Annotated in this window: 64 protein-coding genes, 2 tRNA genes, 1 other RNA gene and 3 pseudogenes (2 of these 70 cut by a window edge); 35 read left to right on the plus strand and 35 right to left on the minus strand. The window is 33.8% G+C overall.

The features are described from left to right. The 5 genes from recF to rnpB all read left to right on the plus strand — a co-directional run. Window positions 1-560 carry the 3' portion of a DNA replication/repair protein RecF gene (gene recF / locus WBP_RS03315; RefSeq protein WP_167896062.1) on the plus strand. 511 nt of this gene lie to the left of the window's left edge, so 560 of the gene's 1071 nt are visible here — the last part of the coding sequence; its start codon lies off the left edge, out of view; its stop codon occupies window positions 558-560. A gap of 1230 nt (window positions 561-1790) precedes the next feature. Continuing rightward, window positions 1791-1964 carry a hypothetical protein gene (locus WBP_RS05755; protein ID WP_246165887.1) on the plus strand — a complete coding sequence of 58 codons (174 nt, stop codon included), beginning with the start codon at window positions 1791-1793 and terminating at the stop codon, window positions 1962-1964. A 223-nt stretch (window positions 1965-2187) separates the two neighbouring features. Next, entirely contained in the window at window positions 2188-2394 is a 207-nt protein-coding gene (locus WBP_RS03325) for a hypothetical protein (RefSeq protein WP_167896063.1), read from the plus strand. Window positions 2395-3172: 778 nt separating this feature from the next. Then, window positions 3173-3379: a hypothetical protein gene (locus WBP_RS03330; RefSeq protein ID WP_167896064.1), complete on the plus strand. Its 207-nt coding sequence runs from the start codon at window positions 3173-3175 to the stop codon at window positions 3377-3379. 83 nt (window positions 3380-3462) lie between these two features. Next, window positions 3463-3811, plus strand: an RNA gene (rnpB, locus tag WBP_RS03335) — RNase P RNA component class A. A 45-nt stretch (window positions 3812-3856) separates the two neighbouring features. On the opposite strand, the gene WBP_RS03340 is transcribed toward rnpB, so the two are convergent. Further along, a complete protein-coding gene (locus tag WBP_RS03340) occupies window positions 3857-4627 on the minus strand; it encodes a response regulator transcription factor (RefSeq protein ID WP_011256794.1) in 771 nt (256 codons plus the stop codon). A gap of 322 nt (window positions 4628-4949) precedes the next feature. On the opposite strand from WBP_RS03340, the gene WBP_RS03345 reads away from it, so the two are divergent. The 4 genes from WBP_RS03345 to WBP_RS03360 are packed head-to-tail and all read left to right on the plus strand — an operon-like array spanning window position 4950 to window position 8396. Next, on the plus strand, window positions 4950-5933 hold the full coding sequence (locus WBP_RS03345; RefSeq protein ID WP_011256795.1) for an NAD(P)H-dependent glycerol-3-phosphate dehydrogenase: 984 nt from the start codon (window positions 4950-4952) through the stop codon (window positions 5931-5933). A gap of 19 nt (window positions 5934-5952) precedes the next feature. Next, the gene (locus WBP_RS03350) at window positions 5953-6435 is read left to right on the plus strand and encodes a phosphatidylglycerophosphatase A family protein (RefSeq protein WP_167896321.1); all 483 of its coding nucleotides are present in this window, start codon (window positions 5953-5955) and stop codon (window positions 6433-6435) included. After that, window positions 6425-7204, plus strand: a complete 780-nt coding sequence (locus WBP_RS03355) for a GNAT family N-acetyltransferase (protein ID WP_041571482.1) — start codon at window positions 6425-6427, stop codon at window positions 7202-7204. The genes WBP_RS03350 and WBP_RS03355 overlap by 11 nt, the downstream gene beginning before the upstream one ends. 55 nt (window positions 7205-7259) lie before the next feature. Then, window positions 7260-8396 (plus strand): transcriptional regulator, encoded by a 1137-nt coding sequence (locus WBP_RS03360; RefSeq protein WP_167896065.1) that lies wholly within the window; start codon window positions 7260-7262, stop codon window positions 8394-8396. A 3-nt stretch (window positions 8397-8399) separates the two neighbouring features. Here WBP_RS03360 and WBP_RS03365 read toward each other — a convergent pair whose 3' ends face one another. From WBP_RS03365 to WBP_RS03425, 13 genes and pseudogenes are all read right to left on the minus strand, one after another. Beyond that, window positions 8400-9188 (minus strand): succinate dehydrogenase iron-sulfur subunit, encoded by a 789-nt coding sequence (locus tag WBP_RS03365; protein ID WP_011256798.1) that lies wholly within the window; start codon window positions 9186-9188, stop codon window positions 8400-8402. 93 nt (window positions 9189-9281) lie between these two features. Further along, on the minus strand, window positions 9282-9734 hold the full coding sequence (gene ybeY / locus WBP_RS03370; RefSeq protein ID WP_167896322.1) for an rRNA maturation RNase YbeY: 453 nt from the start codon (window positions 9732-9734) through the stop codon (window positions 9282-9284). Between the two features lie 66 nt (window positions 9735-9800). Next, window positions 9801-10087, minus strand: a pseudogene (locus WBP_RS05760) (EVE domain-containing protein). Window positions 10088-10196: 109 nt separating this feature from the next. Then, window positions 10197-11387, minus strand: coding sequence for a cell division protein FtsZ (ftsZ, locus tag WBP_RS03380; protein WP_167896066.1), 1191 nt, complete (start codon window positions 11385-11387; stop codon window positions 10197-10199). 691 nt (window positions 11388-12078) lie between these two features. Continuing rightward, window positions 12079-12579 (minus strand): hypothetical protein, encoded by a 501-nt coding sequence (locus WBP_RS03385; RefSeq protein ID WP_167896067.1) that lies wholly within the window; start codon window positions 12577-12579, stop codon window positions 12079-12081. Window positions 12580-12665: 86 nt separating this feature from the next. Continuing rightward, window positions 12666-12923 (minus strand): magnesium chelatase subunit ChlI family protein, encoded by a 258-nt coding sequence (locus tag WBP_RS05765; RefSeq protein WP_167896323.1) that lies wholly within the window; start codon window positions 12921-12923, stop codon window positions 12666-12668. A 233-nt stretch (window positions 12924-13156) separates the two neighbouring features. Continuing rightward, window positions 13157-13534: an ATP-binding protein gene (locus WBP_RS05770; protein ID WP_167896068.1), complete on the minus strand. Its 378-nt coding sequence runs from the start codon at window positions 13532-13534 to the stop codon at window positions 13157-13159. Further along, entirely contained in the window at window positions 13477-13785 is a 309-nt protein-coding gene (locus WBP_RS05775; protein WP_167896069.1) for a hypothetical protein, read from the minus strand. The genes WBP_RS05770 and WBP_RS05775 overlap by 58 nt, the downstream gene beginning before the upstream one ends. Then, window positions 13769-14011 (minus strand): magnesium chelatase domain-containing protein, encoded by a 243-nt coding sequence (locus WBP_RS05780; RefSeq protein WP_167896324.1) that lies wholly within the window; start codon window positions 14009-14011, stop codon window positions 13769-13771. The genes WBP_RS05775 and WBP_RS05780 overlap by 17 nt, the downstream gene beginning before the upstream one ends. Window positions 14012-14795: 784 nt before the next feature. Continuing rightward, window positions 14796-15014 carry a hypothetical protein gene (locus tag WBP_RS03410; protein ID WP_167896070.1) on the minus strand — a complete coding sequence of 73 codons (219 nt, stop codon included), beginning with the start codon at window positions 15012-15014 and terminating at the stop codon, window positions 14796-14798. 87 nt (window positions 15015-15101) lie between these two features. Then, window positions 15102-15263 carry a hypothetical protein gene (locus WBP_RS03415; RefSeq protein WP_167896071.1) on the minus strand — a complete coding sequence of 54 codons (162 nt, stop codon included), beginning with the start codon at window positions 15261-15263 and terminating at the stop codon, window positions 15102-15104. A gap of 84 nt (window positions 15264-15347) precedes the next feature. Continuing rightward, window positions 15348-17945, minus strand: coding sequence for a leucine--tRNA ligase (gene leuS, locus WBP_RS03420; RefSeq protein ID WP_167896072.1), 2598 nt, complete (start codon window positions 17943-17945; stop codon window positions 15348-15350). A gap of 12 nt (window positions 17946-17957) precedes the next feature. Further along, a complete protein-coding gene (locus tag WBP_RS03425; RefSeq protein ID WP_167896073.1) occupies window positions 17958-18575 on the minus strand; it encodes a murein hydrolase activator EnvC family protein in 618 nt (205 codons plus the stop codon). A gap of 598 nt (window positions 18576-19173) precedes the next feature. Here WBP_RS03425 and WBP_RS03430 point away from each other — a divergent pair. The 4 genes from WBP_RS03430 to WBP_RS03450 all read left to right on the plus strand — a co-directional run bounded on the left by WBP_RS03430 (window position 19174) and on the right by WBP_RS03450 (window position 20565). Beyond that, window positions 19174-19473 carry a hypothetical protein gene (locus WBP_RS03430; RefSeq protein WP_167896074.1) on the plus strand — a complete coding sequence of 100 codons (300 nt, stop codon included), beginning with the start codon at window positions 19174-19176 and terminating at the stop codon, window positions 19471-19473. Continuing rightward, window positions 19445-19741 (plus strand): hypothetical protein, encoded by a 297-nt coding sequence (locus tag WBP_RS03435; protein ID WP_218938830.1) that lies wholly within the window; start codon window positions 19445-19447, stop codon window positions 19739-19741. Before WBP_RS03430 ends, WBP_RS03435 begins: the two co-directional genes overlap by 29 nt. A 236-nt stretch (window positions 19742-19977) precedes the next feature. Next, window positions 19978-20151, plus strand: a complete 174-nt coding sequence (locus WBP_RS03440) for a tetratricopeptide repeat protein (RefSeq protein WP_136132011.1) — start codon at window positions 19978-19980, stop codon at window positions 20149-20151. A 177-nt stretch (window positions 20152-20328) separates the two neighbouring features. Then, window positions 20329-20565, plus strand: coding sequence for a tetratricopeptide repeat protein (locus WBP_RS03450; protein WP_167896077.1), 237 nt, complete (start codon window positions 20329-20331; stop codon window positions 20563-20565). 456 nt (window positions 20566-21021) lie between these two features. On the opposite strand, the gene WBP_RS03455 is transcribed toward WBP_RS03450, so the two are convergent. The 3 genes from WBP_RS03455 to WBP_RS03465 all read right to left on the minus strand — a co-directional run bounded on the left by WBP_RS03455 (window position 21022) and on the right by WBP_RS03465 (window position 22205). After that, window positions 21022-21095, minus strand: a tRNA-Ile gene (locus tag WBP_RS03455). A gap of 42 nt (window positions 21096-21137) precedes the next feature. Continuing rightward, complete coding sequence (trxA, locus tag WBP_RS03460) at window positions 21138-21461, minus strand: thioredoxin (RefSeq protein WP_167896078.1); 324 nt, start codon at window positions 21459-21461, stop codon at window positions 21138-21140. A gap of 123 nt (window positions 21462-21584) precedes the next feature. Beyond that, window positions 21585-22205, minus strand: a complete 621-nt coding sequence (locus tag WBP_RS03465) for a ribonuclease D (RefSeq protein ID WP_011256807.1) — start codon at window positions 22203-22205, stop codon at window positions 21585-21587. A gap of 150 nt (window positions 22206-22355) precedes the next feature. Here WBP_RS03465 and WBP_RS03470 point away from each other — a divergent pair. The 5 genes from WBP_RS03470 (at window position 22356) to WBP_RS03490 (ending at window position 27339) form a co-directional block, all read left to right on the plus strand. Then, window positions 22356-22428, plus strand: a tRNA-Gly gene (locus WBP_RS03470). Between the two features lie 123 nt (window positions 22429-22551). Next, window positions 22552-22995, plus strand: a complete 444-nt coding sequence (locus tag WBP_RS03475) for a hypothetical protein (RefSeq protein ID WP_246165892.1) — start codon at window positions 22552-22554, stop codon at window positions 22993-22995. Window positions 22996-23137: 142 nt separating this feature from the next. Beyond that, entirely contained in the window at window positions 23138-25171 is a 2034-nt protein-coding gene (gene mnmG, locus WBP_RS03480; protein ID WP_167896079.1) for a tRNA uridine-5-carboxymethylaminomethyl(34) synthesis enzyme MnmG, read from the plus strand. 8 nt (window positions 25172-25179) lie between these two features. Continuing rightward, on the plus strand, window positions 25180-26847 hold the full coding sequence (locus WBP_RS03485; RefSeq protein WP_167896080.1) for an aminopeptidase P family protein: 1668 nt from the start codon (window positions 25180-25182) through the stop codon (window positions 26845-26847). Between the two features lie 123 nt (window positions 26848-26970). Beyond that, complete coding sequence (locus WBP_RS03490; protein ID WP_167896081.1) at window positions 26971-27339, plus strand: DUF4175 domain-containing protein; 369 nt, start codon at window positions 26971-26973, stop codon at window positions 27337-27339. 17 nt (window positions 27340-27356) lie between these two features. On the opposite strand, the gene WBP_RS03495 is transcribed toward WBP_RS03490, so the two are convergent. Genes WBP_RS03495 through rpmF form a run of 3 tightly spaced genes read right to left on the minus strand, consistent with a single transcriptional unit; the run spans window position 27357 to window position 29560 of the window. Beyond that, window positions 27357-28337, minus strand: coding sequence for a beta-ketoacyl-ACP synthase III (locus WBP_RS03495; RefSeq protein WP_167896082.1), 981 nt, complete (start codon window positions 28335-28337; stop codon window positions 27357-27359). Continuing rightward, window positions 28330-29367 (minus strand): phosphate acyltransferase PlsX, encoded by a 1038-nt coding sequence (plsX, locus tag WBP_RS03500; protein ID WP_167896325.1) that lies wholly within the window; start codon window positions 29365-29367, stop codon window positions 28330-28332. The genes WBP_RS03495 and plsX overlap by 8 nt, the downstream gene beginning before the upstream one ends. A gap of 10 nt (window positions 29368-29377) precedes the next feature. Then, on the minus strand, window positions 29378-29560 hold the full coding sequence (gene rpmF / locus WBP_RS03505; protein ID WP_011256814.1) for a 50S ribosomal protein L32: 183 nt from the start codon (window positions 29558-29560) through the stop codon (window positions 29378-29380). A 241-nt stretch (window positions 29561-29801) separates the two neighbouring features. Here rpmF and WBP_RS03510 point away from each other — a divergent pair, with 241 nt between their 5' ends. Both WBP_RS03510 and WBP_RS03515 read left to right on the plus strand, forming a co-directional pair. Then, window positions 29802-30584, plus strand: coding sequence for an MlaE family ABC transporter permease (locus WBP_RS03510; RefSeq protein ID WP_167896083.1), 783 nt, complete (start codon window positions 29802-29804; stop codon window positions 30582-30584). Next, window positions 30577-31287, plus strand: a complete 711-nt coding sequence (locus WBP_RS03515; RefSeq protein ID WP_167896084.1) for an ABC transporter ATP-binding protein — start codon at window positions 30577-30579, stop codon at window positions 31285-31287. Before WBP_RS03510 ends, WBP_RS03515 begins: the two co-directional genes overlap by 8 nt. 21 nt (window positions 31288-31308) lie before the next feature. Here the strand turns inward: WBP_RS03515 and ccmE are convergent, their stop codons facing one another. The 8 genes from ccmE to WBP_RS03555 are packed head-to-tail and all read right to left on the minus strand — an operon-like array spanning window position 31309 to window position 38313. Next, a complete protein-coding gene (gene ccmE, locus WBP_RS03520) occupies window positions 31309-31695 on the minus strand; it encodes a cytochrome c maturation protein CcmE (protein ID WP_011256817.1) in 387 nt (128 codons plus the stop codon). After that, complete coding sequence (locus WBP_RS03525) at window positions 31679-31816, minus strand: CcmD-like small membrane protein (protein WP_167896085.1); 138 nt, start codon at window positions 31814-31816, stop codon at window positions 31679-31681. The genes ccmE and WBP_RS03525 overlap by 17 nt, the downstream gene beginning before the upstream one ends. Beyond that, the gene (locus tag WBP_RS03530) at window positions 31813-32724 is read right to left on the minus strand and encodes a biotin--[acetyl-CoA-carboxylase] ligase (RefSeq protein ID WP_167896086.1); all 912 of its coding nucleotides are present in this window, start codon (window positions 32722-32724) and stop codon (window positions 31813-31815) included. The genes WBP_RS03525 and WBP_RS03530 overlap by 4 nt, the downstream gene beginning before the upstream one ends. 1 nt (window position 32725) lies before the next feature. Next, entirely contained in the window at window positions 32726-34123 is a 1398-nt protein-coding gene (locus WBP_RS03535; protein ID WP_167896087.1) for an NADH-quinone oxidoreductase subunit N, read from the minus strand. After that, entirely contained in the window at window positions 34120-35562 is a 1443-nt protein-coding gene (locus tag WBP_RS03540) for a complex I subunit 4 family protein (protein ID WP_167896088.1), read from the minus strand. The genes WBP_RS03535 and WBP_RS03540 overlap by 4 nt, the downstream gene beginning before the upstream one ends. Window positions 35563-35565: 3 nt before the next feature. Beyond that, window positions 35566-37422, minus strand: coding sequence for an NADH-quinone oxidoreductase subunit L (gene nuoL, locus WBP_RS03545; protein WP_167896089.1), 1857 nt, complete (start codon window positions 37420-37422; stop codon window positions 35566-35568). A gap of 4 nt (window positions 37423-37426) precedes the next feature. After that, window positions 37427-37735, minus strand: coding sequence for an NADH-quinone oxidoreductase subunit NuoK (gene nuoK / locus WBP_RS03550; protein ID WP_167896090.1), 309 nt, complete (start codon window positions 37733-37735; stop codon window positions 37427-37429). Beyond that, window positions 37726-38313, minus strand: a complete 588-nt coding sequence (locus WBP_RS03555; RefSeq protein ID WP_167896091.1) for an NADH-quinone oxidoreductase subunit J — start codon at window positions 38311-38313, stop codon at window positions 37726-37728. Before WBP_RS03555 ends, nuoK begins: the two co-directional genes overlap by 10 nt. Before the next feature lie 592 nt (window positions 38314-38905). Here WBP_RS03555 and WBP_RS03560 point away from each other — a divergent pair. The 4 genes from WBP_RS03560 (at window position 38906) to WBP_RS03575 (ending at window position 41941) form a co-directional block, all read left to right on the plus strand. Beyond that, window positions 38906-39223, plus strand: a complete 318-nt coding sequence (locus WBP_RS03560; RefSeq protein WP_218938831.1) for a hypothetical protein — start codon at window positions 38906-38908, stop codon at window positions 39221-39223. Window positions 39224-39646: 423 nt separating this feature from the next. After that, window positions 39647-39841 carry a hypothetical protein gene (locus WBP_RS03565; RefSeq protein WP_167896093.1) on the plus strand — a complete coding sequence of 65 codons (195 nt, stop codon included), beginning with the start codon at window positions 39647-39649 and terminating at the stop codon, window positions 39839-39841. 5 nt (window positions 39842-39846) lie between these two features. After that, window positions 39847-40017, plus strand: coding sequence for a hypothetical protein (locus WBP_RS03570; protein ID WP_167896094.1), 171 nt, complete (start codon window positions 39847-39849; stop codon window positions 40015-40017). Window positions 40018-40024: 7 nt separating this feature from the next. Further along, complete coding sequence (locus tag WBP_RS03575) at window positions 40025-41941, plus strand: ATP-dependent helicase (RefSeq protein WP_167896095.1); 1917 nt, start codon at window positions 40025-40027, stop codon at window positions 41939-41941. Between the two features lie 452 nt (window positions 41942-42393). On the opposite strand, the gene WBP_RS03580 is transcribed toward WBP_RS03575, so the two are convergent. After that, window positions 42394-43371, minus strand: a complete 978-nt coding sequence (locus WBP_RS03580; RefSeq protein WP_167896096.1) for a quinone oxidoreductase family protein — start codon at window positions 43369-43371, stop codon at window positions 42394-42396. 103 nt (window positions 43372-43474) lie between these two features. Here WBP_RS03580 and WBP_RS03585 point away from each other — a divergent pair, with 103 nt between their 5' ends. Both WBP_RS03585 and WBP_RS03590 read left to right on the plus strand, forming a co-directional pair. Further along, the gene (locus WBP_RS03585) at window positions 43475-43630 is read left to right on the plus strand and encodes a hypothetical protein (RefSeq protein WP_167896097.1); all 156 of its coding nucleotides are present in this window, start codon (window positions 43475-43477) and stop codon (window positions 43628-43630) included. An 827-nt stretch (window positions 43631-44457) separates the two neighbouring features. Then, window positions 44458-45394 (plus strand): annotated as a pseudogene (locus tag WBP_RS03590) (Rpn family recombination-promoting nuclease/putative transposase). Window positions 45395-45655: 261 nt separating this feature from the next. Here WBP_RS03590 and WBP_RS03595 read toward each other — a convergent pair. The 4 genes from WBP_RS03595 to WBP_RS03610 form a co-directional block, all read right to left on the minus strand. Next, entirely contained in the window at window positions 45656-47119 is a 1464-nt protein-coding gene (locus WBP_RS03595; protein WP_167896326.1) for a leucyl aminopeptidase, read from the minus strand. A 61-nt stretch (window positions 47120-47180) separates the two neighbouring features. After that, window positions 47181-47831 (minus strand): protocatechuate 3,4-dioxygenase, encoded by a 651-nt coding sequence (locus WBP_RS03600; protein WP_167896098.1) that lies wholly within the window; start codon window positions 47829-47831, stop codon window positions 47181-47183. A 536-nt stretch (window positions 47832-48367) separates the two neighbouring features. Next, window positions 48368-48496 (minus strand): type B 50S ribosomal protein L36, encoded by a 129-nt coding sequence (gene ykgO, locus WBP_RS03605; protein WP_011256830.1) that lies wholly within the window; start codon window positions 48494-48496, stop codon window positions 48368-48370. Window positions 48497-48563: 67 nt separating this feature from the next. After that, window positions 48564-49382, minus strand: coding sequence for a pyruvate, water dikinase regulatory protein (locus WBP_RS03610; protein WP_167896099.1), 819 nt, complete (start codon window positions 49380-49382; stop codon window positions 48564-48566). A 634-nt stretch (window positions 49383-50016) separates the two neighbouring features. Here WBP_RS03610 and ccmC point away from each other — a divergent pair. From ccmC to WBP_RS06260, 4 genes and pseudogenes are all read left to right on the plus strand, one after another. Then, window positions 50017-50727 (plus strand): heme ABC transporter permease CcmC, encoded by a 711-nt coding sequence (gene ccmC, locus WBP_RS03615; RefSeq protein WP_167896100.1) that lies wholly within the window; start codon window positions 50017-50019, stop codon window positions 50725-50727. An 80-nt stretch (window positions 50728-50807) separates the two neighbouring features. Beyond that, window positions 50808-51044: a hypothetical protein gene (locus WBP_RS03620; RefSeq protein ID WP_167895690.1), complete on the plus strand. Its 237-nt coding sequence runs from the start codon at window positions 50808-50810 to the stop codon at window positions 51042-51044. A gap of 186 nt (window positions 51045-51230) precedes the next feature. After that, window positions 51231-51341 (plus strand): annotated as a pseudogene (locus tag WBP_RS05785) (IS5-like element ISWpi1 family transposase); the annotation flags it as partial. Window positions 51342-51516: 175 nt separating this feature from the next. Continuing rightward, window positions 51517-51693, plus strand: a complete 177-nt coding sequence (locus WBP_RS06260) for a GrpB family protein (protein ID WP_083750430.1) — start codon at window positions 51517-51519, stop codon at window positions 51691-51693. 113 nt (window positions 51694-51806) lie between these two features. Here WBP_RS06260 and WBP_RS03635 read toward each other — a convergent pair whose 3' ends face one another. Next, window positions 51807-53855, minus strand: coding sequence for an ATP-dependent DNA helicase RecG (locus WBP_RS03635; RefSeq protein ID WP_167896101.1), 2049 nt, complete (start codon window positions 53853-53855; stop codon window positions 51807-51809). A gap of 287 nt (window positions 53856-54142) precedes the next feature. On the opposite strand from WBP_RS03635, the gene WBP_RS03640 reads away from it, so the two are divergent. Further along, on the plus strand, window positions 54143-54616 hold the full coding sequence (locus tag WBP_RS03640) for a hypothetical protein (RefSeq protein WP_167896102.1): 474 nt from the start codon (window positions 54143-54145) through the stop codon (window positions 54614-54616). Window positions 54617-54811: 195 nt separating this feature from the next. Beyond that, window positions 54812-54973, plus strand: a complete 162-nt coding sequence (locus WBP_RS03645; RefSeq protein ID WP_167896103.1) for a hypothetical protein — start codon at window positions 54812-54814, stop codon at window positions 54971-54973. A gap of 6 nt (window positions 54974-54979) precedes the next feature. On the opposite strand, the gene miaA is transcribed toward WBP_RS03645, so the two are convergent. Then, entirely contained in the window at window positions 54980-55873 is an 894-nt protein-coding gene (gene miaA, locus WBP_RS03650; RefSeq protein ID WP_167896104.1) for a tRNA (adenosine(37)-N6)-dimethylallyltransferase MiaA, read from the minus strand. Between the two features lie 75 nt (window positions 55874-55948). On the opposite strand from miaA, the gene WBP_RS03655 reads away from it, so the two are divergent. The 3 genes from WBP_RS03655 to WBP_RS03665 form a co-directional block, all read left to right on the plus strand. Then, window positions 55949-56419, plus strand: a complete 471-nt coding sequence (locus tag WBP_RS03655; RefSeq protein ID WP_011256835.1) for a hypothetical protein — start codon at window positions 55949-55951, stop codon at window positions 56417-56419. A 116-nt stretch (window positions 56420-56535) separates the two neighbouring features. Then, the gene (locus WBP_RS03660; protein ID WP_167896105.1) at window positions 56536-57162 is read left to right on the plus strand and encodes an L-threonylcarbamoyladenylate synthase; all 627 of its coding nucleotides are present in this window, start codon (window positions 56536-56538) and stop codon (window positions 57160-57162) included. Next, on the plus strand, window positions 57140-57671 hold the 5' portion of the coding sequence (locus WBP_RS03665; protein WP_167896106.1) for a DNA polymerase III subunit delta'. 305 nt of this gene lie beyond the right edge of the window; 532 of the gene's 837 nt are visible here — the first part of the coding sequence; the start codon lies at window positions 57140-57142; its stop codon lies off the right edge, out of view. The genes WBP_RS03660 and WBP_RS03665 overlap by 23 nt, the downstream gene beginning before the upstream one ends.

Raw genomic sequence — 57671 nt, forward strand, 5'->3', positions numbered from 1 at the left:
AAAACATTTTAAACAAGAGTTGGCTTTCTAGCCTTGAGAATATCATGGCTGTTAATGCAGTTAATATCTTAGATATGCGATTATCTGTTTTAAAAATGTTGCAGGACACAATTAATAGCTATTCTACTCAATTTTTTCCAAAGGTGAGTTTGAAATTTAACAGCCAGCTAACTTTAAGCGATACTGCAAAATATTTTCAGAATCGTTTAAGGGAAAATAGAGAAAAAGACTCGTTGACTGGTAGGATAACCTTTTGTGTAAATAACGATAAATTTCAGGTTTTTTGTCAAAGAAGAGACTTACCAATAAATCTGTGTTCTACTGGAGAACAGAAGTTATTACTGCTTTCTATTATTTTATCTAGTGTAAAAGCAAGGTGTATTCATTACAATAAGGCACCTCTCCTTCTACTTGATGATATAATGTCTCACCTGGATAAGTATTATAGAAAAGTGTTAATAGAAGAGATGTTAAGTATTCGATGTCAAGCCTGGATAACTGATGTAGATCAAAATAATTTTGGTAACTATATTGATTATTTCAAAATTATTGAATTATAGATGAATGCCATTTTTCAAACTGGCTCCAATTACTTACCATAATTGGACAAGAAGTCAAAATCTCTGTTTCTTAAATCCTCATTCAAGCAGGTACAAAAAGAGATTCTTTCCTTTTCAACAGATCTTATGTAGAAAATAGACTTTTTGCATAACCTAGAAAAAAGGCAGATATTTATTATTTTAAATATTAACATTTTTTGTGGCGCTGCTGCTTCTAAATTGCTTCAGCTACAAATATTTAAGAAATCCACCAAGTAAGAAAAAGACAAAAGAAGCCCTAGTTAATATCTATTTAAAAACACTAGCGTTTTTTTATGTTTTAAATACTTAATAATCGCGACTTAGTTGTTTTTTATTGCAACTAACCTTTAGTCATAAATGTTTTAGAAATTTACTAGGCAAAAAAAAGGCAAAAGATATATTGTGGTAGATAGTATTTACTCTCTAATCCTGCAAGTTAGCATATTATACTGTCCTAAACGCTTTATAAGCGAGTTTCAACTTATATAGGTAAAAAATTAGAAATATTGTGAAGACATAAGGTACATATAGTGCAAAAAATTAAACATAAGATGCTAACTATATAACACTTTATTATTTTAATCTGCACAGATTGAAGGTAACTTAACACCCCCAGTATCGGGATAAGGGGGCTAGCGAGGTTTGTCAGGTAGTTTTTGCACTTAATCCTTTCTATATATGCTAAAAAAACTAGACACTAGCTAGCCACTTGGATGACAGCTATAATGGTTGTACTTAGATGAGTAGGTAATGCAGGAAGTCTAGCTTTTAATATACTGCCTCAGAATATTGAAATAAGGAATTGATTTATTAATCTTAGTTAGTACTTTTATCGATATTGTTATATTAAAATAGTAATATAATAATTCTCTTTATTAAAAAATAATATAAAACTATATTTATATTAAGAAAATTACTCGAAATTAACTCGAATACACAGAAGTTAAAGAAGCAATAGATTTTAACCACAAACGCAGGGTTGATCAAGGATAATGGAGTTGCTTATGGACTTAGCTATCAAGATAACAGCAATGGAAGCAGCAAGGTAAAATTACTTACCAGCCCTTTATCTTAACCAAAAAAATACAAGTGTGATACAGCAAATGAACTCAAAGACCAACTAACCTTACATTAATAGAAGATTCAGCCGAAATAGATAAAGTTGTGGTTATCTTTCTCGAAGAAGGGAAAAAATACATCAAAGGTTTAATGTTGGACACTTACAAAATTAAGCAGTCAACCAATGCTCCTTCAGTTGAAGGTTTAGGTAAAGCTAAACTAAAAAAAGTATCAATAGTAGCAGTCTTGCAAATAAAGGCAGTAATTACCTCTAAACAAAGGCAGTTAATGGTGATAATGCAATATTATTGTAATTGCCCATAATTTAAAAGACCAAACTTTAGTCTCTTAGTATTTCAAATCAGACAAGAATGGAAAATTTAAAGTATCAGATAGAAAAAATAAGATTATAGAAAGGAAATTGTTCAAGTTTAACATCCGCGGCGGGGTAAATTGCATTAAACGAAAATACAATGCTCTATTCACAAGTGAGGAAAAGAATTATTGGGAATTAAGAAGTAAGAAAACGCACATTTTTAAATTTAATGTGGCTGAAGTAATTGAGGATCTGAAGGATGAAAAAGGAGTTAACGACTTTTTACTTGGTAATAGAAACGGTCAAATAAATAAAACGTCATCTTTCCCTAGTGAACATGAAATAAGCTTTTTACAGTACGCGAAGCAAACTAAAGACAAAGATCTAGTTGCTTTTCTTGAAAACTACCAATCAACTAACAAGCAGAGGTACGTATAGTAACTATATTTAAAAATGGATCAATATTGAACTTTCTTGATTATGAATTTGAAGATTATGTAGGGCAATTGTACATTAAAGATAGTGGCCAAGACAATTTTACTATAACCGCAATCAGTAGGAAAATATCATAATTTTTAGTCATAAAAACTCTGAAAAACATTACAAGGTAATAATAATACCAACAAATAGTATTAAAGTTCTCAGCAATTTTGTTAGTATCATTAACGGTCAATTTACACACAGCATTATTTCCAGCATTACCTTTGCCCCTATAAACTACTACAGAGAAAGTTGAGACTTCTACGAAAACGCCAACCACTGCAATTACTGATACAATAAAAGCTGACGCTGTAGAGGCTACTTAGCCTTCAACAACAGAATTAACAACTTAAACAAGTACTGAGAAAAGTCTACAACAATGGAACCTATAACAGTAGCTGTTACCTCACAAACAACAACAGTAACTGAACAAGTAACAATGTCAACTCACGTTTCAATAACAAATTTAGAGGAAACTACATAAACATTATTTACTATACCAAGTACTAGAAGAATAAAAGAATCAACAACTCCTATATTTATTACGACTTTATTTCCTTAATCCATCCCTTCTATACAACCGCTTGACGTGTATAGCAGGTAAACCTAATGAGGCAAGTTGGATCTGTATTTGGAGCAGTAAGTTTTATTGGAATAATAAGGAGGATTTATAGTATACAAATACGTTAAAGAATACCGCCATTGCAATGCCATTCTTGTATTAAAATTAGCTAATTTGGATTATGAAAATCAATCACATTCAAATAGCAATAAGGAATTTTTTATCAGTAACAGCAGAACAAGCAGTCCTGAAATAGTGCTAAATGGCATACCAGTAGAAAGCAGTAGCCAATTAAGCAGTTCATCACCTGTAAGCAGTAGAAGTTTAGAGTCTAGAAGATTATCTTGTGACAGCAATGATATATCAGGACATCATCTCTAGCTATCGCTTGATGTTTAATAGCATACCATTGACTAGCAGGGAAATTATTTTACTTTCATGATTTTCATGTTAAAATATAATTTCTAGGTGAAATAAGTAGCTGCTGTTGTGTGGTAAACACAGCAGAGGAAAGTCCGGGCTCCAAGGAAAAATAGTGACGGGTAACACCCGCCGGAGGTAACTCCAGTTATAGGACTACAGAAAATTACCGCCTAAATATTCTTAGGTAAGGGTGAAAAGGTGTGGTAAGAGCACACCATAGCAATGGCAACATTGGTAGTCAAGTAACCAACATTAGGAGCAAGATTAAATAAGAGTAGACTTTATGTTTTCTTCATATCTACTCGGGTAAATCGCATGCAGTAAATGGTAACATTTACTCTAGATAAATAGCTACATAAACAGAACTCGGCTTATATTTCACCTAGACATTCATATAAACATAGGTCACGCTATACTTAAAAACATGCAAGCATTTTATGCATTGTCCTTAACCTGTTCTGCTTGATAGTCACTACTATTTTCCCCTACATTAATACTGGAATACTCTTCCTCATCAACATACTCTTTCAGGACATACCCCCTGCCCCAAACGGTTTCTATGTGGCTTTTTCCATCATTTGCACTTTCAAGTTTCTTGCGCAATTTGCACATAAAGACATCAACTATCTTATTATCTGAAGGTTCATCTAAGCCGTTATAAAGATGATCTAAAAACATTTCTTTTGTTAATACTGTTCCTTTACGTAACGCTAGCAATTCTATCATAGAATATTCTTTATTAGTAAGGTGAACTGTTTTACCTTTTACCTCAACAACCCTGTGATCAAAATTGATGTTTATATTACCAATCTTTATCACTGACTCAGGATGGCCTTTAGTACGACGTACTATTGCTTTTATTCGAGCAAGTAGCTCACTCTTATGAAATGGTTTAGTTAAGTAGTCATCAGCACCGTACCCAAGTCCCTTAGCTTTATGATTAACAGCAGATATACATGAAAGTATCAAGACAGGAACTTTAATCTTTGCACTTCTTAACCTTAACAGTATATCATACCCATCAATATCACCAGGTAAGTGTATATCTAGAATAACTAGGTCATAGTGATCTCCATTTGAGGAAACCATATTGTTGTTGTAGTCTTGCGCAGAAGTTACAACATCACAAAAGTGCCCATCAGAAGTCAAAGCGTTAACTACAGTCTTTGCACTGACTTGATCATCTTCAATTAGTAATATACGCATATTTTACACCCCGTAAATAATTTATAATTTTAGTAATATATATAACTAAGGAAAGTAACAAATCAAACTTTTATTGATAAACGGCCAAAATTACTAACAGTAAACATATCATTTCAAAATTATATCAACAGATCTAAAATATAATAGATATGATATATATCATAAAAATAACACTGTTTTTAGTAAACATTGAACTAAAGTTGTTGCTATTAAAAGAATACTTAGGTTAATAAATATTTAACTATCTTATAACCTATATTATATTTTTAATTTACTTATTCTGCTATTCTAAAGTATAAGTAATACTTTCCAGGAACACTGTGTGACAATATCAATTTTAGGTGCTGGTGCATGGGGTACAGCAATTGCAAATTCACTGAGTGGTAAGCAAAATGTAATTCTATGGACTCACAATAAAACCACATTTGAATCAATTAGCAGAACAAGAGAAAGCGACAAATTATTAGGCTGTCAAATTCCTGAAAACGTATCAGTAAAATTGGCTATTAAAGAAACAGTTAACGCTTCAGCAATGATTTTTGCTGTTCCTACTCAGTCTCTTAGGAAAGTATGTCAGCAATTACACGATTGTAACTTAAAAAAAGATGTAGCAATAATTTTAGCCTGTAAAGGGATAGAAAAATCTACATTAAAACTACCAAGTGAAATAGTAAATGAAGTTTTACCTAACAATCCGGTTGCTATTTTTTCAGGTCCAAGTTTCGCTATAGAAGTTGCAAAAAAATTACCATATTCAATGGTTCTTGCATGTCAAGATGACACATTAGGTTCAAAGCTAATATCAGAACTACAGCAGGAAAACATAAAATTGCACTTCAGTAGCGATGTTGTAGGAGTACAGATCTGCGCAGCACTAAAGAACGTTTTTGCTATAGCATGTGGAATTGTTCTGGGTAAAAAACTTGGATTTAATGCCCACGCAGCACTGGTAACAAAAAGCATGAATGAAGTAAAGACCTTATATCTAGCAAAAACAGATAGCGTTAGTATAGACATAGATACGCTACTTGGACCTGCATGTCTGGGTGACCTAATTATGACATGTACATCCTTAAATTCAAGAAACCTGTCCTTTGGGTTTAAAATAGGTAGTAGTAACAATAGCTTTGATGCTCAGCAGACTCTGTCAGAGGGTAAGTCAGTGATTGAAGGTTTTAGTACCGCTCAATCTGCATTTAATTTAGCAGAGAAACTAAAGATAAAAATGCCTATATGTGAAGCAGTATATAGATTATTGTATGAAAGTGCATCTATAGAGGATACTATTTCCGTTTTTGTAGGTTAATTTTATAGTTTTGTGTACTGTGAAATTTTTATATAAATTGATATCAACATGGTGGCTATCTGGGACAGTAAAAAAAATGCCAGGCACTGTAGGCAGCTTAGCTGCTTATCCAATTGTTCCCCTAGTACTAAGTGACAAAATTTTAGGTGCAGCAATTATCCTTTTCTTATTCTTAATCGGGTTGTGGTCCACAGATAATTATATAAAACATTACCAGACTTCACATGATCCAAAGGAGGTAGTGATTGATGAAGTAGTTGGTCAATTTCTGACAATATTTCTAATTTCAGTATTGCTAAACCAAGAGGTGAGTTGCCCTTTATTGCTGTTGTGCTTTCTTTTCTTTAGGTTTTTTGATATAATAAAAACGTGGCCTATAAATTTGATTGATAAAAACATCAAAGGTCCTCTAGGCATTATGCTGGATGATATTATAGCTGCAATTTTAGCCTGTGTTCCTATAGGGGCTTTTTATTGTCTATTGTCTGTGTATGCGGGATAAGAAAATTTACTATTCAAGCTTAGTTATTCAAAATCTAAAGGATTATATACTTTATGCAGCAAATTTATCTAAGTGGGAAGTGCATGACAAATTCGATAATGTTACATTCACAATAAATGGTACTAGAGAGTCATTATTCAATTTTGTGTTTTGTGAAGACCAATGTACTGAGCTTTCTGTACAAAAAACTTTAGATTATCTTAGAGCAAGAAATATAGAAGCAACATGGGTAATGAATTCGCATACAAAGACACAGGGCATTTTAGAAAAGTGTGGAATAAAACACGTCAGCACACCAAAAAAAGTTTTACTTAACATGAAAAATTACTTCTTGCCAGCTGATGTTGTTCCAGGCTTAAAGTTGAACGCTGTAACTAGTAGCAACCTCTTAAAACAGCTAGATTCATATACTTCTAAGATTTTTCACCACAGTATTGGAATTGTTAGCACATTTTTTCGCGGGTTATCAAATTATGATGATAAAAACTCAGGATTAAGATTTTTTCTTGTAACACTAAACGATGAAATTATTGGAACATGCGGCTTTTATATTCAAGACAGCGTAGCCGGTTTTTACAGTGATGGAGTTTTGCCAATTTATAGAAATCGTGGGATAGGTACACAAATGGTTTTAGATAGAATCAAAATAATTCAGCAGCTTGAATGCAAACATGTAGTAGCACATTGCATGAAACCTTCTGTCAACCTTTATAAGAGATTGGGTTTTCAGATATTAGGTAATCTTTACTTGTACACTTCTTCAGCGTAACTTAACATACCCTTACCAAGAGGTTATAAATTTTTACGTCTGTTTTAAAGGTACTATGTTTTTTCTGTACGAAGTAGTTTTATTGTTAATTTTAATATTATTCTTTCTTTCTTATTCTAAATTGAAAGTGGATAATAAAATTAAGAGCCTACAACACCAAAATATTATAATAAATAATTTAATTGATACTGTAGATGATGGGTTTTACATTTGGGATGCAAAAAAACGCATAGAAAAATTTTCTCCTAACTTACTGATTTTACTTAACACTGTTTTTTACTCATTCAATGAGTTCGTAAACTTTTTTGAGCAATCGGAAAGCTTAATTAAAAATTTCACCGAAGCAAAGGAAATAAATAAATCTTTCACTTTGGATTTAAAGTCAAAAGACGGTGAAGTTTATTGTATGTGTTATGGTAGAAGCATAATAGACGATTTTAACAAAGTGATTGGTGTGCTGTTGTGGATAAGAAATATCTCAGACTACAAGATAAAAGCCAATGCACTTGAGTTAGAAAATAATAAGCTCACACAAGAAATAGAGAATTATAGAAATATTTTCAACTCTTTGCCGTTTCCAATACTAAAATATGATGAAAATAAAAAAGTAAAGTTTTGTAATTTGTTTTATGATAAATATATAAACAGTTCTCAGAGATTGGCTGTCATTAGCAGCGTCTACAACACAAAATTAGGAAAGCATGTGATCACTTGTAAAAATGAACGCAAGATCTTTGATTTTATTAAAATTCCAATACGAAGTTCCGGCAGTATGGTAATGTATGGAAAAGATATCAGTGATGCAGAGGGGTTACGTGCTGAATTAGATAGTTATCTAGCTACACAGAAAAATTTACTTGAGGAGCTACCAATTGCTATCGCAATATATAGTAAGAATCAAAAACTAAAGTTTTACAATAACGCTTTTGTAAAAACCTTTCAGTTTGACGCAAAATTTTTAGTATCTTATCCAACTTATTATGAAGTCATGCTTTATCTATTCGAACCTAAAAAGCTTTTAGAAAAAGAAGATTTCCAAACCATTAGTAACCAAAGGCATGAGTTGTTTAAAAAACTATTTGGGCCACATAATGATACGATCCATCTCACAAATGGAAAAGTATTCAGAATACTAACGATACCCTATGCTTCAGAAGGCTTGCTCTTTGCATACAAAGAGTACAAAAGATAAAATTTAAAATCCTTTTCTCTCTACCATAAGCTGTTTTATTTTCGCTATTGCTTTTGCTGGATTAAGCCCTTTAGGGCAGGTTTTTGTACAACTCATTATTGTATGACAACGATACAACTTAAATGGGTCATTTAAGGCATCAAGTCTTTCATCTGTTTTATTATCACGACTATCAGCAATCCATCTGTAAGCTTGTAATAGTATTGCTGGTCCTAAAAATTTATCATTATTCCACCAATAGTTTGGACAACCAGTCGAGCAGCAAGCACATAATATACAATCAGAAAGGCCATCCAGTTTTTTTCTATCTTCAGGAGATTGCGAATATTCTTGATTTAGCAGGTTAGGCTTATCTGCCTGTAACCAAGGATTAACTGACTTATATTGCTCATAAAATTGGCTCAAGTCTGAAACTAGATCTTTTATTACATACATATGAGGTAATGGATATATTTTTACATCACCCTTTATATCTGGTATAGATTTAGTACATGCAAGAGTATTGGTCCCATCAATATTCATAGCACAAGACCCACATATTCCTTCTCTGCAAGAACGTCTAAAAGTTAAGGTAGGATCTATTTCATCCTTTATTTTTATCAATGCATCAAGCACCATAGAGCCACAATTATCCATATCAATGAAAAACGTGTCTACTCTAGGATTTTTTTTGTCATCAGCAGACCAACGGTAAATTTGAAATCTCCTAACATTTTTCGCTTTAGTAGGAGCAGGGTAAACTTTGCCCTTTTTATTAATTTTAGAATTTTTTGGCAAAAAAAACTGAACCATATTGCTTATCTTTTATCATCTATAGCTAAAAACCCTTTTGCTCTGTAGATAACATATTTTAACATCATCTACTATATTTTTATTAAATCCCTTTTAAATTGCACACATATTGTATCCAAGCGAAGCTAAAATCTTACCTTCCAGATTTTTCATTACAACTTCCTCACCTTTTTTCTGGTGATCATAGCCAAGTAAATGCAATAACCCATGCACTAACATATGTGCAACATGAGCTGGAATGGGTATATGATACTCATCTGATTCTTTTCTTACTGTGTCTATTGAAATAGCTATGTCTCCTAAGTCGCATTCACTAGATAATTGTTCACACGGAAATGACAGCACATTAGTTGGCTTATTCATCTGTCTAAATCTTAAATTAAGTTGATGCAGCAAATTATCATCAGCAAGAGCGACTGATATATTCGGTTTATATTGGTCTATTTTCAACTCTTTGAGAGAGGCATTTATAATGTTCAATGTAAAGCCCTCTGGATCTTCTACAATGCTGTACCACTTCTTATCAAGAATATTCACTTCTAACATGAGTAATATACCAAGAAAGATATTACACACTGGAACGACATCATTTGGAAACTGAAATGACAAGTATTACACATCACTCATTTTTATTATTTCATTCCACTCAATTTCTGAGACTGGAAAAATTAATAAGCGTGTTTGTTTTAAAATGACCATGTTTTTTAAAGCGGATTTCTTTTTATATCGCTTAAAGTTACTTGGTTAAGTAAAGGCTTAGAAAATTTCACATCTATCAACCCAAACCCAGAACCATTAACATGATAGTGTTCTTTAAATACTTCAACTACTCCAAATATCACTTTCTCTTTACCTGTATGATAAAAAAATGCAAAATCACCTAATTTCATAGTTTTCATACAATTTTGATGTTGATAGTTGCATATACCACTTCACCTGACTACCTGCTCTCTTTTCATCTTTGCCATGAATATTTACTTGGCTTTGACTTAAGTAGCCAAAATTGCATTACTTCTTTCTTCTTAAATAAGCTGGTATATCATAGATATTGCTGCTCCACTTAACTCCTTCACTTATTTGTTCAGCTTGTTTTGCCTCTGGAAGTAGAGTTTGGCTGTAAGACCACTCGAACTTTTTCTCCTCTGAAGTCTCATCTTGATTTACAGATGAAGTTTCTTGCTTGTTATCATGAGCAACGCTACAATCAATGCCAGTTGCAAGAACAGAGACCCTCACTCTTCCTTCCATTGCTTGATCAAAGGTAGCACCAAATATTATATTTGCATTTTCGTCTACTTCTTCGCGCACTCTATTCGCCGCAGCATCAACCTCAAACAGAGTCATATCTCCACCGCCGGTAATATTAATCAATATTCCTTGCGCCCCTTTCATTGACACATTATCAAGCAAAGGATTAGATATCGCAGCTTCTGCAGCACTGATAGCTCTATCTTCTCCCTCTGCCTCCCCAGTACCAATCATTGCTTTACCCATTTCGCTCATTACTGTTTCTATATCAGCAAAATCAAGATTAATGAGCCCTGGCATAACCATTAAGTCAGTCACCCCTCTAATGCCAATATGCAGTACGTTGTCAGCAAGTTTAAACGCATCAGAGAATGTAGTTTTTTCATTGGCAACCCTAAATAAGTTTTGGTTTGGAATGACAATAAGCGTATCTACGTATTTTTGTAATTCTTCAAGCCCAAGTTCCGCAATACGCATACGGCGCACACCTTCAAAGCCAAATGGTTTGGTTACAACTCCAACAGTCAATATCTTTTTTTCTTTTGACGCTTTATCCTTAACTCCAGCTCTTGCCTCTCTTGTTGCTTTTGCAATTACTGGCGCTGCGCCTGTTCCAGTGCCACCACCCATCCCTGCCGTGATGAAAAGCATATGGCTATCTTTTATATGCTCCATAATCTCATCGATTGACTCTTCTGCTGCACCCTTGCCAACATCAGGCAAAGCACCAGCACCAAGACCCTTAGTTAAATTAATACCTAACTGAATTTTCTTATCACATAATGATTTTTCTAGTGCTTGAGCATCGGTATTTGCTACAACAAAATTCACTCCCTGCAAATTAGACTGGATCATGTTGTTCACAGCATTCCCACCAGCACCGCCCACTCCCACAACGGTGATTCTTGGATATAATACGGGTAGCTCTGGCAAACTAAGGTCAATTGACATTTAAATTACTCAAAATTTAGTGAATTCACTTGATAATAAGTTACTACCTTTTTAACAACATGCAAACACTTTTCATCCCTACAGACATAAATAGTAAACGGATTTACTTATTTTTAACATTTATACTAATGTTTATAATCAATTAATAAATGGTGAATATTAAACAAGCAGTATTACTCAACAGTCTGCATCTTTTTCTACATAAGATATTATAGCTAAAATAGATTAGCATAACCTTTAGCTATGAATAATAAGAAACTTACTAAGATGAAAAAAAGGTAAAAAAACTAGAGTAGCTAGTTACTAACTCTTTATTCTAAAATTTGACATCGAATGATGTCTTGCAACACTTTATAAGTGCATCTCAGCTTGTATAGGTAAAAACCTAAAATCTCATAAAGATATAAGGTACACATAGTGCAAAAAATTAAACAATAGTAGACTAAACAGAAGATCTTCCTGTCATTTTAATCTGCACGGATTGGGAAATTATATAAAACAGCTTCACTATCGTGGTAAGAGAAATAGCAAAGCTTGTCAAGTAGTTTTTTGCACTTTTATGAGCTACTTGAATTTCTGAAACCCAATGCCCATGCAGTTACTGTATTACCCCAAGTGATGCAAAAAATAGAAAATATTTAGAAGAAAAAGGGACAGAGACCTATCCCTTTTCACTGAAAGTTGCACTAACCTACGCAGGCGTTTTTTCTTCCTCTGTTGAGATTTTAAATATTTCCTTAAGCTCACCTATCTTGCTCGCTGGTTTTTCATCTTTAAGCAACTCGCGTACTTTCTCAATTTGGCTTGCTTTACTGCTGTTCATCCATGCATATATAGGCGCAGCTATTAAAGCTACCACTGAAGCAGCAACGATTAAACCAGTAACTAGTGGATGAGCAACTGCAAGTGCAGGCAATCCAGTAATAGCAGGGTTAACAAGCGTTGCAATTTTTGCTCCAGCTACACCAATAAAAGCTGTATAAGCTGGGCTCAAAAAGTAAGCAGCTGTAAGCGCTACCACTGAAAGTGTACCAAGAATAACCACAGCTGTTTTGTATGGATGATGGCATACGTATTGCCAATTCGCGTCAGCAATTCCTTTAGTTGTACTCCAAAATCCTCCATCAGAATCCTTATATCCTTTTTCATTAGCTTTAATAAAGGAATCATTTTCTAAAATATTTACTGTCATAATTCTACTCCTTAAATAGAATGTTAAATTTTTATTTATAATGGTAATATAATAAGAAAAACCCCCCTGTCAAGTATATTAGCTTGTTAATATACTCTTATTCTATAATTTAGCGCTTCAGCAATATGCGCTCTTTTTACCTTCTCACTTTTCGCAAGACCTACAATGGTTCTTGCAACTCTTAATATGCGTGTGTAGCCTCGATTGGAAATGTAGTTTTCTTTCAGCACGTATTTTAGCAATTCTAGTCCCGCTTGATTCGATTTGGTAAATTTATTTAATATTTCATTACTTACTTCTGAATTGCAACAAATATTTAACCCACTATAGTGCTCAGCTTGAATTTTCTTACTGCCATTACTCTTTTTCTTATACTGTCACAGTACTTTCTCCCCTAGGTAAGTTTTAGGAGAAAGTATGTTAATATTAGAACTTCAATGCACGTATCTATTCTATTAAGCATGGTTTTGATATTCTGTTTTTATAATCCGTGCCGCATTTCGTGGTTCTATTGCATGATCTACTTGTGCTTTCTAAGTAACCACACATATCTGCAGGGGTCCATTGCAGCGATTAGTTAAAAACGCGCTATATAAATAATGTGAGCGTTCACCCTTGAAATCGTAACTTTTCTATCTTCAAGTGGTTGACGTAGAGAGTCGAGCACAAGTCTCAGAAACCCCAGTAATTCGTCAAAGAACAATATTCCATTATGAGTCATGGTGATTTCTCTAGGCTTTGCATTTTTTCCTTCTCTTATCATTGCAGGTATTGAACATGAGTGATGAGGTTCACGAAAGGAACTAGTTATTTTGAATATCTCATTATCAACCTGTGTTATGCTAAAAATGATATTTACATCAATCATCACCTGCTCAGTCAAGTCAGGCAGCAGTCCTATAAACCGTTTAGCAAGTATTGACTTTCCAGTACCGGAAGGTCTAATAAGAAGCATATTGCGCTACCTGCTGCTGCAATTTCAGCTGCCCTTTTTACCACAACTTGGCCTTTGATATCCTTCATATCAGGAATCGATTTCTTTTCTTTTGGTTTACTAAAAATCACTGGTTTAATTAACTGCTCACCCTTAAAATGCCTGATGATATTGGTTAATTTTTCTATAGCCAAAACTGAAACACTCTTTACCCACGAAGCCTCTACTCCATTTCCCCTAGGGCAAATTACTCCTTTATTTTTCCCTTGCATTAATTACCACCAGCAAAACTCTTGAAACTAAGATACCCTTGCCATTAAAGGCAAGCTCACCCATAATGATATAAGACTGAATTTCTTCAACTGGTATAATATACATTATAACAAGCAGTCTAACAGCAATAGTTAAGTTATAGTGACTGCCTTCTTTCAGCAAATCTACATAGGAAAGATTGACTGTGACTCTTTTAGGATATAGCAGTAGATTAATTAATTTAATACTGCTTTGATGTGCTCCTTAAACTCCGCAATGGTTTTATCTGGCAATCAACAATATTAAAGGCAGGAATACCATTTGCCATGGAATTTGCGCATTAACATTTACTACGTTAATCCCCTGAAGCGCGACAGTATTTATATTTGTAATCACAACATATTCTATAAAGTTATTAATATAATCTATTAAAGGAATTATGAAGCAAAGTTCACGTATTCTGAACTCACATACTTGGTCTGTCATTAGACTTTTTGCATAGTTTTTGGTAATGCATTGGATGAAACGAGAAACTGACTTGACAAGTGTCAACAACCTTATTACTATAGCACCAAAGGTATTTTTGATCACAATTTGTTTTTGGCCTGCAGGTTCAATAACAAAATTCAGTAAAAAAACTCAGGTGTTTATTGGCGGGTTATATCAAATTATTACAGCTACACGTCTTTTAAATTTTTCTACACTCAGCCAAATTGCGTTTAAACTAAGCGTCAGCAAACTATCACAGTGCCAGCTAAAATTATTATAGGGGTCAAAAAAAACTTGTCACCCGTGGAGTTTTTACCTTTTTTCCCATTTCATACAAAATACCAAAAATCATTTATACATTTAAAAATTGACCAGCATTAAAAATGATAACAAATTCCTACCTTCAAAACTGTACATGGTAATACCAACTGTGCCAATTAGATATGGAGCTATCTCATAATCAACACCGATCTTAAGTTTGTATGAGATAACACTCTGCAGCTATTAATTGCAGCGCTCGACTAGCCAGATTCACTCTCACTTATGTAGATTCATCTTTACCTGTAGATCCATCTCTACTTTTAGAACTAGGATCACTTGCAGATTTAGGCTTGCTTGGACTTAATACCAGATTACCAATGACAAAATTAGGCGCGAGCTGGACATGTCCATCCAAGCTTCCACTAACATATAGTTTAATAGGATTAATATCAAGATTAGTATAAAAACAGTAATTTGCCAATAAGCTAGCTCCTATCATCCTATTTTTATCAGTGATGTTATTAATATGTAGGAGAACCTCAAGTTCAAATTTAGAGTTCTTATCATGATGATAATTAAAAAAATACTAGGTTTTCATCATAAAGCTATTATCCCAGCTAGCACCAAAGTTTAAGCCATAGTACTGACCTTCTAAATCAGCTACCACACCATTAGCTGCACTCGCTAAAGATAAAGTGAGCAATACAACTAAAACACATAATCTCTTCATTTTTATACAACTCTTCATACAAAAAAATATATAATGCATAAGTATACATCTCTTATATTAAAAAAGATATAGTCAAGAAATTAAATAAACTATTCAGATTTTTTATGTAACTATATTTACTATCTTATTTGGAACAGCATATACAGCGCGAACTTTACTTTGATCGACCCTATTAGATACAGAATTTATTGCTATTTGCTTCAATTCTTCTTGATGCAAATTAATTGCCACCTCAATTGTTGCACGCAATTTTCCATTAATTTGCACTGCCACAGTCACCACATCATCAATCAGTAGTGACTTGGCAGCTTTTGGCCAAGGTTGCAGATATAGCATACCTTCACCTCCTATTTCCCGCCATAAGCTCTCAGCCAGGTGTGGTATAAACGGTTCAACTACTCTGATTAGTACACATATACCCTCATTGATGAGAGATTTTCCAGTTTTTACATCTATTTCAGCTATTAAATTTGTCATCTCACGAAATTTTGCCACTACACAGTTCAACCTGCAGTTTTCTAAGTCATCTGTAAGTCCGTGTAAGAGCTTATGTATTTTTTTTCTATATCCTAGAAACTTACCTGTAACATTTTTATCTGGTATCATTCTAGCATGTGACAACATGTCTTCTTTCTGGATCTCAGTGTCAGCTACTTGTTTGACGGGGGATTGATTTAGAATGACGACAGGCTTAAATTGCATTACCATACGCCATAATTTATTTATATAGCGAGAACAACCTTCTACGCCGTCATTAGACCATTCCATATCTTTCTCCGGAGGAGTGTCAGACAGCACAAACAAGCGAGCAGTATCAGCACCATACTTCTCTATGATAAAATTTGGGTCAACTGTATTCTTTTTTGATTTACTCATCTTCTCAACTTTTCCGACTTGAATCTTAGCACCTTGTGTTATCAATCTTTTTGCTTCTTCAGGAAACAGCCATTTACCATTCTTGTCTTTGTAAGTTACATGGCAGACCATTCCCTGAGTGATTAAAGTAGAGAAAGGTTCCTTAATATTAAAATAGCCACATTTGGTCAAAGCACGACAGAAAAATCGTGAGTAAAGCAGATGCAAGATCGCATGTTCTATCCCACCTATATAATAATCAACAGGCATAAAACGATTACATGCATTCTTATCGATGGATTTATTTTCACTACAAAATGCGGCAAAATACCATGAAGACTCAAAAAAGGTGTCGAACGTATCAGTTTCACGCTCTGCTTGCTCTTTGCATTTTGGACAATTAACAAACTTCCAAGTTGGATGTTTATCCAGCGGATTACCGCCACTTGTAAATTCCACATCTGTTGGTAGAGTCACAGGAAGATCTTCTTCTGGCACTGGAATAGTACCACAATTTTTACAATATATAACAGGTATAGGGCATCCCCAATAACGCTGTCTTGAAACTCCCCAATCATGCAAACGATAGTTTATTGTTTTCTTACCTATTCCTTTTTCTTCAAGCTTTTCAACTATTACTTTCCTCGCTTCACTGACCGTTAATCCGTTTAAGAACCCAGAGTTAAACATTATACTATTATTAGTATACTCTTCATTTAGACCATCTGCCATCCTAGTAGCTTGACACTGGGATCCAGTATAAGAACCATGATCACACGCTGGAATGATACCCAAATGGGCTGAAGAAATAACCGGAATAATCGGCAAATCATATTCCTGTGCAAATTCAAAATCACGCTGATCATGTGCAGGGCACCCGAAAATCGCGCCTTCTCTATATTCCATCAATACAAAATTCGCTACGTAAAGCGGCAATTCCTTATCAAGAAATGGATGTTTGACGTTTAATCCAGTGTAAATTCCTACTTTTTCGTTATTTTTCCCCTGTATTTTTATGCTACTGATAAGGTCCTGTATTTCTTTGCTCATAAGATCTTGCACAATGGGATGTTCTATTGCCACTGCACAAAAAGAAGCTCCAAATAAAGTATGAGGGCAAGTTGTAAAAACCTTTAACTTCTTATTCAGGCCAACTATTTTAAACTCTATAGTCACTCCTTCAGACTTTCCTATCCAGCGATCTTGCATCATTTTGACTTTTTCTGGCCAATTCTCTAAGCCTTGCAAGCACTCAAGTAAATCTTCGGCAAAATCAGTAATCTTTAAAAACCATTGGGATAACTCACGCTTTTCAACAATTGCACCAGATCTCCACCCTTTTCCATCGACTACCTGTTCATTTGCAAGCACTGTTTGGTCTATTGGATCCCAGTTAACCCACGACTTTTTTCGATAGACAAGTCCCTGTTTTAAAAAATCCAGGAAAAACTTTTGTTCATGCTTGTAATAGTCAGCCTCACATGTAGAAAGTTCACGTTCCCAATTATAAGAAAGACCTATAGATTTCAATTGTGCACGCATATTATCTATATTCTCTTTTGTCCATGCTGCAGGGTTAACATTGTTATCTCTTGCTGCATTTTCAGCTGGTAATCCAAATGCGTCCCAACCAATTGGGTGCAAAACTTCAAATCCACAAGCTCTCTTGTAACGTGCTATCACATCTCCTATTACATAGTTGCGCAGGTGTCCCATATGAATTTTACCAGATGGATATGGGAACATTTCCAATACGTAACATTTCCCTTGTTCATTATTTTTGCCAATAGAAAAATCCCACCTATCTTGATAAAATTTTTCTACGTTTTTAAAGTCATATTTCATACAAACCCAAACCTAATCACAGCTCATATGCGTCAAAGGATCGACTGCCTGGCCATTATGTCGTATTGTGAAGCACATCTGCGGGTCTTTATCTTGTGTACTTGACTTACCTGCAGACCCAATCACTTGACCTTGCTTTACTTTATCACCAATTTCAACGTGTATGTTCTTTAAATAGGAGTATACAGTCATGTAATTATCTTTGTGTTCCACTATAATCAAATTCCCATACCACCTCAGCCCTTTCCCTACGTATATCACTTTGCCAGAAGCAGAAGCAACCACATTTGTTCCACCTTGAGCAGCGATTTTCACTCCATCTTTACACACCTCATCAGAAGGGGTAGCTGAAATAACAGTACCTTTTATTGGCATTACAAATTTACAACCTACCTTATTAACCGCTATATCCTGCACATTGTTATTATATACCTCACCTATGGCGACTTTTCTACTTCCTTTTTGTACCGAAGGATTAATATCCTCTCTAGTTAAATGATATTCTCTTGTACATTCTAGGTCTCTCTTCCCATAAAATTCCTCGCCTTTAAGTAATACAAGTGCAGGTTTTTGTAGGCCACAACTTACTAATATTGCTGATAACACAAAGAACGAGGCTATATGCCACATAAACTTATTTAGACAGCTCAGACTATATTAAATAGCATACTTTTTAAGGTAATAAGATTTTTTTTGTTCACTTGATTCTGGGCCACATCTTCATGAATTGGGCCACAAAATAAGCTCACTGCTTTTTGCAGATAAAACATAAATAATCATGCCTGCTTTTGAACTCGCTGCTTGAGTTTTTTTCCACCTGCTCTAATTCACTATTCAACAAAACCACCCTGCTGGGTGTCGCTAATTGCTAAATGATCTATTACACTTACACAAACAAAAAAATTGTCAATATCTTTGGAGAGTGTATAAAGAGTTTTTCACAATCTTCTAATCAACAAGCTTTAGCTAAGCATTCTATTGAGTCCATAAACCAAGGTTAAATATTCAATTTCCAGCTATAATAAAGGGATTACACATTAAAGAAAGGTTAGTAGAAAAAGATTATACGTGGTTCCAAAGAATACGCTGCTTCCAAAGGATCAAAATCATCTCTTCACAGCACTGTTTACCAATTAAAGCTATTGATGCTCTTCTTAAAGTGTAAGATAGACAAGGGATATTCTTTTCACTTAGCTAAAGAAATGGATACAGCGAAAAGTTTAACGATGTGATTTTTCAACATATCAAAGGTAATAAAAAAGTACACCTCTTTAATACAAGCGAAACACAAACGAGAGAGAGTAACAGGAAAATTGAAGTAGGGAATTTGCTTATAGAAGATAAAAATGGTGAATTCCGATTAGAAAAGTATTTCGTTCTTCATCTACAAATTAAAAACGATCAAGATTTTACAGATGGTGACCTGGAAGATTTTATTATCTGTACTAATATTAGTTCTGATCTAGATCAGAATACAGTACAAGATATAATCAAAGAAAATGAAAGTGAAAACTTCAGGACCAAGTAAAGGAAGAGAAATTTCTGTTGAAGTAATAAACACTAGCGATGTCTTTTTTAAGGATAACAGTACAAGATATAAGGTTTCTTATGTTAATAAAAATATGATTTTAGTAATGAAACAGATATTAAAAAATGCTGTGGAAGGAACGATAGAAGAATTAGAAAAGGGAATAAAAAGACTTCAAAATAGATCGACCAAGCCCAAGAAAGAAATCGAAAAAAATCGAAGGTGGCAAAGTGAATTTAAGCAACTAATAAAAAAAAGGACAAGTTAGAAGATAATATAAAAGAAACTTTTACTAAATTAGTATTTGCAGTAAATCAACCTAATGAAATAGAACTAACAGAGATCATTTAAAATGAGCTAGGTGAGGAGTTTAATAACATTGATAAGCAGAATGTTTACGTTCATTTCAAGGAAGAAATGCTAAATTAGATAAAAGAAAAATAGGGATGTTTTTTAACACGCGAAAGCAGAGAAGAGTTTTTTAAAAAAGTAAAACAAGAAATTTTGAATCCTGATATTTTACTTGCTATATATGAAATGGCTGTAGTACTCAATTTCCAGGGAAAATATAAAGATGCATCAAAATACTTTGAAGAGGTGCTGATATACAAAGAAAAGAACTCGGAAGACAATTCTATTTCTTGTCGCGTTCTCAACCCAATACATAGGATGGCATAGCATTAAGTTACCAAGAAAAGTATGAGGAACATTAGAAAAGTTCAAAAGGTGCTAGAAGAAAGAAAAAAACCTTGGGAAGCGGCCATCATGATATTTCATCTACTATGTATGAAATTGCTATGGTACTTAGCTATCAGGGAAAACATGAAGAGGCATTAAAATACTTTAAAAGAGATAGTGTATATAGGAAAAAATCACTTAAATAACAATTTTATCTTCCTTCGTTGCATTCCAAATGCGATGTATGGTATGGCTATCACATTAAGTCACCAAGGAAAGTATGAAAAGGCATTAGAAAAATTTCAAGAGGTGCTAGAGGAAAGAGAAAGAATCTTGGGCGATGATCATCGTGACACTGTAGAAACAAAGCGCACAATAGTTGAGATCACAGCTAAACTGCTGTGTAATTCATAGATATTATTCCAACGACAAAATATGTTAAAATACACACATGAATAAATCAGAAAAAGCCCATTTAGGCTGGTTAAGTACAAAGGGACACATGACTTCACACAACTATAATGTAGATTGTGTTCAAAAAATGTTGAAGCAAGTATCCAGGCACTATCTCTTATGTTAAACAATTATTTCACTAAATTTATGATTGAATAGTCGATTCTTTTTAAGAAGACCAAGAAAATGTGCTTTAAATTCCTCATCAATGCTAAAATTATAACTTTCAAGCACTTTCCCTTATTAGCGAGAAGTTGACAAAATTTTAAAAAGTGAAGATTATGGCTTTTGCCCACTGTAGCTGGCATGCAAAGAACTTTTTGAACACGCTCAGATCCTATTGTGAAATAATCAGCCTTTTTTGTGCCTGTAATATACTCTAGCGAGCCTTATGATATACTAAACCAATATAATCAGTGGGATTGGTAGGTCTCGAACCTACGACCAATTCGTTATGAGCGAACTGCTCTAACCAACTGAGCTACAATCCCTTTCGTTAACACTTATAATACATACAAAAACAAATTTGTCTATTAGCTTATTTCATCATCAACCCAACTTGACAGATCATTTATGGTACCAATTTTGCGTGCAATTTCTTTACCGTCTTGAAATATGATTAATGTGGGTATAGATTGAATCCCATATTTACTTAACACTTCAGCTCCTCCATCTATATTGAACTTGCAGATTTTGATCTTACCTTTTTTATCTTTAGCCAATTGCTCAACATGCGGCATTAAATTTTTACATGGCCCACACCACTCTGCCCAAAAGTCTACCAGCACAAATCCTTTGTAATCAGCAACCTCAGACTTAAAATTTTGATCACTTACTGATGTAATATCATCACTCATAAAATACCCGATCTAATTTGTAAAATATAGCACATAAATCAGTAATTAATCAACTAAATTCTTACCAAAGAGCTTAAAAAACTGCCCAAGTGCTTTGATAAGTAAAAAACTCTTCACAAATCACTACACTTGGTGATTAAAGATATCCATATCTTCCCATCCCATTAAATCTAATTCAACACGAATAGGAAGAAATTCAAAGCATTTTTGTGCTAACTCCTTTCTGTTTTCACGTTCCAACATTAAATCTAGCTTTTCCTTTATCTTATGAAGATACAAAACATCAGATGCAGCGTAACTTTTTTGCTTGTCTGTCAAATTTTCACTTCCCCAATCAGAAGATTGCTGCTGCTTATTTAATTTAGTATCAAGTAGCTCTAAGCATAACTCTTTCAGGCTATGATTATCTGTATAGGTGCGAACTAAACGTGAAGCTATTTTTGTACAATAGCATGGAAGTGCCCAAGTTTCTAGATAATAACATATTATGCTAACATCAAATCGTGCAAAGTGAAATATTTTAGTTATATTTTTATCCCCCAATATTTTTCTTAAATTTGGAGCTGCATAATCATTTTTGAATTGAATCAGGTGAGCATTCCCATCATTAAAAGAGAGCTGTATAAGGCATAATCTATCTCTAACATGAAGTAACCCCATTGCCTCTGTATCAACAGCTATAGATCTTACATTATCTGGTATTGAACTAGCTGGCAAGTCATCTTTATATACAAATATCCTCATAAGGCTCTGTAGAATAACAAAACGTCAATAATAATTGAAAGTGAGTTTTAAGTACACAAATATATAGACATAGTTCCTCACATTTCGGTATGTATGGGGTTTACAAATTATTACATATACCTATAATTAAGAAGTAAATTTAGGTTAATTGCGGGAGTAGTTCAGTTGGTAGAACGCAACCTTGCCAAGGTTGAAGTCGAGGGTTCGAACCCCTTCTTCCGCTCTCTTTTCCGAGATAATGCCATAAAAAATTACTTTGCTTATCTAATTAACCTAATTACTCTGACAATAGAGAGGGTTTTAAAACTTTGAAGAATATTGTTATTATCAAAATTAGGGAAGTTGTATGGATAAAGATTTAATACTTTTAGGCATAGCATCAGTAATAGGAGCACTTACAGGTTTATGGTTAAGTTTCACAGCTTTATCACATTTAATAATAGGTGGAGTTATTGCCGCCATTCCTGTAATGTTATTGAGTGCATATTATATATGCGATAGTATAAGAAAAGGAAAGTTCTCCAAAAAAGATCTCTTCGAGTTTTACTTGTGCATGCTTCACAAGTGCCACGATTGGAGTTGGTCCTGTTGTAACCGCAACTGCTTTTTTCCTGGTGCAATGATTGGCATAGGTTATGCAACTTTAGCAGGTGGAGCAATAGCACCGATTATAGCGATATTTTCAATGTACAGTATTATAGTACCAATAGCTGAAAAAGTGAATGAATATATTATTTTTCCTATAATTGAGTATTTTTCTCTAAAAGGAAAAGAACATGAGCAAGTTTAAGCTCATCAAAAAAGCTTCTATTTTCTGTTATTCTAGTGTGCAACATTGGAGTAACAGAAGAAGCAACGCTGTATTACTGTAAAATTTGACATTGATTGTTGATAATTAGAATAATAGTAGAGTAAGAATTACTCAAGAGGGTATGCATAGATATGACGTAGTGGTAGTAGGTGGTGGCCATGCAGGATGCGAAGCAGCTGCGGCTGCAGCTCGCCTTGGTGCAAGTACGTTACTTATAACCCATAAAATTTCAACTATAGGAGAAATGTCTTGCAATCCAGCAATTGGAGGAGTTGCAAAGGGTATTGTAGTCAGAGAAGTTGATGCTCTTGACGGAATAATGGGAAGAGCAATCGATCAAGCAAGCATACATTCAGTCATTTTAAATAGCAGCAGGGGCGCAGCAGTCTGGGGGCCGAGGGCACAGGCAGACCGAAAATTATACAAGAAAGCGATACAGGAAATTATTTTAAATCATGACAATTTGACAGTAAAAGAAGAGTCAGTGGATGATTTTCTGATCGAAAGTAATAGCAATGGAGAACCGTACATTAAAGCTATCATAACAAGCTCAGGAAAACAGATACTAACAAGCAAAGTTGTTTTAACTACTGGAACTTTTCTGCAAGGTATGGTTCATATAGGAGAACAAACAACCCCTTCAGGAAGAATGGGAGATAAATCTGCAGTGGAACTTGCAAATACATTGAAGAAGTATGATTTTAAATTAGGCAGATTGCGTACCGGAACCCCGCCGAGGCTTGATCATAGTACTATAAACTGGTCAATATTAGAAGAGCAAGTAGGTAATAATCCACCCATGCCGTTCTCTTACCTCACAGAAAAAATTAATCAACCTCAAGTTTCATGTTTCATTACCTATACTAATGAGAATACACACAGAATAATCCAAGCGAATCTTCATAGGTCAGCTTCTTCTTATCTGAATGACATCGTTGCACCAAGATACTGTCCATCAATTGAAGCTAAAGTTAAAAAATTTGCAGAAAAAAATAGTCACCAAATATTTTTAGAACCAGAAGGACTTGATAATATTACTGTATACCCAAATGGAATTTCAAATTCATTGCCTATCGAAGTGCAGCGTGAAATGATAAACAGTATCAAAGGGCTTGAAAACGCAGAGATATTAAGACCTGGATATGCGGTTGAGTATGATTACATTGACCCACGAGAGCTATTTCATACTCTCGAAACTAAGAAAGTTAAAGGCCTATATTTCGCTGGCCAAATTAATGGTACTACTGGATATGAAGAAGCAGCAGGGCAAGGAATTATCGCCGGAATCAATGCAGCACTCTCTGCATCTCAAAAAAAAGAAAGTTTTGTTCTCCATCGCACAGATTCATATATCGGCGTAATGATAGATGATCTGGTCACTAAAGGAGTGACCGAGCCTTATAGGTTATTTACTTCACGTGCAGAATATAGGCTAGCAATTAGATCAGATAATGCAGATAGAAGATTAACGCAAAAAGGTTATAACATCTCTCTTGTATCATATAAAAGATACTCTGCTTTACAAAATAAACTTAAATCCATTAAGCAGCTTGAAGAGAAGTTAGAAAGTCTGAAAATTACTCCTGAGCAGCTTAGGTTTTGTGGTATTAAAATATCTCATGATGGAATAAGAAAAACAGCATTAGATCTACTTAGCTACCCAAATATTGATTGGAACAAATTACAAGAAATATGGCCAGAGTTAACTAATGTTACACGCTGGAATGACAACAAAGCAGATCAAACTGTCATTCAAGTAGTTGACACTAGAATCCAGAAAAAAAATGCAGATTCTAGCGTCACGCGCTGGAATGACAAAACAGGGTACTGGAATGATAGTAAAACAACGAGCAACACAATTAAAAATGAAATATGTGAAGCAGTTGCAATTGAAGCAAAATACAAACCTTATTTAGTAAGACAAGAAGCAGATATGAAGTTTTTACGAGAGGAAATGAATACTCAAATTCCAACCAATTTCAACTATTCACAAATTAAAGGCCTGTCAAGTGAAGTAATAGAAAAATTGCAGGCAATTAAACCAGCAACGATTGGCATTGCAAAGCAAATACAAGGCATCACTCCAGCAGCAATAGTTAGCATATTGGTGTATTTAAGAAATAGGAAAACGAAGGTAGCTGCTAATTCTACGTAAGGTATTCTATGTCAAAAATCGAAGAGTTTCGTTCTTTTATGTGTGAAATAAAAGTTGATGCGTTTATGTTGCATACCAAAGACGAATATTTAAATGGACATTCAGACGAATTAACTAAATTGTGTGGCTTTACGGGAACACATGGGCTACTTATCGTTACAAAAGACAACAAGTGCCCATTTTTTACGGATGGACGCTATATCACACAAGCTCGCAATCAGCTCGACCAGGACAATTTTCAAGTACATAATATACAAGAAGAGAATCCATGCGAATGGGTAAAAGCAAACTTAACATTGACTACCTCACTAGGTTACTATTTGCAATATTTTACCGTAAAAGAGATAAGAAAATATGAAGATATTTGTAAATTGGTACCATATTCAATTAAAAAAGAAATTAGCCGTAGAAAACAAACGATAGTTTCGCATGCAGTTGAGTATTCCGGTGAAAGTAGTAAGAGTAAATGTGAAAAAGTAGCTAAAAGCATAAATAAAGAAGCTGAAGCAGTACTTTTAACTGATTCAAATTCAATTTCATGGTTATTAAATCTAAGAAATGAAAATGCTAAATATACTCCATGTATATTGGGCTGTGCTATATTGTACAAGAACGGCAATGTTGACTTGTTTATTCAAGATAAAGAATACTCGACCATAGAAGCAAATTTAGGTAATCATACAAACATCTTTGATATTAGTAAACTCAAAAGTTCACTATGCAAGCTAAATTCAATAATTATAGATCCAAACACAACTCCGATGAGTATTATGGCTATAATAAAAAATAAGCAGATAGTTGAAAGGGAGGATCCTTGCTTGATTTACAAAGCAGTAAAAAACCAAACTGAAATAGCTGGAGCTATAAAAGCACACACCAGAGATGGAATAGCAGTTACAAATTTTCTACATTGGCTTGAAAATAATACCAGTACAGAACTTGAAGCCAAAGAAAAGATTTTAGAATATAGAAAAGAGCAGGATTTGTTCAAACAAGCGAGTTTTCCAACAATCTCCGCATTTAACGAAAATGGAGCAATAATCCACTATCGTGCAAGCAGTGAGACAAACAAAGTCATTCAGAAAGATGGATTATATTTGATTGATTCTGGTGGCGAATACCTTGATGGCACAACCGATGTAACAAGAACTATAGCAATTGGCAATCCAACTAATGAACAAATAACTCACTATACAATAGTATTGAAAGCTCACATCGCTTTAGCAAGTGCAGTCTTTCCTTCCGGCACTACCGGTGGAGAATTAGATACATTGGCACGCATTCACTTATGGAAATTTGGAATAGATTATATGCATGGCACAGGGCATGGGGTAGGAAGCTATTTATCAGTACACGAAGGGCCGCAATCAATATCAAAAGGAAATAAAGTAAAACTCATGCCAGGGATGATACTTTCCAATGAACCTGGTTATTACATTCCAGAAAAGTATGGAATAAGAATTGAAAATCTGATGTATATTGACAAGCAAGAAAATGGTTTTTTAAGCTTTAAACAACTGACCTCCATTCCATATGATAGAGGGCTAATAGATGTGCAAATGCTCACTAAAGATGAAATTGAATGGATAAATAGCTATCACCAATTTGTCTATAAGAGCTTAGAAAATAGTGTTAAAAATAAGGAATGGTTAAAGAAAATATGTGCTTCTTTATAAGCAAAAGAGCAGCTTTTCTATTATTTAATAAAATATTAATACAGTTGTAGTGGGTGTTTTGTATTGCTTTTAATTTAAAAACAATATATAATAGAAAACATATATTTTTAAGTAGGTGTAATCATGATGGATAAAGTACAAGAAGATGAATTTATGAAGCAATATATGGATACTTGTAAAGAGCAAATAGAAAAATTAGCTAAGGATCCTGAATTACTTAATCAGGCCTTAAAGCCATTTATGCAAATGTCCCAGCAACTTATGGCTGGTGGTATGTTAGATACTTCTACACCTGAGATAGTATCTAATTTAGGTAGTATGGATATTAACAAGATGATTGCTCAGATGAAGGAAATGATTGACTATATAAAAAGTAATTATAAGGAACTCATGAAAAAGGATAGCTTGCAGATTCAAGAGCTTGACGAGTCCAGTAAAAAACTAAGAGGATTGGTTAAGAAATTAATGGAAAAGATCGAAAGTAACAAGTAGGTAGTAGTTGGTAGTTATTAATAGCGTAGCAGCACGGAGCCCCAGGTTAAGCCTGCACCTATTGCAACCAGTATCCCCAAGCTTCCTGGTTTTATTTTCGGTTTTTGTATTGCATAATCAAGTGCTAGTGGAATTGATGCTGCTGAGGTATTTGCATGTTGATCAACTGTATTAATTACTTTCTCCATAAGGAAATTTAATTTCTTTACTACAGCTTCAATAATACGAATGTTTGCTTGATGGGGAACTAACCAGTCAATATCAGTAATCTTCAAATTATTGCATCTTAATGTTTCTTCTATTGAGGCTGTTAACTTATCCACTGCATGCTTAAACACTTCTCTACCATTCATGTATATTTTTCCAGAATCACCAGTTGAGGATATCCCTCCTTTTGTGCATAACACGTCTACATTACCATCAGAATATAAGTTGGTTGATATTATACCTCTTGTGTAATTTTCTGTCATTTCATTACAATGTGCTGTAGATTTCATTATAACTGCACCAGCACCATCACCAAACAGTACACAAGTTGACCTATCTTTCCAATCAACAATTCTAGACATTATTTCAGCACCTATCACTAATGCATACTTAATTCTATCGTTAGATTTTATGAGCGAATCAGCAATTGTAACTGCATATATAAAACCAGAGCATGCTGCCTGTACATCAAAAGAAAATGCGTTTTTACATTTTAACTTATTTTGCGCAATTGTTGCACAGCTAGGCAAAGTTTTATCAGGCGTTGTTGTTGCAACTATGATTAACCCAATTTCATCCACTGAAATTTGAGCTTTTTCTATAGCATTTTTTGCCGAATTAACAGCTAGATCCGACGTTAACTCTGCTTCATCTGCTATATACCTTTGAGTTATTCCTGTTCTCTGTCTAATCCATTCATCACTTGTCTCAACCATTAATGCAATCTCATCGTTGCCCAACTTTTTTTTTGGCAGGTAAGATCCAGTGCTTAATATAAAACTTTTATTCAACTTGATTTACCTCACTAATTATCTTCTGGTTTAAATTTTCATTAATGGAATTTACTGCAAATTTTATAGCATGGGCAAAAGAAACAGCATCAGAATTTCCATGGCTCTTAATGACAATACCATTCAGCCCTAAAAACATAGCTCCACTTCTAATTTTAGGATTAAAACGCATTAATACCTTATTTAGCTTGGATTTTAACAATATACCAACAAGCATTTTTGTTGCCCATGAGTTGAACACTTCCTGTTTTATTAGGTCGATAAAAGTGCTAGCAGTTGCCTCAGCTGTTTTAAGCATCACATTGCCAACAAAACCATCAGCAACAATTACATCTATATTACCCTCTAAAAATTCACTTGCCTCTATATACCCTTTGAAATTAATGTTTGGAGCACTTTTTAGTAGCTTAAAAGCACCACGTACTGAGTCATTACCTTTAACCTCTTCTGTGCCAATGTTTAGCAAAGCAACTTCAGGATTGTCAACTTTTAATGCTATTTTTGCAAACATGCTTCCCATTAACGCAAATTGAAATAACGAGTCAACATTGCAATCAACATTTGCACCAAGATCGAGCAATGCAAAGCTCTTTGCCTTAGTTGGACAGACGGATACTATAGCAGGACGATAAACGTTTGGTAATGTTCCTAAAATAAACCTGGAAATTGCCATCAACGCTCCTGTATTACCTGAAGATACCATACCAGAAGCTTTACCTTTTTTCACTGCTTCAATGGCAGCCTTCATACTTGAATCTTTACGATGTCTCAGTGCAAAAGACGGCTTATCATTTGCAAGAACATTATTAGAGTAGTGAGTAAACTCAGAATTATCACTTACTTTTCTATATTTTAAAAGCAAAGGAGATATTTCTTTTTGATCTCCATAAATATGGAAAAAAACTTTTATGCCTGGATCAACAAGATTATCCAAAAAAAAACCAGCACCTTGAATCACCGAGAGAGGTGCAAAATCACCCCCCATAGCGTCAAGTGCAATGACTATGTTATTGTTAACCGTAGGTAACATATCATGATAATTATTCTGCCTGTTGTTTGATGAAAACCCGTTTTCCTTTGTAGCTGCCATCAACTGCTATACTGTGAGGCAGCATAAATTCCCCAGTTGTTGTGCATACTACAATATTCTTAGGCTTAATAGCATGATGAGAACGATGCATATTACGCCTTGACTTTGACTTTTTTCTTTTTGGAACTGCCAAAACTTCCTCCATTCTACTTGAAAACTCACAATTTATTAATAGCATGTTTTTTACAAAAAGTAAACAGTGATAGTAAAATAAGTAAGGTTTGTTTAGACAATTAAACTCCATAAGTTTCAAACTAAAGCATTTTGACCTAAGTGTATTGAACTTAAGGCACGTCTTAGCTATACTCTGCAATGAAGTTAACAAAAATTTTAACAAAATCAATAAAACTAATTTCAGCTGAGACAAATGCAAAGTGAGCTCGTTTGATATAAATGGTATTAGAATAATTGGTAGATGCTTCATCAAGCTCTTGTTGAGGCTTGGTAGCGCATTCATATTTTTTATTCAATCCCTATATCACTGCTTTGTGCCACCATATTATTTGGGTAATGTAGCAAAGCAAATCATAGAAATAGGCTTTTTTTCTCTGCCAATTGTTGGACTCACAGGGATTTTTATAGGGGCAGTGATAGTTTTGCAAAGTAGTTTGAGTGGCCCGTTGATCAGTCCAGAACAAATAATACCTAAACTTGTCACGGTTACCATTATTAAAGAGTTAGGACCAGTTTTAATTAGTTTAATAATGGTAGGAAAGGTCGGATCATCAATTGCTGCAGAAATTGGCACGATGCGTATCACTGAACAAATAGATGCACTTACAACTTTGAATATCAATCCTTTCAAATATTTAATTGCACCAAGGATTTTAGCATCAGTTATAGTATTTCCCATATTCACAATATGCGCAGATCTAATAGGAATATTCGGGGGATACATCACCGCAGTTTTCAAATTTAATCATAACTTAAATATATATATTAAATATACAACTCAATTCTTTAACATGTATAATTTTATCACTGGGTTAATAAAAGCAACTGCTTTTGGCGCTATAATTTCCGTCTCAAGCTGCTATTACGGTTACCATTGCCAAGAAGGAGCCCGAGGAGTTAGTATTGCTACAACATCAACTGTTGTTCTATCATCTATACTGATCATTCTAGCAAACTATATGATTACTTTGATCCATGCATAGCCCCATAATATCAATATCAAATTTGCACCTATTTTTTAATGATAAGATAATACTGAACGACATAAGTCTTGACATATTGAAAGGGGAATCACTAGTTATACTCGGCAGCTCAGGAAGCGGCAAATCTGTACTAACAAAAACGATTATTGGCCTGCTGGCACCGGATTTAGGGTCTATTAAAATAAATAGCAAAAGTAAAAACAAATTTGGGGTTTTATTTCAAAATTCCGCTCTATTTGACCATGTTGCAGTATGGGAAAATATATCTTTTAATTATAGAAAACGTTTCAATATCAGCAAAAAGGAGGCAAAGCAATTAGCAATTGAAAAATTAAATGATGTCGGGTTAGAGAAAAACATAGCAGATATGTTTCCAATAGAGTTATCAGGTGGAATGAAGAAAAGGGTAGCACTTGCAAGAGCAATTGCACACAACCCAGAAATTATTATGTTGGATGAACCAACTTCGGGATTAGATCCTATCATGTCAGATATAGTAAAAGAAACAATAGTAAAGCTGTCTAAAGACCCTAGCCCTACAATTATCACAATCACACACGATATTCATGACGCATTCAAAATAGCTGATAAAATAGCAGTATTATATGAAGGAAGCATTATTTCTCATGGAACTGTTCAAGAAATAAAAAATACTAAAAATGAATACATAAAGAAATTTATTCGCTATGTAGGTACAAAATAATAAAATCCCCTGCCTTATCTCTTACTTTCGAGGCATATAATTCTCGTCATGTTTTGCAAAAACCGTCTCTGCCAAAAAGGTATTGCCATCAAACATTTTACCTTGCACAACAACACCACTTTTTTCTGAGAACATTGGAGGGAGTATTCCCTGATATTTTATCACAATGCTCTTGTTAAAGTCTGTCATTTGAAAGACCACTTCACTCTCACTACGTATTACACTATCCTCAACAACCATTCCACCTATACGGATTGGTTTTTGATTGTTTGATAAAGTTATTGCTTCGCTTACTGTGTAAAAAAATGAGATATTTTCTCTGAGTATTGTTAAAATAAAGAAAACTATGCAATTTAAAAAGAAGAAAATTCCCGAAGCTACAAGTAATCGCTTATGTTTCTTCTTCATTATTATTTTTAAAACCTTCTAAATTCTTTTTACTTTTAATATAGCAAGAAATGGTAAAAATCAGCTCTCCAGCAATCAATGCAAAACTAATAAGGTAAGCAAAAATTACATATGTACTCATAATATATTATTAACAAATAACTCACCTGCATCAAAATAAATTAAGCTTCCATCTTTTTGTTGCAATACTAATCTACCACCTTTATCTATATCAATAAAAATCCCCTCATGCAATTTACTAGCAAACTTTACACTGATTTGCTCATTCATTTTGAATGCCCTTTTCAACCACATTTCTCTTATAGCACAAAACCCATCGAGTATCCACTGCTTTCTTAAATTATTAAAGTTTATTACTAATTCTTTTAGAATATATATGTTTTGTAGAATCATTCTAGCATGCGACATCGGAACCTGCATCTGTATTTTAGTGTCAGTTACTGGAACAACAGAAGATGAAAGAAGTTTATTAATGCACGTTGCTTCCAAAAGTGGTGCGTGATCAATGTTAATTCCAATTCCTATTACCAGCCAATTTGAATTGGATTTTTTTTCAAGTAATATTCCACTTATTTTTTTTTCATCAACAAAGATATCATTTGGCCATTTATATTGAACGTTACTATCATTTATAAATGATAGTAACGTATTGCCAACAGCAAGAGCAGTAACAAAAGTCAATTCTGTTAATTTGCTTAAACTTTCTCTGTCATTCCAGCACTGGATTTTAGCGTCATGTGCTGGAATAACATCCAAGTGGGCCGCTACAGCTAACCTGCTATCCCAGTGTGTGATACTGGAACCTAGTGATGTAATTTGCAAGAGATTTATGATAAAACTTGCATAAAAATTACCCTCGGGAGAAATCCAATTCTTTCCAGTGCGCCCCCTACCTTCTGTTTGTTTATCAGCAATAATAACAGTTTCATTTGATATTCCTCTATCAATCAAATCCAACGCTTTTCCATTAGTACTTGAAACTTCTTCATAATGATAAATATGAAAGCCCTCGAATGTTTTAGGGGTCATTTTATAAACTTTTAGTTACTAAATGAATTAGTGAATATAAATCCTCTACGCACATAAAAAGAACAATATTAATTAATGAAGCCACTGAAGTAACAATAAATAGACTCTTAGAATAAATAACTTTACTGTCACTAGGCTTATCAAAATACATAGCTTTTATGATACTTAAATAGTAGTAACATGATATAACACTTGCTACTATGAAAATCAAAGACATACCAATAAAGCCGGAATTCACCAAGCTTTTAAATATAAAAAGTTTAGCAAAAAAACCTGCAAGTGGAGGTATTCCCGCCATCGAAAATAATAGTATAGAAAGATGAAATGCCAAAACCGGACGTTTTTTTCCTATGCCAGATAAATTTGCAACACTACAATCGTCATCATCAATTTGTATGAAATATGAGAACAATCCTATATTTGTAATGATATATATAACCAAATATATCAAGGAACTATCTGTCCCCATTCGTGTAAAGATAGAAAGTGAAGCAAGTATAAAGCCAATATGACCAATTGAACTGTAAGCTAGAAGCCTCTTTAGATTCCTTTGGCGTAAAGCTCCAAAAGCTGAAATAAGTACGGATAGTGCTGAAATGTATAAAAGAACAGGTTGAAAATACTTTTTTACACCTACTAACTCCTCACCCATAAAAAATCGAATTAAAAACGTCACAAGTGCAGCTTTTGGAACTGTAGAAAAAAATGCAGTTACTATAGTTGGTGCACCTTGATAGACATCTGGAGCCCACATATGAAAAGGAGCAATAGCAAGCTTGAAACATAAACCAATAAGGATAAGTACTAACCCAAAAACTATTCCATAAGTTATCTGATGATTTTCCAAAAACGAACTTAACTCAGAAAAATTGACCAGTCCCGTATATCCATAAAGTAGCGACATTCCATACAGCATGATGCAGGAAGATAACGCACTGAGTGTAAAATATTTTACTCCTGCCTCACATGAATAAACTGAACCCTTATTAAAGCTTGCAAGAACATATAAAGGTATACTCATCAACTCAAAAGATAAATAAAAAGAAATTAAATTATTTGCTGAAACCAGAGTTATCATGCCAAACAGCGTAAAAAGAATTAGTATCGAAAATTCATACTCATAGTCATACTTTGATAAATTTAGCAGTAAAAGTACTAAAATTCCCGCAATAAGGATCAATCCCTGGGCTGACCTAATGTATAGATTGAGTTTCAACAATGAATTAAAGGGAAAAAACCCATTATCTTTCGCTGACAGAATTAAAATAATTAAAGTGATCACTGTGCAGCCAAGCGCCAATAAGTTAATAGTGCGGCGGTTAAATACAATTCCAAGCAGCAGCAATACTAACGAGGAAATAATAGAAAAAGTTTCCGGTAATATCTGTATGTAGTTCATAGGGCATTATACTTGACTAACAAATTTACCATGCATGGCTTTAAATAATTCAGTGCAAGAGTTGGGTAGAATCCAAGCAAAATAACAAGCACTGCAAGCAGAACTAAGATAAAAAATTCTATCCTATCCAAGCGGTTATTTAACAATTTAGAATAGCTAACTCCCCATATTGTTTGCTTACATAAATTCAGCATATAAACTGCGCTCAAAATAGTGCCAAGTGCGATGAACCCTGTAAAAAACCCTATGCTCTTAAACATCCCAACCATAGCCAAAAATTCACCTATAAACCCAGACGTTCCAGGTAGCCCTACCGAAGACATTGAAAATAGAATAAACATAAAACCAAATTTTGGCATTGTATTTACTATGCCGAAATACTTCGAAATCTTCAAAGTTCCAGTTCGAGTATATAGCATTCCAACACACAAAAATAAAGCAGAAGAAATAAGCCCATGACTGATCATTTGAAATATAGCACCAAGCACTCCCTCTTCACAAAATGAAAAGAGGCCAGCAGTAACGATTCCCATATGTGCTATTGAAGAATAAGCTATTAATTTCTTTATATCATCCTGAGCAAATGCAACTAGTGAAGCATATATTACTGCAATCGCGCTTAACACAATAATGAAATTTGCAAAGTGGAAACTTGCCTGAGGAAGCATTGGAATCGAGAATCTTAAAAATCCGTATCCCCCCATTTTAATAAGCAACCCAGCCAAAACCACAGATCCAGAAGTTGGCGATTGCACATGTGCATCAGGAAGCCAAGTATGAAATGGAACCATCGGTACTTTTATTGCAAAAGAAGCAAAAAATGCAATCCATAGCAATGACTGCACTTCAGGATCAAGACTTGGTACTAACGTAGCTAATTTCCTTATATCAAACGTTCCAAAGATATTATGAATATATACTAATCCAAGCAAAAATAACAATGAACTAACCAGTGTATAGAGGAATAACTTAAATGCTGCATATATCCTCTGCTTCCCTCCCCAGACACCAATAATAAAGAATATTGGTATTAAAACAGCTTCAAAAAATACATAAAAGCTTATAGCACTTAGTGAAATAAAGAAACCAACTACAAAACCCTCAAGCAGTAAAAATAATGCCATACATGACTTGAGGGTCGTATAACTCATTTTGCAATTGTAGAGTATACAAATAACAAATAAGAAAGTTGTAAGTAGAAGGAAAAGCAACGATATACCATCCACTCCTATTCCAGCATTTTTAATTGGATAGCTGACAAACTGAAAGTCTGTATTGTTATAATCAAACTTTATACAAACTACAATGCTAAGCAAAAATGGAAGTACAGAAAAAAGTAGAGAGATGAATCTTAGATATATTAATTTATAATCAATCTTGATTAAAGATAAAATCAATGCTCCTATTAGCGGAAGCAAAAATATGCTAAGTAATAACACTGTTTATTTTATTCCAATAATATACAAAGCACTGATTACTAAAGTAACAAACATAATAAATGCATAATCAAATATATAGCCAGTTTGTAACTTTATAGCACCCTTTGAACATTCATCAACTAACCTTACAACACCATTTGGTCCAAATGAATCAATAGCCTTAACATCAAACTTCCATAGGAGCCTAGATACAAACTTCACCGGTGCAACTATAATAAGTCCGTATACTTCATCAAAGTACCATTTATCCTGTAAAAATTTAAGTAAAAATTTACCCTTAATTTGTTTTATTATTTGATAGTGGTAAACCAAATATGCAAATGTTACTCCACTTAGGCTCATTATGGTCGGTAATAATTTTATAAAGAAACTATGAACTGTATGCTCACTAACAACTACTAAACTTGACTTCCAGAATGTACTACTAGTTATGTTCAAAACATTTGTTCCCCACATTCCAGAAAATACTGATCCAAAAGCAAGTATCAGTAGTGGTATAAGCATAATCTTTGGTGCTTCATGTATATTGATTTTACTTTGTCTTTGGCTATGAAATACAAGAAGTAACAACCTCCAAGAGTAAAGCGCTGTAAAGAATGCAATAACTAAGCTTACTACAAAAGCAAAACTATCCACACTATAAGCATGTTCAATTATTAAATCCTTTGAGTAAAAACCTGCAAATGGAAATATTCCAGAAAGTGCAAGAGATCCAATCCACATGAAAGCATAAGTGTAGGGAATTTCCTTCCAGCAATTTCCCATTTTTTGAATGTTTTGCTCATGATGCATTGCATGAATCACATTACCTGCACCAAGAAATAATAGAGCCTTAAAAAAGGCGTGCGTCATTAAATGAAAAATAGCAACATTGTAAGCAGAAAGGCCACACGCCATAAACATATAACCAAGTTGGCTGCAAGTTGAATAAGCAATTATTTTCTTTATATTATTTTGAGTAATTGCAACGGTAGCTGCGAAAAAAGCAGTGAGCGCACCAACAGTAACTATTAACTCTTGCGTTACATTTGATAGCTTAAACAATGGAGAACATTTTGCTACTAAAAATATACCAGCTGTCACCATCGTTGCTGCATGAATAAGCGCAGACACGGGAGTTGGCCCTTCCATCGCATCCGGCAGCCAAACATGTAAGCCAAACTGAGCAGATTTACCCATACAGCCAATAAAAAGTAATACACATATTATATGAATTACTTTAAACTCACAGCAGAATGTCCTGATGTTCTGTGCACCAAAAAGGTCAGCCGTGTCAAAAACTTCAGTAAAATTCAAAGAATGAAACTTATAATAAATAAGAAAAATTCCAATTAATAGCGCAAAGTCTCCTATCCTATTTACAATAAATGCCTTGACTGCCGCATTATTTGCAGAATATTTTTGAAACCAAAATCCTATGAGCAAATAAGAGCATAAGCCAACTCCCTCCCAGCCAAAGAAAAGTTGCACGAAATTGTCGCTTACAACTAGCACAATCATACAAAACGTAAATAGTGATAGGTAAGAAAAGAACCTAGACTTCCCCTTATCATGCTCCATATAACCAACAGAATAGAGATGAACTACCAGCGAAATAGTAGTAATTACAATTAGCATCAAAGATGAAAGAGCATCAATACTAACTGCCCAATCTACTTTCAGGATGCTCAATGAAAGCAAAGGAAATAAAACAACATGATGATTTTTAGAGAAGTTGAGAAAAATATACCAAGATAAAGCTGCAGATATTCCAATCCCTGCAATTGTAATTAACTGGCTAAAAATGTCCCTTCTAAAGAACGCTGCAAATAATGAACCAAAAAGTGGCAAAAATACTATCAATTTTAGTATACCTGTCATACCTTCATTCTTTCATTAAATTTGCTTGCTCAACATCTATGTTGCCACGTCTCCTATAATACACAACCAGTATTGTAAGTCCTATACCCGACTCTGCTGCAGCAACAGTCAACACAAACATGACAAAAAATTGCCCAACTATATCATGCATAAAGGCAGAAAAAGCAACTAAGTTGATATTAACTGCCAGAAGTAATATTTCCACTGATAACAGTATATTAATTATGCTCTTACGGTTGATAAAAATACCGCACACTCCAATAGTAAACAAAATAGCAGCAACTACCAAGAAATGATTCAATCCTACTTCCATTCCACTCCTTTTCCAAACTTAGCCTTAACCAACTTTACAGACGAAGACTGTGTCAATTGCTTTAATACATTCTGTCTTTTAATTCCCTTCTTCTTATCCTGCAAAGCAAGAGCAATTGCACCAACAATCGCAACAAGCAGTAAAATACCGGAAAGATGAAAGGCATACATATAGTCAGTATACAACAAATCACCAATAGCTTTCACGTTATTGGCATTATAGTCTATAACACTGCTTATATTCAGTACTGAGCTGCAGATTACAAAGCTGATAACCAGAAAAAACACAACACATAATATAATACTAAAAGTGAAATGCTTTGCAAAACCTTGGTGTATTCTTATATAGTCAATATCAAGCATCATAACCACAAAGAGGAATAATACTGCAACCGCACCGATGTACACTATCAATACCATCATAGCAATAAACTCAGCCCCAAGAAGGATAAAAAGTACTGTAGAGCTAACGAAGGTAAAAATCAAAAATAACACTGCATGTACAGGATTCCTTACGCTAATCACACAAACAGCAGATAAAATGCTCAAAATCGAAAAAAAATAAAAGAAAAAAGGCATTAATACTTTAACTGCAATAACAGTTACTAATTTAAAGTAACTATTATTGTAAAGTCAACAAACTTCTCGCACAGCAGCGTATTGAATACATAGAAACTACTTGATAAATTTCAACAACCTCATTATCACAGTACCAATGGTATTTGTGAATTCACAACTTATTTTCGACCTGCAGGTTTAACATTCAGTAAAAAAACTCAGGTGTTTATTGGTGGATTACATCAAATTATTGCGGTTGCATGTCTTTATACAGCCAAATCGAGCTTAAGCTAAGCGTCAACATATTACTACAGCGCCAGTTTAAATTACTATAGGAGTCAAAACTCACTACCAGGTTTTTCTGTCTTTTTTTCGATTAGTAAATTTCTTAGCACTCTCAGTTGCAATCTAAAAGTAAGAATAAAAAACACCAATATTTTGAAGTAAATACAGTCACCACAGGGTTTCTTTTGCTTTTTTTTATGTAAGAAAATTATAGCAAACTAAGTCTTGCTGAAATGTAACTTTTCAAAATTTTACAAAAACCCCCTGACAAAAAGGTTGACCTGCTTTTTTAGTGTTTATAACAGGGCGAGGTTGTCAAATAGCATAGGTGATGCGTAATTTTCTGCAGGCAAAAAAGTATTTAATCTTATTAATCTTTAGTATAAATGTTTGTTATGCAGAAAATGTTTTACTACAAACTCCACAAAAGGTTTCCGCAGAAGATATCGACAGAATAACAGCTAATCAGTCAGTAGTATGTGTTTTACCTAGTAGAACGGAAACAATTGCATATGAAATGGTGTTAGAATTTCCGCATAGACCAGGAAACAGCAAACTAGGGTTCCAACTTACCTTTAGTGGTAAAAACTTAATTAAAGAATTAACAAAGCAAGAAAATGTTTTGTTCAGCAATAAAGAAGGATAAAAAAAATTACGAACATGGTTGTGTGGCTAATAGCAAAAACCAAGTAGTAAAAAGTTAAATAATGCCTCTCGTTTTACTCAATCTTTGTATGTACAAAATACAACCCCAGATAGGATGTTGGTACCACAAATTGCTAAACTCATCAGTGACAAGAATGTAATTTTCTAGACTGGCGCTGAAATATCAGCACCAGTAGTACCAGATGTATCTGAGCTTAACAAACAACTTGGGGCAGCTTCTTACGATCGCAATCTAAAGCAATATGATGCTGTTGCAGCTATCCATAAAATTCTTAAAGAATCAAAGTTTTTAAAAATTACAGATAATCTTTACAAAACTTATTTTTATGGGATATCAACCACGGTTCATTGTGCAGTAAAAAACACAGTTCCACTTAAAAATTGGTAGCTACTAACTGTAAATGTGGATTTACTTCACCAATGTTCAGGGGCTGAGATTTTAGGAAATATGAGTAGCAAAATGAATTTTGATTGGCTAATAAATAACATCAAATCAGAACATTTAAAACGAATTGATTTTGTTGCTACTTGTGGGCTTAGTAGTGACAAAGCTGGGTTTCTTGCTTTGTATAAAAACACAACCCTAAAGGAAAAATAATCGCAATGGACCCAGCGCAACCAAATTATTTAGGGAATGATGACATTTTGGTAGCTGGTTATCTGCAAGAAATTTTGCCTGATCTATTTGAAAATTTGCCTCAGCTTTATTACGTGAGAATAAAAATTTTACAGAGCACAAACAATAAGGTTAACTTATGTAACTATATTTGTTAGGGCTGCAATGAACGATTATCTCTCACTGCTAAATCCGGAACAACAATCAGCTGTAACTAAAGTAGATGGACCAGTTTTGATACTGGCTGGGGCTGGAACAGGAAAGACAAGAACGATTACTTCAAGAATAGCACATATAATTCGAAATGGTTACGCTCATTCTGATGAGATATTGGCAGTCACATTCACAAACAAAGCAGCAAATGAAATGGTATCGAGAGTGCTCAAACTCACGGGTACAAATATACTATGGCTTGGCACTTTCCATGCAATTGCAGCAAAAATTTTACGTCGTCACGCTGATATTGTGGGCTTAAACCCCAATTTTACAATTATTGGCGTGGATGACCAACTACAAGTAATAAAAAATATTATTAATGAAGTAAGCCCCAATAATTTGTCAGAAAAACATAGTACCATTATGAACACAATTCAAAAATGGAAAGAAAAGTGCTTACTGCCGTCCGAAGTGGAAGAAACTCAACTATTTAGGCCAATATACATAATTGCATTAAAAGTTTATCATCAATATCAGGAAAGGCTAAAGTTCCTTAACTCCGTTGATTTTGGCGATTTACTACTGTATAATATACAACTCTTCAATCAAAAAACTGAAATTCTGTCCTATTATCAGGGCAAGTTTAAATATATTATGGTAGATGAGTACCAAGATACAAATGTAATACAATATCTTTGGCTGAAATACCTTGCAAAAGAGCACTCAAATATTTGTTGTGTGGGAGATGACGATCAATCGATATATAGCTGGCGTGGTGCAGAGGTTAAAAACATTCTGAAATTTTCTGACGATTTTAAAAATGCAAAAATCATCAAACTAGAGTGTAATTACAGATCAACATCTCATATACTTGCAACTGCGTCATACGTCATCAATCACAATAAAACTCGCTTAGAAAAAAAATTGTGGACAACAAACATCAAAGGGGAAAAGGTAAATTTAATAAAATTATGGGATGGAAAAGCTGAAGCAAGATTCATAAGTGAACAGATATTAAAGCTTAATAAATACAGATTCAGCGACATGGCAGTACTGGTTAGGGCTACTTTTCAAACTAGAGTTCTGGAAGAGTATTTTATAAAATATTCGATTCCCTATAAGATTATAAGTGGCGTAAAATTCTATGAACGTCAAGAAGTCAGGGATGTAATTGCATATTTAAGACTCGTTACAAACAATAATGATGACTTAGCTTTTGAAAGAATAGTGAATCGGCCAAAAAGAAGCATAGGACCTACCACTTTAAAAAAGATATACACGGTTGCTCAAGGTAACAAAACTTCTTTTTTCGAAGCGGCAAAAATATTAGTTAATAGTAATCAGGTAATTGAGAAAATCAAACTTTCACTAAATGATTTTTTTAATAAAATTAAAGCTTGGGAAGAAATGATAAGTGTCAAACCACTACACAAGTTTGTTAAAACTATAGCGAACCAATCTGGATATATTGAAATGCTTGAAAATGAAGAAGTAACAGGCTTAGCACGAATAGAAAATATCAAGGAGCTCATTTCATCTTTAAAAAATTTTGACAATGCTACAACTTTCTTGGAGCATATAAGCTTAGTTATGGAAGTGGATAATATGAATAATGACGATACCGTACACGTCATGACTCTTCACGCAGCTAAGGGGCTTGAATTTCCATGTGTGTTCTTACCTGGTTGGGAAGAAGGGCTATTTCCCCACCAAAGGTCTTTTGAAGATAAAAGTGGCAAAGCCTTAGAAGAAGAAAGAAGGCTTGCATATGTTGGAATAACTAGAGCAAAGGAAAAGTTAATCATTTCATGTGCAGACAGAAGGGAAATTAATAACCAGTGGCAACCAATGTACGCTTCGCGATTTCTTAAAGAGCTGCCAAGGGAAAATGTTGAAGTAATTAAGAGTAATATTGCCTACTGTTGAAACAGGCAATTTTGCTATGTTTATACAGTTGTAGGCCAAGTTATAGAATGGCAGAAACAAAGCTATAAAAAAAATTACTTGATACATTTTCTAGTCTCCTTATTATCGATAATAAGGTTGTTTCACAATTTAAAGCCTATCGAAAGTCAAGACCTAGGAGGTGTATTTTTTAGTATGTTGCACTTAATTTCTAGGGTGTCTTTGCTGCATTCTTCTGAGCTTTTTCTATAACAGGGTTGCTATACCTAATACTATGAATCACGCTTATTAAGTGTTATCAAAAAACGTCAACATTATAAAATGGGTGGTGAATAACTGGCCACTACAGGTTTTCCTTTGCCTTTTTTTATTTAGTAAAATTTCTTAATATTTATAGCTAAAGATTATAATAAAGATATTGTGATGGCATGACAAGAAAATCTAGTCCGTGTTAGTTATAAAATTTAATTTACTTAGAAAACTTTTATAATATTTAACCCACTTACTTTCCTGTTTTCCATATCGTGATGAGCCTTGATTATTTCATCAAATTTATATTTTTTGTTAATCCTTACAGTTAAAAGTTTTTTCCTTACCATCTCAAAGATTTCCATTGCAGTGAGAACTAATGCAAATCTGTCACGCTTGTAATGATATATTGAGGTTCCTGTGGCAAATAAAGAACGTGAACTAAGTAAAGAAAAACTAACCGGAGCAATACCTGATATCTGCCCATAGGAAACATATATACCAAATTTACTCAGAGATTCAAAAGAAAGCCTGCTTGTAGAATAGCCTATCGGATCATACACTGCACCTACTCCTCTGTTTTGTGTAATTTCCATAATTTTAGAAACAAAGTTTTTATCATTATAATTTATTGCATATGTACAGCCATTCTGTAAAGCTACTTCCATTTTTTTGTCAGAACTTACAGAGCCTATAACTACACCCTTTTTATCCTTTGCCCATTGGCATATTATCTGTCCTAAACCGCCATTAGCCCCGTGAACTAGCACAAAAGCGCCAGGTTTTATTTTATAAGATTGATTAATCAAATAGTGAGCCGTCATGCCTTTAAACAGCACCGCAGCTACAACTTCATCTGGTATTTCATCTGGAATTTTTACCAGATATTTCTGGTGTATGACACGTTTTTCACAATATGCTCCAGGTGGTGCCGTACAATATCCAACTCTATCTCCAATCTGTAAACTATCATTTATTTTTTTACCAAGCTTTTCAATAACTCCTACTGCTTCCACTCCAAGCACTGATGGTAAACCCTTAATTTTGCGAACGCCTTTTCTATGCTCCGAGTCATAACGATTTAAGCCTATAGCTGTGTGACGTATTAAAACTTCCTCGCCTTTTGGCTCACCTATACTCTTATCTATAAACTCTAATACTTCTGGTCCTCCAGTTTTTTTAATTTGTACAGCTCCAACCATGATGAATATAAGATAAAAACTTTAATTATGTTACCTAACAACTAACCTCTTGCAAAACTATTTAGAGACTATACTGTAGGATGTATTAATAGTGAGATAAGTTATGACAAATAAAACTTTTTATTATATTCTGTGCAGAGTATCAAATAGCGTAAACAATGATTGTAATTTAAGTGCAACTAATATAATAGAAAAAATGAGAGAAAAGTTAAAAGAGGAGACCAATCGACCTGAACTAGAAGCAAAAAAAACTCCGTAGTACCTGGAAAGAAATCTTAATATTGATCACAAATTCAATATAGAAACAGAACTTTGTCATAAATCAAGCAGTTTGCTTGAATAGCTATGGGTTACACTAGCACCTATTCTAAATTCTTCTTTTTGCTAAATGTGGCCAAAGCTTTAACAGAAGCAGGAGTTAACATACAAAATGGAAAAAAAATATCTATATGCCTGAGCTTGGTTCGGTTCCATAGACTTATTGGCAGTCTTTCTAAAAGCAGAAGCAAGTGATGGCCAAATGAAGACTGTTGTGAAGACCACTTTAGATCGTCCTGTTTGCTTATACAATAAAAATAAGTCAATCTAATATGGAATTTGCTGTAGGCTCTTAATTGAGCATGCATTAGAAAAAAATCCTAATGCAAAAATACCGGATCCTATAAAAAAAATGAAGAATCAGTTGAATATTGGAACGTTTGTAAACAAACAACGAAGAACGGAATTTGATTGATTTAACGCTAAATACTAAATACATGTAATCAGTCCACAAAAAGTAAATAAGAACTCTTATTCAATTTAATAGTAAATGATACTGGAGTTTAGAAAGTTAAACTCCAGTATAAAGACAGCATTCGTTTGAGAATCAAGATAAAACTTATTATTTTTAATATAAAAGTAAAAATGACAATAATCTCCTCATAACAGTAACTAATGCAATTTTAGCAGTTTTGTCAGAGTTAACCAGACACTGATAAAATGCTTTCATTTTTTTTCTGCAACACATAGCGACAAGACAAAATGTAAAAAAGTTGAATATTTATGTAGAGCAGCGTATAATTATTAATATTTTCTAAGGCTTTGACTATGGCTTTTTCTAAATTTTTAGATCCTAAGTTAAACTTGACATTCAAAAAAATCTTCGGCACTGAAAAAAATAAGAATATCCTTATTTACTTTTTTAATGATGTCTTAGGCTTTACTGGTATTAATACCATACAAGAAGTTGAGTTCCTTAGCATTTTATTATGAATCATGAGATCGCTTCTGATAAACAGAGTACCGTTGATGTTTTCTATGTAAGAATTTTCACGGTAACAGATATATTGCAGAAACGCATCTCGTTAGAGACAAAGGCTTTTAAAAACGTACTCAACTTTATGCTGTTAAAGTTTACTCAAAGCAATCTGGTAATTATTTGGATTTTAAGGAAGTATTCTTTATTGTTATTTCCAATAATATTCTATTTCCTAAAGAGATTGATTATATTTCTACCCATAATATACATGACATAAAAACCAATGGACATTACTTAAAAGACTTTTAATTTGTCTTTATTAATTTGCCTAAATTTACAAAAGATAAAGATAAGGTAGAACAACTAGAGACTACAATAGAGCGTTAGTATTTTTTCTTTACGCATGCAGAGGAAACAACTGATAAAAATTTAAGAAAAATAGCAGAAAAATTATCAATAATAAAATTGACATATAATGAATTAGAAAAATTTCATTGGGATGAGAAAGACCTAGTAGCACGTGAAGAAAAGGTAATGGATTTACAGGAAGAAGCTGCTATTTTAGAACAAAAACCCGATGATGCTACTGAAAAAGGCAAAAAAAATCGGCAGAGACGAAGGCATCCAAATCGGACATCAAAAAGGGCAAAGCAGAGGGCGAAAAAACAGGCCAAAATAGCTGTGGCTCAAAATTTACTTAAGGCTGGTGCCTTCATAGAGGTTATAGTTGAAATTACTAGCTTTTCGGTAGATGACATTAAAAAACCCCAAGAGGAAATTACTTAAGATGGTTTCTTTGATTGTTCAAGGCTTTTTTTAATTCGTCATACTTTTCACCTATTTGCCTAATCCATTAGGAGTTACATCCAATCTACTTCTTTTGAGCAAGATCACTGAAATGACACCATTTATTGTGTACATTGCCTTAATAAAAGCAAATGTTCATACAGTTATATAACACAGCCATAGATTACATGAACAATCAACTCTAACTTCCTCTTTTTGCTGAATATAGTGAAAACTTTTAAAACTTCAGCGTGAAAATCTTTAATCACTCGTTTCGTAGTACTTCTCAACCAATTTATTGAGTAATCTTACGCCAAAGCCCACTGCTCCTTTTGGAGAAATATCAGTGCCTTTTTCGTGCCAAGCTGTACCTGCAATATCTAAATGTGCCCAGCAAGTATCATTTACAAAACGCTGTAAAAATTGTGCAGCCATTATGCTATCTCCACCAGAACCCGTAGGAGCTATGTTTTGCACATCAGCAATCGGCGAATCGATAATCTTATCGTAAGTTTCATTCATAGGAAAACGCCATAACTTCTCATTTGCTTCATTTCCTGCCTCAACGAGACGATTTGCTAATTCATCATTGTTGGAAAAAAGACCAGCATATTCATTATTCCCAAGTGCAACTACTATAGCACCAGTTAAAGTTGCAAGATCAATCATAAATTCAGGCGCAAATCTGTCCTGCGTATACCATAAAGCGTCTGCAAGTACGAGCCTTCCTTCTGCATCAGTGTTTAACACTTCTATTGTCTGTCCAGACATTGAAGTTACTACATCGCTCGGCCTTTGAGCATTACCATCTATTGCATTTTCTGCAAGTGCAACCACACCGACTGCATTTATCCTCGCTTTTCGCCCAGCTAGAGTGCGCATCACTCCAACCACAGCAGCAGAGCCCGCCATGTCATACTTCATTGACTCCATACCACGTGAAGGTTTAAGCGATACTCCACCAGTATCAAACGTTATACCTTTACCCACAAAAGCTATCGGTTTTTGTTCTTTAGAAGCTCCATTCCATCTTATTACTACCAACTTAGGCTCTTTACTACTTCCTTGTGCTACTCCAAGCAAAGCTCCCATTTTCTTCTTTTCCATCTGCTTTTTATCAAGCACTTCAATTTCAAGACCAAATTTAGTAAGTTCGCTTTTTATACAGTCAGCATAGGACTCTGGGTACAAAACGTTAGGTGGTTCAGTGATGAAAGTACGCGCAAGAAATATGCCTTCACCTTCTTGTCTTAAATGCTCAAACGATTTTTCAGCATCGTTTAACTGTTCATCTTTTGCTAGTACCATAATCTCCTCTACTTCTGTAATTTCTTCATCCTTCTTAGTTTTATACTTATCAAACTTAAAACTACGTAGGAATGCACCATATGCAATATTTTCTGCACTGCCTTCAATTGAAACCGTTGCTTGTTTAATCTTTAATCTGCCTAGCTCACAATATATTTTACCGCCAACACTTAATTCCTTATTTTCATTCCATTCATCTCTCTTACCAAGCCCAACAATTATAACATTCTTACCATCTGATAAAGTAACAGAAAAAAATTCACCAAAGCCTCCATTGAAGTGACTAAATTTCTTGATGCAATTTATAATCTGCTTGTCTTGCAGAACCTTGCCATTACTTACTAGCTCACCATCTTCAAACAAACCTACCACTAGTGTTTCAAAATCAGGTAAAACTTTAGAAATTGTTATTTTCATCATTCATAGCTCCATACTTAATCAGGGTAATATTTACCAGAACGGCCGAAAAATACAAGTTTTATTTCTTACCAGAAAACTTATTATATCCGCTCAAGGTAATGTTAAACGTATAGGTTTTAATGGCCCGGTTGTTATAACCAAATGGTGCTATCAGAAGGCTTGCAAGCCCACTGTCGATAAAACTTTCAAGAACAGAATCAGCACAGTTGTCGCAATTATGGTCAGCAAAAAACATTTGTGTTGCGAATTCTGGAAAATCTGGATGTTGAACCAAAAAGTTGATGTGTGGAGCCCTATCACCAATTTTACCAGGTGCTACTGTAATAAAATTATAATACCCAAGGTTATTCACTATAAACCTGCCTGATCCAGCAAAATTTGGATCAAGTTGATTACCTTCCATATTCTCATCATAATGGTTCACGCCACATGAATTCGCGTGCCATATAGAAACTACAGCATTTTGTATTGGCAAACAGTTTACATCAGTAATCCTACCTACTATATTTATCAATTCCCCTGTTGCACTGCTCAGGGAACCAGGCTTTCTTCTTAAATTATTTGAAGAGTTAAAAATTTTTGGCCTCGCATCAAGATCATATACTCCCGGAGTTTCAATACAGTTGAGCAAAATAGGATCAGCTGCAAACAACGGTAAACTGAGTACAGCTTGTGCTAAAAAAGCTAATAAGATACTTCTTATATTCATTTTACTTACAACGCCTTCTCTTGGATTATAGCAATTTTTTCTCTTTTTTTAAAGATGTTACTATTCTATATCAAGAATAACCATGAATTCATTAGGATTTACATAATCCAAAGCACCTTTTGCTTATTCATCAAGCAAATCTAAGCCTTTTTCATATAAGCTAAATACTTCCTTACTCAACATCTCTTTCTTAAAAGAGATATTCTTTAACAAAAATTTATTGTACCCTACCTCTTTTTTTTAATTTATTAATACCAATAAGCCATGTCTACCTGTGATTGTACTGATACTAAAATATAGTGCAAGAGAAGAAATGAGTAAAGCTACACTTAAATACAGTAACCTTTTCTTTTTTTGAGGCATACTTCTACACATAAGAAATTGAGAAACACATAACACAAAAAAGGTGAACAAAAAACTAAACCTCCTTCAGACTCTTTAATATGATACCTTTCCAAACCAAGCACTTACACTAGAAAGCACACTAACACTCATATGTAGTATTGTACTTTCCCCTTGCCTCAAGACAACCAACCTTAAGAGCCCTGGCGTGTTTTACACCTTGGCTTTATTTCATTTATAATATAAATCCTACCGCCCCTTTTTACAACTTTACAATTTTTATCTCTGTTGCGGTGGGATTTTAATGACCCTTTGACTTTCATATCCATTTCAGCACTAAATAACTAATATTATAGTCATCTATAAAAAGTTAGTCAATTGATAAATTACCTACATCCTATTAAAATATTGTATAATTGTTGCTGATACTTCCTCGATTGACTTTTGTGTTACATCAATAATTGGCCAATTATTTTGTTTAAAGAGCTCCTCTGCTTTTTTAATTTCCTTCTCTACTTTCTTAGGATCAGCATATATATTATTATCTTCGTTATTAATTGAAGTAAGCCTATTTTTCCGTATTTCGACTAGCCTATTTACATCTATTGTTAACCCTATTGTTAGTTTGTCTTTTAATTTTGCTAAGTCAAAGTAAAAGGGTATCTCACCGACAAAAGGAATATTTGCAACCTTATAGCCACGATAAGCTAAATACATACTAGTAGGAGATTTTGACGTGCGTGAAACTCCAATCAAGATTATGTCTGATTTATCAATATCTTGAATATTTTGTCCATCATCATGATTAATAGTGTAGTTTATCGCCTCGATGCGCTGAAAATATTCATTATTTATCTCAGTATGCAAGTCGAACTTTTCGTCTTTTTCAATCTCAAGATAGGATGAAATTTCCCTCATAATATGTGATAATATCGCTCTATAGGGAATTTTCAATTTTACACAGTTATCTTTTAGATATTTTCTTAGCTTATCATTAGTAATAGTACATATAACAAAGTTATGCTCATTACTTTTCTCATTAATTTCCTCCAAAATTTTATCAATTTGTTCTTCTTCTTTCACAAAAGACCAAACATATTCGACTGTTTCTATAGAACGAAAGTGTTTCAGAGCTGATTTTGCAACTGATATGACAGTTTCACCGCTTGAGTCGGATACTAAGTGTAGATTGAGCTTTTTAAGAGTCATATTTTTACAGCATCATGTTAAATAATAGTATAGACCTAAGCAACCTGCTACTAAAATTACACAAACATATATAAAAACAGAGAGTCAAACTAAAACTGCTTGACAAACTTTGCCAGTTCCCTTATTGTAACATTGAAGCTATTTATTTATCTTTAGTCTATGCAAATTAAATGATAAAAAAACTCAATGTACTTGGTGCTTCATATTTAATTTTTTGCACTATATGCACCGCATGTCTTTATAACTTTTCAAGGTTTTTACTTAATATAAGTTGAAATACGCTTATTAAAGCATTCGATACAGTAAAAAAACGTCAATTTAAAAAATAGATAGTGAATAACTAGCTAACAGTTTTCTTGCCTTTCTTTTGCTTAGTAAGTTTCTTAAATATTTGTAGCTGAAGTAATTTAGGAGTAAACCAAAATAGTATCATTTCAGCGTATGACATCGTAATCCAGATCGGACACTAAGTTGTAACGTAAAAGTAGCTAATCTCATGTTAAAATACAATTTTTAACGGGATTGCGTGAAAGTTGATTGTGCTAATTTGCTGGCCCACATAAACATAGACACTATCCTGTTGATAAAGCTCAAGCTAACTGATAAATTCTTAACACAACTATTCTTGAAGTAAATGTTTTTATTAAAGCCTAAAAATTTCTTTTACTTTGCTAAGAAAGCTTTGCCTTGGCTTGGGGTTATTTGTTTTGCATGTTTTTTAGCCGGAATGTTTTTAGCCTTATTCTTCTCTCCAGAGGATTATAAACAAGGAGAAATTGTACGTATTATGTATCTTCATGTGCCTTCTGCATGGTTTTCTCTCGGAACATATGGATTAATTGCACTACTCAGTTTCATTTCCTTAGTGTGGAGTAATAGCATTGCCAGCGTTTTGGCACACGCTGCTGCTCCTGTAGGGGTAGTCTTTTCTGCAATATGTTTAATCACAGGCAGCATCTGGGGAAAAGGAACCTGGGGTACTTGGTGGGTATGGGATGCAAGGCTCACTTCAATGTTGATTTTATTTTTTCTATACGTTGGATACCTTTCATTGTGGAATGCTTTTGACAATGAAGAAAGAGCTAAAAAATCAGCAGCAGTATTTGCCATCTTTAGTGCTATAAATATCCCTATAGTAAAATTCTCTGTGAATCTGTGGGCTACTCTCCACCAGCCAGCAAGTATTCTCAGAAAAGGTGGAATAGCAATAGAAGGTTCTCTACTGTTGCCATTAATTGCAATGTTTATATTTTGTACCACATTTTTTTTAGTAGTGTGGGCATTGCATTCACTTTACCTGATTAATTTGTATAAGATAAAGAGGGAGATTAGTGTACGTTATTAAACCTACTACAAATGTACATATATAACACTTTCCTTGTATCATTACCTGACTCAGACAGCTTTATGTAAACACTTTTTTCATTGAAAAATTCAAAAAAATGTTGTACTGTTGTTACAGTATTAGACTTCAGTAAAACTTATGGCAGGTTCAGAATTTACATAGCACTCAACCCAAAAATCTCACATCACCTTACTAGACTAGCTGAAGTTACTAAGGAAGCTGTTCAAGAGTTGGCAAAAAGGTTAATCACAGAAGGAATCGAATGTAAAATAGAGGGAGATTACATTAGCCGATGTTATTATAAGAAGAGGATATAAATTAGAGCACAGTGCTATCTGAAAGAGCGAGGATATGAACTAAAATATAACATTATCTACTCAAAAAACTTTACTGAAATAGATTTTCTAAATCTTCCAAAAATAACAAGATCAAGAATTACAAAGGTGATAAATGATCGACTCACAACTGATCCAATTAAATTCAGCAAACTATTATGTAGTAGGTTAAAAGAGAATAGAAGATTATCAAAGGAATATAATTTACTTATAATATCTAATAAAAATTTAATATACCTGGCTATAGCTAGAGTTATGATAAAGAGGTGCTTTCCTTAGTTCACTAATTTGTGAACAATTTCTAAGATACATAGATTTGATTTTTTTTGGGATATTAGCATGATACAAATTCGAGAGTATGTAAATACTGGCTTATTCAGTTTAAGGAAGAAAAAAGTAGAATTTTATCTAAATTCATATCGTTGCTTAGAACAGTAAACATCATAAAGGCTATCTGTTATTACATGATTACTTAAGAGAAAATTGTAGAAAAGCAAAAGAATACTCTGAACTAAAGTACAAATTAAGTAAAACCTTCGTTGAAAATAGAGAGGCATACACAGAGGACAAGGCAGGTTTTATAAAAGCCCTATTAATTCAGGCAGAAAGATGGAAGAATTTGAAGGAATAATTATACGTAAGACTTTGAACAATGAAAATGGTGTGAATCTGTTCTTGATCGAACACAAAAAAATCTTCGATATAAATAATAGTCCTTTATGCTATCAACAACACTACACCCTTTCACTGAAACTTTGAAAAATGTAATCTACTTCTATATTCAAATATATCAAGCAGTAATTCAAAAGACTTATTCTCAGCAATTGCACTTTTTGTATTATTGTATGCAAGGTTGAGCAGTTCTCTGTCCTTGTATAAATCAGCAAACTTAAATTCCATGCATCCTGATTGTTTTAGGCCTAGTATATCTCCACTGCCTCTTAGCATCATGTCCTTTTCAGCAATGTAAAATCCATCCTGTGACTCGCACATGATTTTTAATTTTGAAAATGAGCTTTTACTTATGTTATTATATAATAATACACAAAAAGACGGCTTATTTCCTCGCCCTACTCTGCCTCTTAACTGATGTAATTGCGATAGTCCAAATTGCTCTGCATTTTCTATAATCATAATGGTTGCGTCTGGTACGTCTATACCAACCTCTATTACAGTAGTTGCAACGAGAAGAGGAAACTCATTCCTTTTGAAGGAAAACATAACTTGATCTTTCTGAACTTGAGTTAATTTTCCATGTATTATCCCAACTTTATTAAAAAATGTCTTTTGTAATTCCTGAAAGCGCATTTCCGCTGCAGCAATATTTAGCCCTTCATTTCCTCCTATACATGGACAAATCCAATACGCTTTTTCGCCTCTGTTTATAGCACTTTTTAGTTTTTCAATAACTTCTACTAATTTTTTAATGTTCATAGCTACAGTTTTTATTGGTAGCCTGGATTTTGGTTTTTCTCTCAGAATTGAACATTCAACATCACCATATATAGCTTGTTGCAAAGTTCTTGGGATTGGAGTTGCCGTAACAAAAAGTATATCAGCATTTTCTCCTTTACCCACCAAGCAGTTTCTCTGTATCACTCCAAATCGCTGTTGTTCGTCTATAACTGCAAGCCCTAAATTTTTAAATGTAACACTAGCCTGAAATAGTGCATGAGTACCGATTATTATTTTTAAAATACCACTTGCAAGTTCGTTTGTAATAATCTTTCTTTCCTTACGCGTGGTTTTACCAGTAAGCAAAGCAATTTTTATATCGGTATAAGACAATGCCTCCTCGATCCAGTTATAGTGTTGCTCCGCCAAGATAGTAGTTGGTGCCATCAAAGCTGCTTGCATGTTATTTTCTATCACATTTAGCATCGCAAAAAGTGCAACTACAGTCTTGCCACTACCAACATCACCTTGCAGTAAACTTACCATGCGGCATTTGGATTTTTGCCTCTCTGAGATTTCATCTATTGCACGAATTTGATCATTTGTTAATTGAAACGACAATTCATTTAAAACTTGTTCTTTATACTTGTTGGATATTGTAAATTCTCGTCCCCTTTTTCTTACATGATTTTCTCTTGCAAGCTTCAGCGCCATCTGGTATGCAAACAATTCATCATAAGCAAGCCTTCTCCTGCAAATTTCCGCTTCTGCCAATGAGTTCGGTCTATGCAGCTTTATGATGCTTTCCTTCCAACTTAGCCATTTGTTTTGTTTAATTAATGTATCACCTATCCATTCTGGTAAGTCAGGCAATTCTTTTAGATTGGAGTTTATTATGTTCCTAATGCTCTTGTTAGTAATACCACGACATAATTGATAAACTGGTTCTACGCGAGCTATTTCTTTAAACTGATTGGTGTCAAGCAACACGTAATCTGGGTGGGTAACTTGCCAATGCTCAGCAAATTTTTCGAGTTTACCGCTGATGATTACATTGGCTCCAATTGGAAATAATTTATATAAATACTTAATTGAGTAATTAAAAAAAACTATAAATATATACTGACTTTTACTTTCAACGACTATCTTATATGGTCTACCTCTAAAAGTAGGAGGCTGATGCTCATAGATTTTCGCGATAAAAGTTGTAAGTTCCCCAACTCGAGCATCAAGTAGTGACTTACTTCTATCTACATAACTGAGTGGTCTATAAAACAGTAGGTCCATCACTTTGTTCCCACCACAAAGTTTAGATAGTATTCCAAAATGGAATTTAGATATGCCTTTCAGATTGCTGTTTAGAAAAGTCAGCACATCTGGTTGCTCGTTGAGATTCATACTGTGTAAAACTGTTTATTAATCTTCTTAAAGTCCTGTCACCCTGTAGTCAAGCTATGCATTGTTTTCTGTCATAAAGTCTATACTAGATAGATCTATTAAATTACTAATAATTTTTATATATTATTGTACTATTATTAGTATATATTAAGATATCAATAATAAACAACCCTACGCCAGATGAAAAGGAAAATCCAGTAGTTACTCTAAAAGCTCAGGCAGAAAAACTTGATTTCAATAAGTTAAGAGTTCCAAAAGGTAATAAAGGAGCAAATTCTGGTGCAATTATGTATGCCGATTTTCGAAAAATGAGATTTGCTATTAATGGCAAAAGTATAGACGGAACTTTAATTGCTACATTAATAAACGGAGCTAAGCAATGTAAATTTGGTAAAGTTTGGAATGACCACCGTGAAGATAAAAAAGTTCCTGACCATAAAAAAACTGATCAATATTTTGAAAGTTTTTACAATATAGGTATAAAATATACTAACCTATTGCCAAAAGAAGATAAAAATAAGAATTACCGTACGTTTGTAAAGGAAATTTTTAAAAAAATGTTTAAAGATGTTGGAGCAAAAGCGCCAAGCGATCATATTCTGGAGGAACTAATCACTAATTATAATCAAGCAGGGTATGAATTTATATGTGCGCCATTTATTTGTGAACTCTCTAATAAGTATGGATTACATATGGATGTTAATAGTAGTAATGTTAATAGAAGAGTACTGATTGATCGTGAAAAAATTCAAATTCTGTAAGAGTTAAATGTAACGCTTCAACAATACCTATAGAAGTGCCAGGAAAAAAATAGGACAACATATAATATATCGTCCTCAGTAGGATTTATACTTGAATCTCAAGATGGGAAAGACAGTGTGACATAATAACAAAGATGGTAAATTATCTCCCACTGCCCTAAGAGACTGAAGGATTATAATATAGATAATAAAAACTTGTTTGATATCACGAAAGAATGTTTCCAGAAATTGTGTGAAAAGCTTGGATTCTTTAAAAACAAAATAGAGCACGGGTTAGGCAATCCGCTAGAAGTGAACAGTTGTGTAAAAAACCCAGATGTAGATCCTTTTAACAATGAACGTGAGACTTTACCTTGATAATAATCAAAATATCTCAAACTCTATCAACTTGTTTGCACAGTCAATTACTTCAGAATTTGGGAATTGATTTTTAAACCAGGTGTACTGACGTTTTGCGTAATGCCTTGTGTTTGTTTGAGCGATTTGTATTGCCTCACTTAAAGTAATCTTACCTTTCAAGTACTTTATGATTTCTGGCACTCCGTGCGCTCTCATAGCTGGCAAGTGTGGAGCTAGGTTCATGTTAAGTAGTTTTTTTACTTCGTCAACTGCCCCACTTTCAATCATTGTAACAAAACGGGAATTTATTTTTCGGTATACATCCTCACGTTTAGGCAAAATCGTATATATCTTAAAATTATCGAATAAAGGGAGCTGCCTACTTTCTTGCCATACGAAAATTGACTTGCCAGTTGCAGTAATAACTTCAAGTGCCCTTGAAAGGCGATGTAAGTCATTTGTGGATATTTTACCTTGAATTTTTGAGTCTTTGCTTAGTACTAATTTGTAGAACTCCTCTTTACTTAGATTTTCCCTGAGTTCACTTACATTTTTTCTTATTTCCTCGCTTACTTTTGGTATTGGCGATAAGCTATTGATTAAACTGCTGATATAAAGCCCACTTCCTCCAGTGATGATAGGCATTCGTGCATTTTCTAATGCGTGATCAACTTCCCCTTTTAGGTCTTCTAGCCATAAACCCACAGAATAATTTTCTTTTGCTGGAACATAACCATATAGTCTATAAAATTCTTCTTGCTTTGGTGGCTGAGCAGTAATTATGGGAATTTCTTTGTACACCTGCTTTGAATCACAGTTTACTATACTGATATTTCCATACTTTTTTATCAGGTTATCACATAATTCTGATTTACCTGAAGCTGTGATTCCTGTAATAATTATTATGTTATCTCTCATTCGTATTAATTTAATTAATGTATGATAGGGTGTAGTAAAAATTTGGATTCCACAATCTAAAATTTGGAGATTTTTATGGTAGAAAACAACGACGATAATTTGTTTATTAAGCGTTTCGCAAACAGAACCTCTAGCAGTATAGGAGGAAGTTTTTCTAGTAAATATTCATCTCAAAACACCAAAGCACGTGCACTAGAAGAGAGAGGAAAAATTTCTCAGTTAGCAAGCAAAAAAACTGAACCGAAAGAAGCTTTTTCTGAGAGTGGTAGCATAAAAGGCAAAAGCAGAACTGTCAATGAAAGATCTTTTGCTGATGCAACAAGAAGAAGTAGGTCAGATCTCATATATTTAGTCCGTGGTAAAGACCGCGGAAGATCAGCATGGCACTATGTATTAGTTGATAAAGATAAGAGAGAAATGTTTCTTGCAAAAAGTAGAACTGGTTCTATGGATGTTGCAGACTATGGAGAGGTCTTATATTCAGGATGGGGAGAAGATCCATCACAAGAAATAGTTGATAAAATCAATGAAGAATTTGGGATCTAGCAAATCTGCGGTAAACTTATAATATTCACAACAACTAGAAAGTGCTGGTAAAGTTCAATATAAGTAGCTATTCAACTGCTTATGAAAAGGCCTATCTGATTACTACGTTTAGCTATATGGTATCTGAAATAATAAATGCAATACAGGACAATTTGCTAGTGTGTTTTCCAACAGAAACAGTGTATGCTCTTGCTTGTAATGCACTAGATGATGGAGCTATCGAGAAAATATATCAGGTAAAGAAACGTTCTCAAGATAAGCCACTATCTATATTTGTTAGTGATGTTTGCAGTCTGGTAAAAATAGCAAGGCTAGAGGAAAAATATATTGACTTAATAAATCACTTTTCTCCCGGACCAATCACCTATATTTTACCGCTTAAAAATAACAATATGTTACCAAATAGATTTTTTAAAGGCAGTATAGGCATAAGAATACCTGATCATCCTATTGCAATTTCAATATTAAATAGGTTGAAAATTCCAATAGTTGCAACTAGTATAAATGTTTCGGGAGAAAAAAGTGTGTGCAAGGCAAGCGATATACCTCAATCTATTAAGCAACATTTATCTGCAGTGATTGAAGATGATGAATTAGTTTCTGGTATAGAATCTACTATTACTGACTTAACTGGGAATAGGATTAAGTTTTTAAGGGAAGGTATAATTTCATTGCAAGTGGTAAATAATATGCTTTCGACTGAGATTTATAGGAAAAAGAATGAAAAAATTAATAAGTCATGATCAAGCAAAAAGAAAACTAATGGACAACTTGTCTGTTCAATCTTGGCTAATCTGCGGTAAAAAAGGTATAGGAAAAGCAACCCTTGCAAAATTCTTTTCCAATTGGCTTCTTGTAAAAAACTGTGATGAAGTAGCATTGGACTTACACATTGTTGAAGGTGATACCATTGGAGTAGAAAGAGTGAGAGAGATGAAAAATTTTCTGCACTTAAGTCCTATTCAATCAGAATACAAAATAGCTATAATAGATAGCTTAGAAGCAATGACGAATAACGCCAGAAATGCAATATTAAAAGTATTAGAAGAACCGCCAAAAAACTCCAAGATATTTATAATTAGCCATAGGCCGTACAATATACAAACCACTATTCAATGCAGGTGCTTTCAGCTAAATTTACTATCATTAACTTACGATGAAACGAAGCAAGTTGTTTCATCTCAGTGTGAATTGGACGATAGCACATTTGATGAAGTCATTACTTTATTTCCTGGAATGCCAGGAATGATAA

The organism is Wolbachia endosymbiont of Brugia pahangi, assembly GCF_012030695.1.
GTDB lineage: Bacteria > Pseudomonadota > Alphaproteobacteria > Rickettsiales > Anaplasmataceae > Wolbachia.

What these genes read in the sequence shown, in the direction of transcription:
- WBP_RS05755 (WP_246165887.1), top strand. Translation starts at nt 1,791, where the DNA reads ATGTTGGACACTTACAAAATTAAGCAGTCAACCAATGCTCCTTCAGTT.
- WBP_RS03340 (WP_011256794.1), bottom strand. Translation starts at nt 4,627, where the DNA reads ATGCGTATATTACTAATTGAAGATGATCAAGTCAGTGCAAAGACTGTA.
- WBP_RS03355 (WP_041571482.1), top strand. Translation starts at nt 6,425, where the DNA reads ATGCGGGATAAGAAAATTTACTATTCAAGCTTAGTTATTCAAAATCTA.
- WBP_RS03360 (WP_167896065.1), top strand. Translation starts at nt 7,260, where the DNA reads ATGTTTTTTCTGTACGAAGTAGTTTTATTGTTAATTTTAATATTATTC.
- WBP_RS03365 (WP_011256798.1), bottom strand. Translation starts at nt 9,188, where the DNA reads ATGGTTCAGTTTTTTTTGCCAAAAAATTCTAAAATTAATAAAAAGGGC.
- ybeY (WP_167896322.1), bottom strand. Translation starts at nt 9,734, where the DNA reads ATGTTAGAAGTGAATATTCTTGATAAGAAGTGGTACAGCATTGTAGAA.
- ftsZ (WP_167896066.1), bottom strand. Translation starts at nt 11,387, where the DNA reads ATGTCAATTGACCTTAGTTTGCCAGAGCTACCCGTATTATATCCAAGA.
- WBP_RS03385 (WP_167896067.1), bottom strand. Translation starts at nt 12,579, where the DNA reads ATGACAGTAAATATTTTAGAAAATGATTCCTTTATTAAAGCTAATGAA.
- WBP_RS05770 (WP_167896068.1), bottom strand. Translation starts at nt 13,534, where the DNA reads ATGCTTCTTATTAGACCTTCCGGTACTGGAAAGTCAATACTTGCTAAA.
- WBP_RS05775 (WP_167896069.1), bottom strand. Translation starts at nt 13,785, where the DNA reads ATGCAAGGGAAAAATAAAGGAGTAATTTGCCCTAGGGGAAATGGAGTA.
- WBP_RS03410 (WP_167896070.1), bottom strand. Translation starts at nt 15,014, where the DNA reads ATGATAGGAGCTAGCTTATTGGCAAATTACTGTTTTTATACTAATCTT.
- WBP_RS03415 (WP_167896071.1), bottom strand. Translation starts at nt 15,263, where the DNA reads ATGAAGAGTTGTATAAAAATGAAGAGATTATGTGTTTTAGTTGTATTG.
- leuS (WP_167896072.1), bottom strand. Translation starts at nt 17,945, where the DNA reads ATGAAATATGACTTTAAAAACGTAGAAAAATTTTATCAAGATAGGTGG.
- WBP_RS03425 (WP_167896073.1), bottom strand. Translation starts at nt 18,575, where the DNA reads ATGTGGCATATAGCCTCGTTCTTTGTGTTATCAGCAATATTAGTAAGT.
- WBP_RS03435 (WP_218938830.1), top strand. Translation starts at nt 19,445, where the DNA reads ATGAAAGTGAAAACTTCAGGACCAAGTAAAGGAAGAGAAATTTCTGTT.
- trxA (WP_167896078.1), bottom strand. Translation starts at nt 21,461, where the DNA reads ATGAGTGATGATATTACATCAGTAAGTGATCAAAATTTTAAGTCTGAG.
- WBP_RS03465 (WP_011256807.1), bottom strand. Translation starts at nt 22,205, where the DNA reads ATGAGGATATTTGTATATAAAGATGACTTGCCAGCTAGTTCAATACCA.
- WBP_RS03475 (WP_246165892.1), top strand. Translation starts at nt 22,552, where the DNA reads ATGGATAAAGATTTAATACTTTTAGGCATAGCATCAGTAATAGGAGCA.
- mnmG (WP_167896079.1), top strand. Translation starts at nt 23,138, where the DNA reads ATGCATAGATATGACGTAGTGGTAGTAGGTGGTGGCCATGCAGGATGC.
- WBP_RS03485 (WP_167896080.1), top strand. Translation starts at nt 25,180, where the DNA reads ATGTCAAAAATCGAAGAGTTTCGTTCTTTTATGTGTGAAATAAAAGTT.
- WBP_RS03490 (WP_167896081.1), top strand. Translation starts at nt 26,971, where the DNA reads ATGATGGATAAAGTACAAGAAGATGAATTTATGAAGCAATATATGGAT.
- plsX (WP_167896325.1), bottom strand. Translation starts at nt 29,367, where the DNA reads ATGTTACCTACGGTTAACAATAACATAGTCATTGCACTTGACGCTATG.
- WBP_RS03515 (WP_167896084.1), top strand. Translation starts at nt 30,577, where the DNA reads ATGCATAGCCCCATAATATCAATATCAAATTTGCACCTATTTTTTAAT.
- ccmE (WP_011256817.1), bottom strand. Translation starts at nt 31,695, where the DNA reads ATGAAGAAGAAACATAAGCGATTACTTGTAGCTTCGGGAATTTTCTTC.
- WBP_RS03525 (WP_167896085.1), bottom strand. Translation starts at nt 31,816, where the DNA reads ATGAGTACATATGTAATTTTTGCTTACCTTATTAGTTTTGCATTGATT.
- WBP_RS03530 (WP_167896086.1), bottom strand. Translation starts at nt 32,724, where the DNA reads ATGACCCCTAAAACATTCGAGGGCTTTCATATTTATCATTATGAAGAA.
- WBP_RS03535 (WP_167896087.1), bottom strand. Translation starts at nt 34,123, where the DNA reads ATGAACTACATACAGATATTACCGGAAACTTTTTCTATTATTTCCTCG.
- nuoL (WP_167896089.1), bottom strand. Translation starts at nt 37,422, where the DNA reads ATGACAGGTATACTAAAATTGATAGTATTTTTGCCACTTTTTGGTTCA.
- nuoK (WP_167896090.1), bottom strand. Translation starts at nt 37,735, where the DNA reads ATGGAAGTAGGATTGAATCATTTCTTGGTAGTTGCTGCTATTTTGTTT.
- WBP_RS03555 (WP_167896091.1), bottom strand. Translation starts at nt 38,313, where the DNA reads ATGCCTTTTTTCTTTTATTTTTTTTCGATTTTGAGCATTTTATCTGCT.
- WBP_RS03570 (WP_167896094.1), top strand. Translation starts at nt 39,847, where the DNA reads ATGGACCCAGCGCAACCAAATTATTTAGGGAATGATGACATTTTGGTA.
- WBP_RS03575 (WP_167896095.1), top strand. Translation starts at nt 40,025, where the DNA reads ATGAACGATTATCTCTCACTGCTAAATCCGGAACAACAATCAGCTGTA.
- WBP_RS03580 (WP_167896096.1), bottom strand. Translation starts at nt 43,371, where the DNA reads ATGGTTGGAGCTGTACAAATTAAAAAAACTGGAGGACCAGAAGTATTA.
- WBP_RS03585 (WP_167896097.1), top strand. Translation starts at nt 43,475, where the DNA reads ATGACAAATAAAACTTTTTATTATATTCTGTGCAGAGTATCAAATAGC.
- WBP_RS03595 (WP_167896326.1), bottom strand. Translation starts at nt 47,119, where the DNA reads ATGAAAATAACAATTTCTAAAGTTTTACCTGATTTTGAAACACTAGTG.
- WBP_RS03600 (WP_167896098.1), bottom strand. Translation starts at nt 47,831, where the DNA reads ATGAATATAAGAAGTATCTTATTAGCTTTTTTAGCACAAGCTGTACTC.
- ykgO (WP_011256830.1), bottom strand. Translation starts at nt 48,496, where the DNA reads ATGAAAGTCAAAGGGTCATTAAAATCCCACCGCAACAGAGATAAAAAT.
- WBP_RS03610 (WP_167896099.1), bottom strand. Translation starts at nt 49,382, where the DNA reads ATGACTCTTAAAAAGCTCAATCTACACTTAGTATCCGACTCAAGCGGT.
- ccmC (WP_167896100.1), top strand. Translation starts at nt 50,017, where the DNA reads ATGTTTTTATTAAAGCCTAAAAATTTCTTTTACTTTGCTAAGAAAGCT.
- WBP_RS03635 (WP_167896101.1), bottom strand. Translation starts at nt 53,855, where the DNA reads ATGAATCTCAACGAGCAACCAGATGTGCTGACTTTTCTAAACAGCAAT.
- WBP_RS03640 (WP_167896102.1), top strand. Translation starts at nt 54,143, where the DNA reads ATGTATGCCGATTTTCGAAAAATGAGATTTGCTATTAATGGCAAAAGT.
- miaA (WP_167896104.1), bottom strand. Translation starts at nt 55,873, where the DNA reads ATGAGAGATAACATAATAATTATTACAGGAATCACAGCTTCAGGTAAA.
- WBP_RS03655 (WP_011256835.1), top strand. Translation starts at nt 55,949, where the DNA reads ATGGTAGAAAACAACGACGATAATTTGTTTATTAAGCGTTTCGCAAAC.
- WBP_RS03660 (WP_167896105.1), top strand. Translation starts at nt 56,536, where the DNA reads ATGGTATCTGAAATAATAAATGCAATACAGGACAATTTGCTAGTGTGT.